General features: G+C 65.7%; 48 protein-coding genes (1 of these 48 running past the window's edge). 24 read left to right on the forward strand and 24 right to left on the reverse strand.

What is annotated here, in order from left to right; translation table 11 throughout:
- Positions 1-187 precede the first annotated feature (187 nt).
- The 5 genes from BLV04_RS09120 to BLV04_RS09140 form a co-directional block, all read right to left on the reverse strand.
- Positions 188-712 (reverse strand): hypothetical protein, encoded by a 525-nt coding sequence (locus tag BLV04_RS09120; protein ID WP_245731813.1) that lies wholly within the window; start codon positions 710-712, stop codon positions 188-190.
- Positions 713-728: 16 nt separating this feature from the next.
- Positions 729-1,694, reverse strand: a complete 966-nt coding sequence (locus BLV04_RS09125) for a VTT domain-containing protein (RefSeq protein WP_093030813.1) — start codon at positions 1,692-1,694, stop codon at positions 729-731.
- A 396-nt stretch (positions 1,695-2,090) separates the two neighbouring features.
- Positions 2,091-2,309 (reverse strand): hypothetical protein, encoded by a 219-nt coding sequence (locus tag BLV04_RS09130; RefSeq protein ID WP_093030363.1) that lies wholly within the window; start codon positions 2,307-2,309, stop codon positions 2,091-2,093.
- Positions 2,306-2,863, reverse strand: coding sequence for a carboxymuconolactone decarboxylase family protein (locus BLV04_RS09135; protein WP_093030366.1), 558 nt, complete (start codon positions 2,861-2,863; stop codon positions 2,306-2,308). Before BLV04_RS09135 ends, BLV04_RS09130 begins: the two co-directional genes overlap by 4 nt.
- Positions 2,860-3,333, reverse strand: a complete 474-nt coding sequence (locus BLV04_RS09140; protein WP_093030369.1) for a hypothetical protein — start codon at positions 3,331-3,333, stop codon at positions 2,860-2,862. Before BLV04_RS09140 ends, BLV04_RS09135 begins: the two co-directional genes overlap by 4 nt.
- Before the next feature lie 152 nt (positions 3,334-3,485).
- Between BLV04_RS09140 and BLV04_RS09145 the strand changes: the two genes are divergently transcribed.
- On the forward strand, positions 3,486-4,856 hold the full coding sequence (locus BLV04_RS09145; RefSeq protein WP_093030372.1) for a sigma-54-dependent transcriptional regulator: 1,371 nt from the start codon (positions 3,486-3,488) through the stop codon (positions 4,854-4,856).
- A 188-nt stretch (positions 4,857-5,044) separates the two neighbouring features.
- On the opposite strand, the gene BLV04_RS09150 is transcribed toward BLV04_RS09145, so the two are convergent.
- Positions 5,045-5,290: an HvfA family oxazolone/thioamide-modified RiPP metallophore gene (locus BLV04_RS09150; RefSeq protein WP_093030375.1), complete on the reverse strand. Its 246-nt coding sequence runs from the start codon at positions 5,288-5,290 to the stop codon at positions 5,045-5,047.
- A gap of 10 nt (positions 5,291-5,300) precedes the next feature.
- Positions 5,301-6,215 (reverse strand): FAD-dependent oxidoreductase, encoded by a 915-nt coding sequence (locus BLV04_RS09155; RefSeq protein ID WP_217633680.1) that lies wholly within the window; start codon positions 6,213-6,215, stop codon positions 5,301-5,303.
- A 203-nt stretch (positions 6,216-6,418) separates the two neighbouring features.
- On the opposite strand from BLV04_RS09155, the gene BLV04_RS24370 reads away from it, so the two are divergent.
- Entirely contained in the window at positions 6,419-6,853 is a 435-nt protein-coding gene (locus BLV04_RS24370; RefSeq protein WP_139191894.1) for a hypothetical protein, read from the forward strand.
- A 536-nt stretch (positions 6,854-7,389) separates the two neighbouring features.
- Here BLV04_RS24370 and BLV04_RS09165 read toward each other — a convergent pair.
- Complete coding sequence (locus tag BLV04_RS09165) at positions 7,390-8,970, reverse strand: peptide chain release factor 3 (RefSeq protein WP_093030381.1); 1,581 nt, start codon at positions 8,968-8,970, stop codon at positions 7,390-7,392.
- Positions 8,971-9,181: 211 nt separating this feature from the next.
- Here BLV04_RS09165 and rimI point away from each other — a divergent pair, with 211 nt between their 5' ends.
- Positions 9,182-9,658 (forward strand): ribosomal protein S18-alanine N-acetyltransferase, encoded by a 477-nt coding sequence (gene rimI / locus BLV04_RS09170; RefSeq protein ID WP_093030816.1) that lies wholly within the window; start codon positions 9,182-9,184, stop codon positions 9,656-9,658.
- Positions 9,659-9,713: 55 nt separating this feature from the next.
- Here rimI and BLV04_RS09175 read toward each other — a convergent pair whose 3' ends face one another.
- Complete coding sequence (locus tag BLV04_RS09175; RefSeq protein ID WP_093030384.1) at positions 9,714-11,303, reverse strand: inorganic phosphate transporter; 1,590 nt, start codon at positions 11,301-11,303, stop codon at positions 9,714-9,716.
- Between the two features lie 325 nt (positions 11,304-11,628).
- Between BLV04_RS09175 and nifJ the strand changes: the two genes are divergently transcribed.
- The 3 genes from nifJ (at position 11,629) to BLV04_RS09190 (ending at position 17,681) form a co-directional block, all read left to right on the forward strand.
- Positions 11,629-15,237, forward strand: a complete 3,609-nt coding sequence (nifJ, locus tag BLV04_RS09180; RefSeq protein WP_093030387.1) for a pyruvate:ferredoxin (flavodoxin) oxidoreductase — start codon at positions 11,629-11,631, stop codon at positions 15,235-15,237.
- A 162-nt stretch (positions 15,238-15,399) separates the two neighbouring features.
- A complete protein-coding gene (locus tag BLV04_RS09185) occupies positions 15,400-16,416 on the forward strand; it encodes a dihydroorotate dehydrogenase-like protein (protein WP_093030390.1) in 1,017 nt (338 codons plus the stop codon).
- Positions 16,417-16,754: 338 nt separating this feature from the next.
- Positions 16,755-17,681 (forward strand): alpha/beta fold hydrolase, encoded by a 927-nt coding sequence (locus tag BLV04_RS09190; RefSeq protein ID WP_093030394.1) that lies wholly within the window; start codon positions 16,755-16,757, stop codon positions 17,679-17,681.
- A 54-nt stretch (positions 17,682-17,735) separates the two neighbouring features.
- On the opposite strand, the gene BLV04_RS24870 is transcribed toward BLV04_RS09190, so the two are convergent.
- Positions 17,736-17,966 carry a hypothetical protein gene (locus BLV04_RS24870; protein WP_175534559.1) on the reverse strand — a complete coding sequence of 77 codons (231 nt, stop codon included), beginning with the start codon at positions 17,964-17,966 and terminating at the stop codon, positions 17,736-17,738.
- 125 nt (positions 17,967-18,091) lie between these two features.
- Here BLV04_RS24870 and kdpF point away from each other — a divergent pair, with 125 nt between their 5' ends.
- The 6 genes from kdpF (at position 18,092) to BLV04_RS09225 (ending at position 26,392) form a co-directional block, all read left to right on the forward strand.
- Positions 18,092-18,172, forward strand: coding sequence for a K(+)-transporting ATPase subunit F (kdpF, locus tag BLV04_RS26065; RefSeq protein WP_093030397.1), 81 nt, complete (start codon positions 18,092-18,094; stop codon positions 18,170-18,172).
- 92 nt (positions 18,173-18,264) lie between these two features.
- Positions 18,265-19,971 carry a potassium-transporting ATPase subunit KdpA gene (gene kdpA / locus BLV04_RS09205; protein WP_093030400.1) on the forward strand — a complete coding sequence of 569 codons (1,707 nt, stop codon included), beginning with the start codon at positions 18,265-18,267 and terminating at the stop codon, positions 19,969-19,971.
- Positions 19,968-22,076: a potassium-transporting ATPase subunit KdpB gene (gene kdpB, locus BLV04_RS09210; protein WP_245731814.1), complete on the forward strand. Its 2,109-nt coding sequence runs from the start codon at positions 19,968-19,970 to the stop codon at positions 22,074-22,076. The genes kdpA and kdpB overlap by 4 nt, the downstream gene beginning before the upstream one ends.
- A gap of 200 nt (positions 22,077-22,276) precedes the next feature.
- Complete coding sequence (kdpC, locus tag BLV04_RS09215; RefSeq protein ID WP_093030403.1) at positions 22,277-22,903, forward strand: potassium-transporting ATPase subunit KdpC; 627 nt, start codon at positions 22,277-22,279, stop codon at positions 22,901-22,903.
- Positions 22,900-25,620 (forward strand): DUF4118 domain-containing protein, encoded by a 2,721-nt coding sequence (locus tag BLV04_RS09220; RefSeq protein ID WP_093030406.1) that lies wholly within the window; start codon positions 22,900-22,902, stop codon positions 25,618-25,620. Before kdpC ends, BLV04_RS09220 begins: the two co-directional genes overlap by 4 nt.
- Positions 25,621-25,702: 82 nt before the next feature.
- Positions 25,703-26,392, forward strand: a complete 690-nt coding sequence (locus tag BLV04_RS09225; protein ID WP_093030409.1) for a response regulator — start codon at positions 25,703-25,705, stop codon at positions 26,390-26,392.
- A gap of 2 nt (positions 26,393-26,394) precedes the next feature.
- Here BLV04_RS09225 and BLV04_RS09230 read toward each other — a convergent pair whose 3' ends face one another.
- The 7 genes from BLV04_RS09230 to BLV04_RS09260 all read right to left on the reverse strand — a co-directional run bounded on the left by BLV04_RS09230 (position 26,395) and on the right by BLV04_RS09260 (position 39,930).
- Positions 26,395-27,840, reverse strand: coding sequence for a TrkH family potassium uptake protein (locus BLV04_RS09230; RefSeq protein ID WP_093030822.1), 1,446 nt, complete (start codon positions 27,838-27,840; stop codon positions 26,395-26,397).
- A gap of 456 nt (positions 27,841-28,296) precedes the next feature.
- Complete coding sequence (locus BLV04_RS09235; RefSeq protein ID WP_093030412.1) at positions 28,297-29,430, reverse strand: SEL1-like repeat protein; 1,134 nt, start codon at positions 29,428-29,430, stop codon at positions 28,297-28,299.
- A 256-nt stretch (positions 29,431-29,686) separates the two neighbouring features.
- Positions 29,687-32,464, reverse strand: coding sequence for a putative virulence factor (locus BLV04_RS09240; protein WP_093030415.1), 2,778 nt, complete (start codon positions 32,462-32,464; stop codon positions 29,687-29,689).
- Between the two features lie 118 nt (positions 32,465-32,582).
- Positions 32,583-35,576: a virulence factor SrfB gene (locus BLV04_RS09245; protein ID WP_093030418.1), complete on the reverse strand. Its 2,994-nt coding sequence runs from the start codon at positions 35,574-35,576 to the stop codon at positions 32,583-32,585.
- A gap of 284 nt (positions 35,577-35,860) precedes the next feature.
- Positions 35,861-37,735 (reverse strand): SrfA family protein, encoded by a 1,875-nt coding sequence (locus BLV04_RS09250; protein WP_093030421.1) that lies wholly within the window; start codon positions 37,733-37,735, stop codon positions 35,861-35,863.
- The gene (locus tag BLV04_RS09255) at positions 37,732-39,225 is read right to left on the reverse strand and encodes a hypothetical protein (RefSeq protein WP_093030424.1); all 1,494 of its coding nucleotides are present in this window, start codon (positions 39,223-39,225) and stop codon (positions 37,732-37,734) included. The genes BLV04_RS09250 and BLV04_RS09255 overlap by 4 nt, the downstream gene beginning before the upstream one ends.
- Before the next feature lie 147 nt (positions 39,226-39,372).
- Positions 39,373-39,930: a CDP-alcohol phosphatidyltransferase family protein gene (locus BLV04_RS09260; RefSeq protein WP_093030825.1), complete on the reverse strand. Its 558-nt coding sequence runs from the start codon at positions 39,928-39,930 to the stop codon at positions 39,373-39,375.
- A gap of 219 nt (positions 39,931-40,149) precedes the next feature.
- Here BLV04_RS09260 and purM point away from each other — a divergent pair, with 219 nt between their 5' ends.
- Genes purM through BLV04_RS25875 form a run of 3 tightly spaced genes read left to right on the forward strand, consistent with a single transcriptional unit; the run spans position 40,150 to position 42,802 of the window.
- The gene (purM, locus tag BLV04_RS09265) at positions 40,150-41,223 is read left to right on the forward strand and encodes a phosphoribosylformylglycinamidine cyclo-ligase (protein ID WP_093030427.1); all 1,074 of its coding nucleotides are present in this window, start codon (positions 40,150-40,152) and stop codon (positions 41,221-41,223) included.
- The gene (gene purN / locus BLV04_RS09270) at positions 41,216-41,935 is read left to right on the forward strand and encodes a phosphoribosylglycinamide formyltransferase (protein WP_093030430.1); all 720 of its coding nucleotides are present in this window, start codon (positions 41,216-41,218) and stop codon (positions 41,933-41,935) included. Before purM ends, purN begins: the two co-directional genes overlap by 8 nt.
- A gap of 60 nt (positions 41,936-41,995) precedes the next feature.
- A complete protein-coding gene (locus BLV04_RS25875) occupies positions 41,996-42,802 on the forward strand; it encodes a DUF1294 domain-containing protein (RefSeq protein WP_093030828.1) in 807 nt (268 codons plus the stop codon).
- Positions 42,803-42,830: 28 nt separating this feature from the next.
- Here the strand turns inward: BLV04_RS25875 and BLV04_RS09280 are convergent, their stop codons facing one another.
- The 3 genes from BLV04_RS09280 to BLV04_RS09290 all read right to left on the reverse strand — a co-directional run bounded on the left by BLV04_RS09280 (position 42,831) and on the right by BLV04_RS09290 (position 44,008).
- Positions 42,831-43,085: a hypothetical protein gene (locus BLV04_RS09280; RefSeq protein WP_093030433.1), complete on the reverse strand. Its 255-nt coding sequence runs from the start codon at positions 43,083-43,085 to the stop codon at positions 42,831-42,833.
- A gap of 29 nt (positions 43,086-43,114) precedes the next feature.
- Positions 43,115-43,405 carry a DUF6489 family protein gene (locus BLV04_RS09285; protein ID WP_093030436.1) on the reverse strand — a complete coding sequence of 97 codons (291 nt, stop codon included), beginning with the start codon at positions 43,403-43,405 and terminating at the stop codon, positions 43,115-43,117.
- Positions 43,406-43,528: 123 nt separating this feature from the next.
- The gene (locus BLV04_RS09290; protein WP_093030440.1) at positions 43,529-44,008 is read right to left on the reverse strand and encodes a hypothetical protein; all 480 of its coding nucleotides are present in this window, start codon (positions 44,006-44,008) and stop codon (positions 43,529-43,531) included.
- A 150-nt stretch (positions 44,009-44,158) separates the two neighbouring features.
- Here BLV04_RS09290 and BLV04_RS09295 point away from each other — a divergent pair, with 150 nt between their 5' ends.
- Entirely contained in the window at positions 44,159-44,473 is a 315-nt protein-coding gene (locus BLV04_RS09295; RefSeq protein WP_093030443.1) for an MTH1187 family thiamine-binding protein, read from the forward strand.
- Between the two features lie 246 nt (positions 44,474-44,719).
- The gene (locus BLV04_RS09300; RefSeq protein ID WP_093030446.1) at positions 44,720-45,562 is read left to right on the forward strand and encodes a metallophosphoesterase family protein; all 843 of its coding nucleotides are present in this window, start codon (positions 44,720-44,722) and stop codon (positions 45,560-45,562) included.
- A gap of 56 nt (positions 45,563-45,618) precedes the next feature.
- Here BLV04_RS09300 and BLV04_RS24875 read toward each other — a convergent pair whose 3' ends face one another.
- On the reverse strand, positions 45,619-45,789 hold the full coding sequence (locus BLV04_RS24875; protein WP_175534560.1) for a hypothetical protein: 171 nt from the start codon (positions 45,787-45,789) through the stop codon (positions 45,619-45,621).
- A 266-nt stretch (positions 45,790-46,055) separates the two neighbouring features.
- On the opposite strand from BLV04_RS24875, the gene hslO reads away from it, so the two are divergent.
- From hslO to BLV04_RS09330, 6 genes are all read left to right on the forward strand, one after another.
- Positions 46,056-46,928 (forward strand): Hsp33 family molecular chaperone HslO, encoded by an 873-nt coding sequence (gene hslO / locus BLV04_RS09305; RefSeq protein ID WP_093030831.1) that lies wholly within the window; start codon positions 46,056-46,058, stop codon positions 46,926-46,928.
- Between the two features lie 20 nt (positions 46,929-46,948).
- Positions 46,949-48,199, forward strand: coding sequence for a NupC/NupG family nucleoside CNT transporter (locus tag BLV04_RS09310; RefSeq protein WP_093030449.1), 1,251 nt, complete (start codon positions 46,949-46,951; stop codon positions 48,197-48,199).
- A gap of 102 nt (positions 48,200-48,301) precedes the next feature.
- Positions 48,302-48,670, forward strand: coding sequence for an HIRAN domain-containing protein (locus BLV04_RS09315; RefSeq protein ID WP_093030451.1), 369 nt, complete (start codon positions 48,302-48,304; stop codon positions 48,668-48,670).
- 359 nt (positions 48,671-49,029) lie between these two features.
- A complete protein-coding gene (gene katG, locus BLV04_RS09320) occupies positions 49,030-51,204 on the forward strand; it encodes a catalase/peroxidase HPI (RefSeq protein WP_093030454.1) in 2,175 nt (724 codons plus the stop codon).
- A 446-nt stretch (positions 51,205-51,650) separates the two neighbouring features.
- Positions 51,651-53,303 carry a cation:proton antiporter gene (locus tag BLV04_RS09325; protein ID WP_093030457.1) on the forward strand — a complete coding sequence of 551 codons (1,653 nt, stop codon included), beginning with the start codon at positions 51,651-51,653 and terminating at the stop codon, positions 53,301-53,303.
- Positions 53,304-53,354: 51 nt separating this feature from the next.
- The gene (locus BLV04_RS09330) at positions 53,355-54,251 is read left to right on the forward strand and encodes a DMT family transporter (RefSeq protein ID WP_093030460.1); all 897 of its coding nucleotides are present in this window, start codon (positions 53,355-53,357) and stop codon (positions 54,249-54,251) included.
- A 272-nt stretch (positions 54,252-54,523) separates the two neighbouring features.
- Here BLV04_RS09330 and BLV04_RS09335 read toward each other — a convergent pair whose 3' ends face one another.
- Positions 54,524-55,024, reverse strand: coding sequence for a rhodanese-like domain-containing protein (locus BLV04_RS09335; protein WP_245731815.1), 501 nt, complete (start codon positions 55,022-55,024; stop codon positions 54,524-54,526).
- Positions 55,025-55,192: 168 nt separating this feature from the next.
- Here BLV04_RS09335 and BLV04_RS09340 point away from each other — a divergent pair, with 168 nt between their 5' ends.
- Positions 55,193-55,894, forward strand: coding sequence for a cupin domain-containing protein (locus BLV04_RS09340; RefSeq protein ID WP_093030463.1), 702 nt, complete (start codon positions 55,193-55,195; stop codon positions 55,892-55,894).
- Positions 55,895-55,922: 28 nt separating this feature from the next.
- Here the strand turns inward: BLV04_RS09340 and fghA are convergent, their stop codons facing one another.
- Both fghA and BLV04_RS09350 read right to left on the reverse strand, forming a co-directional pair.
- Positions 55,923-56,768: an S-formylglutathione hydrolase gene (fghA, locus tag BLV04_RS09345; protein WP_093030466.1), complete on the reverse strand. Its 846-nt coding sequence runs from the start codon at positions 56,766-56,768 to the stop codon at positions 55,923-55,925.
- Between the two features lie 159 nt (positions 56,769-56,927).
- A protein-coding gene (locus BLV04_RS09350; RefSeq protein ID WP_093030837.1) for an S-(hydroxymethyl)glutathione dehydrogenase/class III alcohol dehydrogenase crosses the window boundary here: on the reverse strand, positions 56,928-57,671 show its 3' portion. It continues 366 nt past the right edge of the window; only the last 744 of its 1,110 coding nucleotides appear in the window; the start codon falls outside the window, past its right edge; the stop codon is at positions 56,928-56,930.

The raw sequence follows: 57,671 nt of genomic DNA on the forward strand, positions 1-57,671 counted from the left end.
CGACGCCGTGCAGACGTTGCTAGAGGACGAGTGAGGGTCAGGGACGCGTGACACACGCTCCGAGGTGTCACCTATGCCTCGTGGCGCTCTGCGCCGCGTGCAGCTTTGGCTGGACAGGCGGCGCTCCCGAGCGCTCATCCAGGCCCCTCGCTCGCGTACCAAGCGTGATAGTCCTGCGGTGCGCCCGTCACGGCTCATCCTTCGTGGTCTCGTCGGTATGGGATCCCGTTAAACGACGGGTCGGCTCGTCGACCGGATAGCCGAGACAATGCGCGAGTGCCAGTCGCGTGTGCCGGGCGAGAAAGTCGCGTGACAGGCGGCGCTCGCTGAACAGGAGGTGTTTGCTCGTCGCCTGGTCGAGGTAAAGCAGATCGTCCGGTGCGGGATCGAAGGGGCGGCGGCTGATGCGGGCGATACGCCCCAGATTCAGCCCGCGCCCGTCGTCGAGCAGGATCAGGTGCGGGGCAAGTCCTCGCGCCGGATCCGGGCGCGGGAAGTCGATGAGCCCGAGCAGTATGTAGGCCGTTCCGCTGAGATGGACGCTGAGCTGAATCGGGCTCTCGACCACTTCCACCAGGTAGATCGTCTCCCCGATGGCGGTGCGCAGGGTCTCGACCTGGCGATGGTAGTCGGCGGAAGGCCAGAGGTCTTCGGCTGCGGCATCGGGCATTTCGCCGGGATGCTCGGCGTCGCTCGTCGAGTCGGTTGCCATGATCGGCCCTACCGCCTCAGTGCTCGACCGGCCAGCCGTTGGCCAGCCAGGCGGTCATGCCGCCCTGGACCACCTGTACCTGGCAGAAGCCGCGGCCGGCGAGCAGAGCGGCGGCCTTTGCCGAGCGGCGGTCGGTGCGGCAGACCAGCGCGATCGGCCGCTCGAGGTCCGATCCGATCTCTTCGATCCGCTCGGGCAGGTTCTCCAGCGGGATGTTGAGCGCCCCGGCGATGTGGCCTTGCTCACCGATGAAGTCTTCGGGCGTGCGCACGTCGAGCACCAGGATGTTTTCTTCCTCGGCGTCGAGGCGACGCTTGAGCCCCTCGATCGGCAGCATCGGACGCCGACGCAGCCGCGCGACCAGTCTCGGCAGGAAGGCCACCGTGGCGAGCAGCGCCAGTGCGATCAGGCCGTTGCGGATCAGGCCCTCGCCGGCGATCGCCTCGCGGCCGGCAAAGCCCAGATAGGTATAGGCCACGGCGCCCGGCAGCATGAACACCAGGGTTGCCAGCACGTAGGGCAGGAAGCGGATGCGGGTCAGGCCCAGTGCATAGTTGAGCAGATTGAACGGAAACAGCGGCACCAGTCGGGTGAAGGCGACAAAGCGCCAGCCCTCGGCCTCGACCCCTTGGATCAGGCGCGCGAGCAGGCCCTTGGCGCGCGCCTGCACCCAGTCGCCGGCGAGATGGCGCGCGATGAGGAATGCGAGTGCAGCGCCGAGCGTGGCCCCGATCAGGTTGTAGAGCGTCCCCCCGAGCGGGCCGAACAGTGCGCCGCCGGCCAGGGTGAGCACCGCACCGGGCAGGAAGAGGACCGTGGCCAGCGCATAGAGCCCGATGAAGATCAGCGGTGCTGCGGCACCGGCGCCGCTGACCCATGTCTCCAGTGCCGCGACGTCGAGATGCTCGCGGTAGAGCAGGGCGGTCGTCACCGCACCGACCAGCAGCAGGGCGCCCAGGGTGCGAAGAAGCGTGCGAGTCATGGTGGCCTCCGGCGTCGGCGCGACGAACGAAACGGTCTTTGCAAGCGGCGTCCTGCCGCGCGGCATTTCCTTTCGAATCCGAACGGGGAAAGTCGCCTGCAGCGGTTCGGGCAATCTGCAGGTCGGCGGAGATGCTGGCAGGTTCCACCAAAATGATCAACCTTATGGTTGAATATTTGATGGGCCGGTGCCAGACCCAGCGGTCGGCTGCGCTCGGGGTCGAGCCCGAGTCGCCTCCAGCTCGCGAGCGCGTGCGCTCGGCCCGCCGCGCCGAGCGCTCTGAACCGCGCGAGCAATGCCTCGGCGCGGTGTCCGCTGGGCGCGAATCCGCTGATCAGATGATCCAAGGCGTCGTGAACCAGCATGGAGGTCGGCAGGGCGCCGCCGGTTTCGCGGTCACCGGCAATGATCGCCGGGTCCGCGCGAGCGGCATCGAGCTTCCAGCCCCGTGCGCCGAACCCGTCGTCCCAGCAGGCCCGATAGCTGACCGATCGCGTCGTCGACCTCGACGCGCAGGCTCGACGGCGGCAAGCGGCGCACGTCGCGCAACGCGGACGATACGTCCTCGGCCTGCGGTCCGAACGCCGGGATCGGTCGAGGTGTCTGTGTGCTCACGCGTTCGGTGGCTCCCAAGCCCGATGGGCAAAGGCCTCGTCCAAGGTCGTCCCGGCGATGTGATTGGTGTAGTTCGACAGGGTCTTCATCCCCACGCCGAGCACCACCTCCAGGACCTGTTGGCGGTCGAAGCCTGCGTCGAGAAAGGCCTGCAGCGCCTCCTCGGGCACCCAACCGCGCTGTTGGACCAGAACCCGTGTAAAGCGATTCAATGCGGCGAGTCGCGGGTCCGGGATGGCCCCGTCCTCGCGAATCGCGGCGGTGACCGCCTCGGGGACCTTGCTCATGTCGGCCAGCACGCTGTGGGCGCCCATGCAATAGCCGCAGCTGTTCTCGCGGCTGACGGTGAGCAGAACGACCTGGCGCTCCTGCGGGGTCAGCGAGGTGGTGTCGAAGAGTGCGCCCACCTGCAGGTACGCCTCCAGCAGGGCGGGCGCGGTCGCCATCTTGCGGGCCAGGTTGGGGATCATGCCGAAGTTGCGCTCGGCGGCGTCGAACGAGGGCAGGGCGGCGGCGGGTGCGCTGTGACGGTCGTGATTCGGGAAGTCTGTCATGCGGTGTCTCCGTGGGTCGTTGTCGTGATGCCGTCAGGGGCCGGTCGGTGGCTCATGCTTTGTGTCACGCTTTGTGTCACGGGGAGGTGCGAATGTATTCGCACGCCCGATGGGTTCTTCGCGAATCGATTCGCACCTAGGGGGTGGCTTGCGCGATTCGGGTCGGGTCTGGATCCGTGTGCTCGGCGGTTGTCGCCGAGCCAAGCGATCAGGCCGAACGCGAGCAGCGCGGTTGCGGCGAGCGCCCTGGGAATCATGCGGAGCCGTCGTGGCCGCTCGGAACGCCCGGCGGATGGCACCGGGTGCGTCTCGACCTCTTCGGCCAAGAGGGTGCGCAGCCTTTCTTCGAACGCGCGTGCACGTGCGCGCTCGGCCGCGCAGGCCGGGCAGCGGGCCGCATGTCGAGCATCCTCGGTATCCTCGCGCGCGGGGTCGACCAGGAGTCGACGACGGAAATCACGGCAGTTCATCGATCGTGCCCTCTCGGATGCTGGCGACCGACGCCGATTCAGGCGCATCGGGCCGTCCTATCTCCACAAGACCCGGCACGCTGGCGATCTCTTGCACACCGGTGCACGCGACCGTACCCTGAGCTTCACCCCGGAGACGGTCCTCGACCGCGATGCCCAGACAACTGCTCATCATCGAAGACGATCCGGCCTTGGGCCAGATGCTGGCGATGCATTTCGAGGATGCCGGCTTCGCGGTCGAGGTCGCGCAGTCCTGTCGCTCGGGCCTCGAGCGCGTGCAGGGGGCGCCTGTCGACCTGGTGCTGTTGGATCAACAGCTCCCGGACGGGCAGGGGAGCGACCTGATCGCGCCGCTGCTGAAGGCGGACCCGGATCTGCCCCTGATCATGATGACCGGCCAGCACGACCTGGAGCTGGCGATCGAGGCGATCCAGCGCGGTGCCGCGGACTTCGTGCACAAGCCGATCAAGGTCGACGAGCTGCAGCAGACGGTGGAGCGGTTGCTGCGGCAACGCAAGGCCGCCGAGCAGGCGCCGGCGCGCCTGGAGGCCGGGCCGGGTGCGGCGCGCGATCTGATCGGGCGCAGCGATGCCATGCTGGCGGTGAGCAAAAGCATTGCGTTGAGTGCCCGCAGCTCCGCCACCGTGCTCATCAGCGGCGAATCCGGAACCGGCAAGGAGGTGGTGGCGCGCCTGATCCACCAGCACAGCGGTCGAGCCGGACCGTTCGTCGCCGTCAACTGTGCGGCCATCGTCGAGACCCTGCTCGAGAGCGAGCTGTTCGGTCACGAGAAGGGGTCCTTCACAGGTGCACAGTCACGCAAGCTCGGCAAGTTCGAGCAGGCAAGCGCGGGCACCCTGTTTCTCGACGAGATCGGCGAGCTCGCCCCGACGCTGCAGGCCAAGCTGCTGCGCGCCCTGCAGGAGCGTGTCTTCCAACGCGTCGGCGGCACCGAGACGATCGCGACCGACGCCCGCGTGGTCGCCGCGACCAACCGGGATCTCATGGCCGAGGCCGCGGCCGGGCGCTTTCGCGAAGATCTGGCCTATCGGCTCAAGGTCATTCGGATTCATATGCCGCCGCTGCGCGAGCGACGCGACGACATCCCGCTCCTGGTCGAAGGTCTGCTCACGCGCATCGCCGAGCGTCTGGGTCAAGCGCGACCGCGCATCGCCGAGGCGGCCCTTGCGCACCTGTGCCGCCACGACTGGCCCGGCAACGTACGGGAGCTCGAAAACCGCTTGACGCAAGCCATGGTGCAGGCGCGCACGGGTCTGATCACGGCCGATCTGCTCGAGCTCGACGCTGAACCCACGACCGCTCCAGGCGCGTTCGAGACCGGTGTGCCGGGTAAGCCGCCCGAGAGCCAGGTGCTGCGAACACTCGACGCGGTGGAGGCCGAGCACGTCCAACGGGTCTTGGACCATACCGGCGGACACAAGGGCAAGACCTGCGAGATCCTCGGCATCTCCCGCCCGGCGCTGGATCGCAAGATCGAGAAGTACGGTCTGCGGATGCCCTAGCCGAGGCGGGCGCGAGGTGCGGGTATCGGGCGACCCGGGAGATCGGAGATCGTCTTCGACTTTCGGGAAGAGCGGTTGCTGGACTCGGCGTCAACGCGACCGGCGGATCGCGCAAGCACGATCCGCCGTGTCGGATTCAAGCGTGGCCGTGGCGCCGCGGCGACTCCGGCGGCGTCCCGGCATCGCCCTTATTTCGCCTTATCGGCGCCGCATTTGCCTTCGCCGCACTTACCTTCCTTTTCCTTATCCGCGCCGCACTTGCCTTCGCCGCACTTGCCCTCGGTGTCCGCTGCGGCGAGCAGCATATAGCCGGCCTCGAGGGACTGGGCGGCGAAGGGGTTGCCGGCGGCCTGCGCGAGGCCGAAGGCACCGAGGCTGCCGACAAGGGCGGCACCGACGAGGGCGGCAGCGGGGGTGATCGTCTTCTTGGTCATGATTTCAATCCTAAAAAGGGTTTAAGGTCGGTGTTCGGGGCGCGGCCTCGGAGTGCCGCATCCCGGAGGTGTTTCTTGTGATGGCCGGGGCGGCTCGCCTGCGAGCCGTCTCGGAGTCGCGAACCCGCTGCTCGGCCATCACAGCTAAAGACCCGGGACAGGGCTCGGTTCTTTCATCCTCGTCGCCAGGTATGAAAACGCGCCAGCCAGTCCAGCGCTGTTTGCGGTGCATGCGCGCGTTTCCAGTTCCCGGCGGCGTATTTGGCCGCCTCGCTCCAGGTCGGATGGTGCCGAGGACGTTGACGGCTGCGTACCAGGCTTGATGGGCGGCTACATGAGTGAACTGATGAGGGCCGACCACGTCGCCGCAGGCCAGGATCTTCGGATAGCAGGTCTGCAGATAGGCGTTGGTCTCGATCGTGCCGGCGGCGGTGAGCGGGATGCCCAAAGCCTCCAGCCCGAAGCCGGTCACCCGCGCGCGTCGCCCGATCGCGCAGAGCAGGAGATTGAAGGGGAGCGCTTCCTCCGCGCCGCCGGAGCTCTGATCCGGATGCGCGCTCGGCCCGGAGGTGACCACCAGGCGCTGCTCCTCATGCACCACCTCGCAGCGTAATGTCCGGGTGTGGGTTAGCAGGCGCACGCCGTCCTCGCGCAAGGCGGCCGCTTCGATCAGTACGATGGTGTCGTCGTCCTCTTTGGGCAGGATTCCCGAGCGCGCGACCTGGGTCACCCGGCAGCCGATCGGCTCGCCGCCGAGGACGAGGAGCCGCTCCGGCTTCTCGGTGACGGACCAGAGGTCCTCGGAGGTGACATGACGCACCCGATCCAGACCGGGAAGGTCGGGGACGATCGGGGCGGCGCCGGTGGCGATCACGATCGCGCGACTGGTCGGCTCGAGACGGACATCCAAACTTTGCGCGTTCAACTGGAAGCGGTCGTACTCGAGAACAGCGACCTCATCATCATTGTGCTCGAAGGCGAGTTCGCCGACGCCCAGATGCAGATTATGCGTGCCGGGAGGAGGGCGATCAGCTGCAAAGTGCGCTCACCGCAGAACGCGACGGACGCGAACGGGATCAGGCGGCATGGCTGCTGCAGCTCGATAAGGGGCGACAAGACCTCAAGGCGATGTGCGCCGAGAAGAACAAACTGGCAACGCAGCTGGCCGATGCACGCGACAGCGTTGCCAAACACCGAATCACCCTCGCTAAGAAGGAGCAACATGAAGCGGACTTGGAGTCACGAATACTGGCTCTCGGCCAAGAAAATGCGAAGTTGGAGGAACTCGCAAACGAGCGGAGCGAACTATTGGGGTTGGAACGCGAGAGTGCGCTACGCGCGGAACTGGCTCGGGACGCAGTGACCCGATCGCTGGAATCAGCCGAGGCGGAACGTGCTGGTCTTCGTGATCGAGAGGGCACGCTGCGGCTGGATCGGGAGCGGCTCACAACTGAGAATGTCAGGCTGCACACAGAACTTGCAGCTGTCCACGCGACTCAAAGGCATTTAGAGGAAACACTACGCCTTGCGGTGTTGCGACCACCCGAGATCTCGGGTGGTTAGAATGCCTTACCGTGGGCGGCTAGCAGGGTTCTGAACGGGATAAGGGGTCGCGTAACCCGGGGTTGTCCCGCGCTGGTCGGCGCCTTTGACGAGGAACAGGCGCTGGTCGAGCAGGAGGTGGATGACATGCTTAATCTGCTGAAGTCGGGGCCGCTTCGACGACATTTTAATCTATTCCCTCACAGGGGCGTCGAGGTTTTAAAGAATTTCCTCGCAAAGTATCGAGTTTTAAACTTTTACCTTGGTTCCAGCAGCAAACTTTACCTCGCTGAATGGGAGAACAGGACAAAGCCCACCCTGAACAACATCCGCCCTAAGCGTCATTGAGTTGACATAATATACATTATGCGAAATCACGCTGACGGAGGTGAGGGGATCCGACTCCTCCGGGACCGACCTATCTCCCCTTACCGGAACGCCTCGGCCAAGCGTTCCGGTGTCTTGGAGCCCGTCCGATCAGGCGACTGATCGGCGGTATTCATGTCGATGGTCGATGGGTTCGACGCCCGGTGCGACGGACAAACCACGCTTGCCGTTTACAACTCGCGCGTCGCAAGATACCGCACGTCGGGCCAGCGCTCTTGGGCTAGATCCAGGTTGACCCGAGTCGGCGCCAAATAGACCAGCTGGTCGTCGCCGTCCAGTGCGAGGTTCTCGTAGTTCTTCTCCTTGAACTGTTCGAGCCGTTTCGGGTCCTCGCAGACGACCCAGCGCGCGGTCTTGACGTTGGCGGGTTCAAACAGGGCCTCGACGCCGTACTCGTCCTTGAGCCTGTAGGCAGCGACATCGAACTGCAGTATACCGACGGCGCCCAGGATCATGTCGTTGTTCTTGAGCGGCCTGAAGACCTGGGTCGCACCCTCCTCGGACAGCTGCACCACGCCCTTCTGCAAAGCCTTCATCCGCAGCGGATCCTTGAGGACAACACGCCGGAAAAGCTCGGGAGCGAAATAAGGGATACCCCCGTATTTCAGCTCCTCGCCCTCGCTAAAGGTATCGCCGATCTGAATGGTGCCGTGGTTGTGCAGCCCGATGATGTCGCCCGGCCAAGCCTCTTCGACATGGCGACGCTCGTCGGCCTGGAAGGTAATGGCGTTCGCGACCTGAATGGTCTTGCCGATGCGCACGTGCCGCATCTTCATGCCCTTCTTGTAGCTGCCCGAGCAGACCCGCAGAAAGGCCACGCGGTCGCGGTGCGCCGGATCCATATTTGCCTGGATCTTGAAGACGAAGCCGGTAAATGGCTCTTCGGCCGGATCGACCGGGCGTTGCAGGGTCGCACGCGGACGCGGCGGCGGCGCGTATTCGACGAAGGCATCGAGCAGCTCGCGCACGCCGAAGTTGTTGATTGCAGAGCCGAAGAAGACCGGGGTCTGGCGACCGGCAATGTAGGCATCGAGATCGAGCGGATGGCTTGCGCCCTGGACCAGCTCCATCTCCACGCGCAGCTCGTCGGCCTGATCGCCGAGCACCTCGTCCATGCGCGGGTTGTCGATGCCCTGAATGATTTCGCCCTCGGCGATCCGCCCCCCGTGCTGGGCGCTGAAGAGATGCGTCCGATCGAAGCGCAGGTCGTAGACGCCCTTGAATCGCTTGCCCATTCCGATCGGCCAGGTGACGGGCGCGCATTGGATCTTGAGGATATCCTCGACCTCGTCGAGGACCTCGATGGCATCGCGCCCTTCACGGTCGAGCTTGTTGATAAACGTCAGGATCGGCGTGTCGCGCAGGCGACAGACCTCCATCAGCTTGATGGTCCGCTCCTCGACGCCTTTGGCCACGTCGATCACCATCAAGGCGGAGTCGACCGCGGTCAGGGTCCGATAGGTGTCCTCGGAGAAGTCCTGGTGACCGGGGGTATCGAGCAGGTTGACGATGCTCTCTCCATAGGGAAACTGCATGACCGACGAGGTCACGGAGATCCCGCGCTCCTTCTCCAGCTCCATCCAGTCCGAGGTGGCGTGTCGCGCGGCCTTGCGCCCCTTGACCGTCCCGGCGAGCTGGATGGCACCGCCGAACAGCAACAGCTTCTCGGTCAGGGTGGTCTTGCCGGCGTCCGGATGGGAGATGATGGCGAAGGTGCGACGCCGATGCAGTTGTTCTTGGAGCTCGCTCATGGGGGATCTTTGCGGTCTGGGCTGCGTGCGACTAAACCGCGGAATTATAGACTTGAAGTGTCCGACGTTCACCTAAAAGCGCGCGTTCCGGGTTCAGCCGAACGCTCCGGTCGGTATACTGTGGGGCTTAGGTGCAAGCGACCGCGCTGCACCATGACCCGAAACACTGCAGATTCGAGCCTATCAAACGATGCAAGGACCCCGTTCGACGATGCAACGACCGCGCACCGAGCCCGCCCTCCCCCTCGCCCTTGGCCTCAGGGCGATGACCGAGCGGGATGTCGAGACCGTCTGCGCAGCGGATCGCGCTGCTTATGAGCATCCGTGGACCGAGGGAATCTTTCGAGACTGTCTACGGGTCGGCTACTCCTGCTGGGTCGGTGAGCTCGAGGGGAAGATCGTCGCGCATGCCGCGATGGCGGTCGCCGTCGGTGAGTGTCACATTCTCAATCTCTGCATCCATCCCGACTGGCAAGGCCGAGGGCTCGGCCGCCGCCTGCTGCGCCATCTGATGACATTCGCACGCACCCGCAGGGCCGATAGCGCCTTCCTCGAGGTGCGCGCATCCAACAGCCGCGCCCGTGCGCTCTATGCCTCGGAGGGGTTCTGCGAGATCGGCCAACGGCCCGGCTATTATCCCGCCACCAAAGGGCGCGAAGACGCGGTGGTCCTGGCACGCGCGCTGTAGGGTGCGCCGAATAAAGGACGCGACACCGCCGCAGGTGCGTTCTGCTCCGCCTGCTTCAAGCCGTCAGCATCCCCTTGATGGTGAAAAACAGCACGGCCGCCATGAGCGCGGACGCGGGCACCGTGATCACCCAAGCCGCGACGATCTTGAGCACCTGCGAGCGCTTGACCAGCTCACGGCGATAGACCTTGCGCAGGCTTTGCCGCTCGAGCTTGGAGAAATGGGCCGGGTCCATGCTGCGTTTGGATTTGCGCTTGAGCTCGCGCAGCATGCGTCCCTTCTCGTCGATCGACGCCTTGGCGAATTTCGCGAGGAAGGCATCGATGGCGGCCTGATCGCCCTCCGGGTGATGCGCCTTGATGGTCTCGAGCATTCTGTCGTACTGGCTTTTCAGATATTCGCGCAGAAAGCCCACGCCGAAGACAGCGCCGACCGCGACATGCGTCGTGCTCACCGGGAGTCCCAGTTGGCTGGCGAGAATGACAGTGACGGTCGCGGCCATCGCGATGCAGTAGGCGCGCATCTGGTCGAGCTCTGTGATCTCCGAGCCGACGGTGCGGATCACCTTCGGCCCGAACAGACCGAGTCCGATCGCGATCCCGAGTGCACCCACGATCATGACCCACATCGGGATCGGTGCCGCCGCCGTGATCTCGCCGGTCCCCGAGCCGACGACCTCGACGATCGCCGCTAATGGCCCGACGGCGTTGGCGACATCGTTCGAACCGTGCGCGAAGCTCAGCAGTGCCGCCGCAAAGATCAGCGGAACGGTGAAGAGTTGATTGACCCCAGCCTTGGAGTTGCCGATCCGCCGAGCCTGCCGGGCGATGATCGGCCGGGTCGTCCAGAACACCAGGATCGCAAGCACGACGCCGACGCCCAATGCCTGCAGGATCGTCACGTTCCAGATCCGATTGAGCCCCTTGAGCATCAGGTAGGTGCCGAAGGCGAACGCCATGGCGGCCACCAGATAAGGCACAGCCTGACGCGAGGAGGCAACCAGATCAGCCCGGTAGGTGATGGTGCGTTTGATGAGATAGAGAAAACCGGCGGCGATCGCGCCGCCCATCAGGGGGGAGATCACCCAGCTCGCGACGATCTTGGACACCGTGTCCCAATCCGCGATCGCAAACCCGCTCGACGCGATCCCGGCACCCAGCACCGCGCCGACGATCGAGTGCGTGGTCGAGACCGGTGCGCCCATGGCGGTGGCCATGTTCAACCAAAACGCAGCGGCCAAGAGCGCCGCCATCATGATCCAGACGAAGGTGTCGGCGTTCCCGATAAGGCCGGGGTCGATGATGCCGCTGCGGATGGTCCCGACCACCTCGCCGCCCGCGATGATGGCCCCGGCCGCCTCGAAGATGGCCGCGATCACCAGCGCGCCGCCGAGGGTCAAGGCCCTGGAGCCCACCGCCGGACCGACATTGTTGGCAACATCGTTCGCGCCGATGTTCATCGCCATGTAGCCGCCGATCATGGCGGCAATCACGATGAAGAGACTGCCGCCGTGGGTGACATCGACCCTGACGACGGTGTAGAGCATGACCCCGATGATGAAGAGCAGGCCGATGCCGAGGCGAAAGAGCTGTACCCGACCTTTTTTGGTCGCCTTTTCAAGCTCGTTGAGGTGTGTCAGCTCCATATCCGATCCGCATACCGATGAGTCGCGGCGTATTGTTCCAGAAATGCGACCGTAACCCAATCGTTATGAAAGAGTAGCAGGCACGCACGGATCCCGAGATCAGCACCATAAGGGTGCAAAAAATGCCGACCTGACCCGGATCATGCCGAGGTCGATTCGCTTGAAAGCGCTCGCAAACGACCGTTAATCCAATCGCGTTTCGGGCTATAGTTGAGGCCGTTACTCGGCTCCCGCCTCGCTTCGGGCTGCGCCAGCCGCCGAGTCGGAGTAAGGCGCAGCTCGGCCGCGTTGCCGGTCTCTCTACCCATCACTCCGGGACTGCTCGATGTCGCAAAAGCTCATGGTAACCCTCGACGGTAACGAGGCCGTGGCCTACGTTGCTTACCTGACCAACGAGGTCATCGCCATCTACCCCATTACCCCGTCGTCGAACATGGGCGAATGGGCGGACGAGTGGTCGTCGCTCGGGATTCCGAATCTTTGGGGCACGATCCCCGATGTCGTGGAGATGCAGAGCGAAGCGGGTGCGGCCGGCGCGATCCACGGTGCATTGCAGGGCGGCTCGCTGGCGACGACCTTTACGGCCTCGCAAGGTCTGCTGCTGATGATCCCGAACATGTACAAGATCGCCGGCGAGCTCAGCCCGACCGTCTTTCATGTCTCGGCGCGCTCCCTTGCAGCGCAGGGCCTGTCGATCTTCGGCGATCATTCGGACGTCATGGCCTGCCGCGCCACCGGCTATGCGATGTTCTGCTCGGCCTCGGTGCAGGAGGCGATGGACTTCGCGCTCATCGCGCAAGCCGCGACCCTGGAAAGCCGTATCCCCTTCCTGCACTTCTTCGATGGGTTCAGAACCTCGCACGAGGTCACCAAGATCGAGCAGGTCTCGCACGAAACGATCCGCGCCCTGATCGACGAGAAGCTGGTGACGGCCTGCCGTGCGCGCGCACTCAACCCGGACCATCCCGTGATCCGCGGCACCTCGCAGAACCCGGACGTCTATTTCCAGGGACGCGAGACGGTCAACCCCTATTACGACGCCGTTCCCGGCATCGTGCAGCGAACCATGGACCGCTTCGCCGCGCTCACCGGTCGTCAGTACGGGCTCTATGAATATGTCGGCGCACCCGATGCAGAGCGCGTCATCCTGCTGATGGGCTCCGGGATCGGTGCCGCACAGGAGGCGGTCGAGCATCTCGTGGACGATGGCGAGAAGGTCGGCCTGATCAAGATCCGGCTCTACCGCCCCTTCGACGCGGGCGCCCTCCTCTCGGTCATTCCGGTCACCGCGACGCGACTCGCCGTGCTGGATCGCTGCAAAGAGCCGGGCGCCGACGGCGAGCCCATATATAAAGACGTGGTCACAGCACTCGCCCAAGCCTTCGCCGACGACCGTATCGCCACCATGCCGCGCGTGGTCGGCGGCCGTTACGGACTCTCGTCCAAAGAGTTCACTCCGGCCATGGTCAAGGGCGTCTTCGACGAGCTGGCGGCACCCAAGCCCAAGAATCCCTTCACGGTCGGCATCATCGACGACGTCGGGCACACCAGCCTGGCCTGGGATCCGGACTTCAAGCCGGCGGCGATGGCGGGCGTCACCGCCTGCGTCTTCTTCGGCCTGGGCTCGGACGGCACCGTCTCGGCCAACAAGAACTCGATCAAGATCATCAGCGAAGAGACGCCCAACTTCGGTCAGGGCTACTTCGAGTACGACTCCAAGAAGGCCGGCGCGGTCACCATCAGCCACCTGCGCTTCGGCCCGAAGCCGATCAACAGCACCTATCTGATCGGCGAGAACGAAGCGAGCTTCGTCGCCTGTCATCAGCCGACCTTCCTCACCCGCTACGACATGCTCGACCATGCGCGTCCGGGGGCGGTGTTCCTCCTGAACTCGCACACCCCGCCCGATCGGATCTGGGACGAGCTCCCGCGCAAGATGCAGCAGGCGATCATCGACAAGGGTCTCTCCTTCTACGTCATCGACGCCTACGGGATCGCAGGCGCCACCGGCATGGGGCGGCGCATCAACACCATCATGCAGACCTGCTTCTTCGCCATCTCGGGCATCCTGCCCAAGGACGAGGCGATCGAGCACATCAAACACGCTGTCAAGAAGACCTACGGCAAAAAGGGTCAGAGTCTTTTGGACCGCAACTACAAGGCGATCGATGCCGCGCTCGCCGGACTCCATCAGGTCAGCGTCCCGGCTCAGGCGACCAGTGTCTTCGAGCGCCCGCCAGTGGTTCCGATCTCGGCACCCGACTTCGTCCGCAGCGTGACCGCGACCCTGATCGCCGGCAAAGGGAACAGTCTTCCGGTTAGCCTGATGCCGGCCGACGGCACCTGGCCGACCGGCACCACACGATACGAGAAGCGTAATATCGCCCTCGAGCTGCCGAAATGGGAAGAGGACCTCTGCACCCATTGCGGCAAGTGTCCGCTGGTCTGCCCCCATGCGGCCATCCGTGCCAAGGTCTTCCCGGCCGCGCTCACGGACGCTGCTCCGGCGAGCTTCCAGCACGTCCAGATCAAGGGCAAGGACTTCCCGGCGGATCATCACATCACCTACCAGGTCGCCCCGGACGACTGCACCGGCTGCGGTCTCTGTGTGGATGTCTGCCCGATCCGCGATCGCAAGGACCCCAACCGCAAGGCCCTCAACATGGTCCCGGCCGAGCAGACGCACGCCGCCGAGCAAGCGAACTGGGACTTCTTCCTGACCCTACCGGAATACGACCGCACCAAGCTCGACGGCACAAAGATCAAGCACGCCATGATGCTCGAGCCGCTGTTCGAGTTCTCCGGCGCCTGCGTGGGCTGTGGCGAGACGCCCTACATCAAGCTGGCCACCCAATTGTTCGGCGACCGCATGTTGATCGGCAACGCCACCGGCTGCTCCTCGATCTACGGCGGCAACCTGCCGACGACGCCCTACACTACGAACCCCGAGGGCCGCGGACCGGCGTGGAACAACTCGCTGTTCGAAGACAACGCCGAGTTCGGTCTGGGATTGCGGCTCGCCGTCGACAAACAGGCCGCCCATGCCCGCGAGATCATCAAGCGGCTTGCGCCCAAGATCGGCGAGGATCTCGCCGAGGGTCTGCTCACGGCCGACCAGTCCGACGAGGCCGGGATCTTCGAGCAGCGCGAGCGTGTGGTCGCCCTGAAGGAGAAGCTCAAGGGCATCCCGGACCTGGATGCGCGCACCCTGGAAGGCATCTGCGATCAGGTCGTCAAACGCAGCGTCTGGATCATCGGCGGTGACGGCTGGGCCTACGACATCGGTTACGGCGGCGTGGATCATGTGCTCGCCAGCGGGCGCAATGTGAATCTATTGATCCTGGATACCGAGGTTTACTCCAACACCGGCGGCCAGACCTCCAAGTCGACCCCGATGGGCGCGGTCGCCAAGTTCTCCGCAGCCGGCAAGTCGACCTTCAAGAAAGATCTCGCCATGATGGCGATGGCCTACGAGAACGTCTATGTCGCCCAGGTCGCCTTCGGTGCCAAAGACGTGCAGACGGTCCGCGCCTTTATCGAGGCCGAGTCCTACGACGGCCCTTCGGTGATCATCTGCTACTCGCCCTGCATCGCCCACGGTGTGGACCTGTCGAAGAACCTGCGTCAGCAGGACCTGGCGGTCAACTCGGGTCATTGGGGCCTTTTCAGGTTCGACCCGCGCCGGCTCGCCGAGGGGGAGAACCCGCTGCACATCGACAGCAAGCCGCCGAGCATCCCGTATCGTGACTTTGTCTCCTCGGAGACCCGTTTCAGCGTCCTCACCCGCACCCATCCGGAGGCCGCCGAGCGCTATTTGCAGCTCGCCCAAAAGCACGTCCAGACCCGCTTTACGCTCTACGAGCAGTTGGCGCATCTAGCCGTGCAGAAGGCGCCCGCCGCGGCTCCGAAGGACGCGGCGCCCAAGGAGAGCTAACACGCGAACGCAGGAGCGTCGGGCCGACGAGCCCGATCCGGCAGGTCTCGACGCGGTGCGGCTGCATCCGCGCCGGCGCTGCCGGATCGGTCCGGAACACGGCCGCCGACGTGCTCCCATTCGGCACCCAATTCGTCGTACACCTTTTCCGGAGCAATCGCTATGGATCTCACGACCAACTATCTCGGGCTGACGATCAAGAATCCGCTGGTCCCCTCCGCCTCGCCGCTGTCCAAGAGCGTCGCCATCGCGCGCGAGCTCGAAGACCACGGTGCGGCGGCCATCATCATGTGGTCGCTCTTCGAAGAGGCCGTGACCGCCGAATCCGAAAGCATGGTGCGCTTCCTACACCATCAGGACATCGGCTTCGGCGAGGCCGAAAGCGGCTTTCTGCCCGTTCATCATGACTTCGAGGGCGCGCTCGAGCGTTATCTAGAGAACATTCGCAAGCTCAAGGACGCACTGGACATCCCGGTCATCGCGAGCCTCAACGGCGTCACGCCCGGCGGCTGGATCAAGCACGCGACCGAGCTGCAAGAAGCCGGCGCCGACGCCCTGGAGCTCAACGTCTACTATGTCGCCGGCGATGTCACCCAAACCGGACTGCAGGTCGAGGAGCGTTACCTCGAGCTCCTGCGCGAGCTGCGCGGGCATATCCAGATCCCGATCAACATGAAGCTCTCCCCGAGCTTCAGCTCGATCGGCAACTTCGTCGGCCAGGTCGCCGCCGCCGGCGCCAACGGTGTGGCCCTCTTCAATCGCTTCTACCAGCCCGACATCAACATCGACAGCCTGCGTCTGCAATCGAGCCTGCACCCCTCGACCTCCGCCGAGGCCCTGCTCGCCATGCGCTGGATCGCGATCCTCTACGGACGTTTCGACGGCCTCTCGCTCGGCGCGACCGGCGGTGTTCACACCTCCGCGGACGCCATCAAGCTCCTGCTCGCCGGCGCCGACGTGGTGCATCTGTGCAGCGTGCTCCTCGGCAAGGGGCCGGCTTACACCGCGCAGATCCTGGCGGGTATCAAGGATTGGATGGAGGAGCAGGGATTCGAGTCCGTGGAAGACTTCCGCGGACGCGTCAGCGCCATCTCGGTCCCGAACCCGGCGGAGCTCGAGCGCGCCAACTATGTCAACATCCTGGACAGCTACAGCTTTTCGCCGGGTGTGATGGTGTAACCTCGCCGTGCGTGTGCGGTCGGTGGCCTTGCGGACGATCGGCTGAGATTCGCACATGAGTGTTGCGACTTGGTGGCCTCGTAGAGACGTGGGCGTCGGGCGATGCTCTTTGATCCGCTGCGCCCGACTCCCGAAGGGGGTCATCGCCTGCTGACGTGGAAAGCCGGCTCGCCGGTGGCGGGTCCGCCCGATGACGACAAACCCGCCGTGCGCGTCGCGCCCGCGAGCGATTGAGACTGCGTGAGCCGACGATCTCGACGACACGCCGGCTGGGCGGGGTCGCGATCGATGAGCGATGCGCTTGAAGCATCGTCAACCTGAGGTTGCGGAGCAGATCGATGGCGGAGAAGAACGGAATGCGGGACATCGCTGTGTTGGGAATCGACTTTGCCAAGCACCGGATCCATCCCCTTCCGATCAAAGGACCGACGCGGCCGTGCCCTCGGCGATGCCTTGCCGCAATCCTCGCGGGCGCGATCGTGTGGCTCCAGCCGGTGAATGCCGACGATCTGCTGCTGCAAACCGGGGAGGGCCTGATCTCCACCCGAATCGAAGGAACCTGGGGCCGGCCCGTGGTCTTCATCTCCGGCCTCGGCGAGGAGATGGAAGGCTGGGACCGGGTTGCCTCCTCCATCGCCCGATGCGCGCTCGTGGTGCGCTACGATCGCCCGGGGATCGGATCGAGTCGTCCCGCGCCCGATGCCCCGGTCCTGGCGAATGATGTCGCGCTTCAGTTGCGCGGGATTCTTGCTGACTTGGACGTATCCGCGCCGGTCATCCTGGTCGCCCATTCACTCGGCGGACTCTATGCCCAGGCGTTCGCGCGACTGTTCCCGGAGCATACCGCGGGCCTCGTCCTTGTCGATGCATCGAGCCCGCTCGAACCCGAGGGCGCTTTTGTCTCGACGCAGCCGCAGACACCCGGGACGCCGTCGGCGTGGGAATCGGCCGGCATCGCCGAGAGCGTCGCAGCGCTGAAAAGGGGGCCGGACCTCCCTGATGTGCCGCTCCTCGTCCTGGTTGCGACCGATCATCAGGATACCGCCGAGCGCGAAGCCCTATGGCTGGAGATCCAGCACCGGACGGCTGCTCTTTCGCCGCAGGGCGATTTGCGGATGGCGCAGGGAAGCGGACATTTCATCCAGGAGGATCGACCCGAGGCGGTCGTTGCCGCGATCGAAGCGGTTCTGGCTGCGACCGGGACCGACCTCGGGTCATGCGTCCGCGCCGGCAGCCCGAGCAGTGCTCGTTCGATGTCCGATTAATCCAGAGAACGACCGGTCCTTCCGCTGAAGACCCTCTGCGTGGACGACGCCGTCTCAGTGATCAGCCGGCTTCTGTGCCGCGGTCGTCGCCGCATCGACAGCCTGCACGACTAGGCCATCGACCCAATCGGGGTCGGTTTGCGCGTAAGCGGTCGGGATCTCGACGGAATCGTCAAGGCGATCGAAGATCGATAGGCCGACTTGACGGTCGGCGTGCAATGGCACACGGAGCTCCTCATCTATTTGCCACGTCAGCGCACCCTGTTCCGCGCGCTCGTCGGACATGCGCGCGCCTTGGCGTGAAGGATTTACGAAGACTTTACGCCGACGCCTGCCGGGTCACATAGCGCCTTGACGCCCGGCCTTCCTAGAATGCGTATCCAAGGACCTTCAAACGAGACCGGTCTTCGATGGATACCGCCCTTCTCCTCATTGTCGTCGCACTCACGGGCTACCTGCTGTTTGCCCTGATCCATCCCGAGCGATTTTAGCCCGTGATGATGATCATGGCGATCCTCGGCGTCTTTATCCTCTTGAGCCTTTTCGGGCTCTGCTTCCTCTTCATCGACTGGGTGGATCGGCTATGAACGAGGTGTTCTTGGTCTACGCCGTCGTCTTGCTCCTGGCTTGGCCGCTGGGGCGCTACCTCGCGCTGGTTCATGCATCCACGCCCACCCGGCTCGATCGGGTTTTCGGGTCCCTGGAGCATGCCGTCTACCGCGCAATGGGGATCGACCCCGCCGCCCGGATGGGCTGGGCCGCCTATGGCAAGGCGCTGCTCGAGCTGCATCTGGTCATCGCCCTGATCGCATTTGCGATCCTGATGCTGCAAGGCTGGCTGCCGCTCAACCCGGACGGGATCCCCGGCATGGACTGGGATCTGGCGCTGCATACCACGGCCGCCTTCATCACCAATACCAACCAGCAGCATTACGCGGGTCAGGCGCAGCTCTCCTATTTCGCGCAGCTCTTCGCCGTGGTCGCCATGCAGGTGATCACGCCGGCGGCGGGGATCGCGGCACTGGTCGCCATCCTGCGGACCCTGCTCGGGCCGGAGGGTGCGCAGTCGAGAACCGCATCGGGGGACGTCGCGGTCGGGCACTTCTATGTCGATCTGGTGCGAACCATCGTTCGCCTGCTCCTGCCGCTGGCATTCGTGACGGCGCTGCTGCTTGCATGGCAGGGCGTCCCAAGCACCTTCGAGGGGGCGCGGGTGATCCAGCCCCTGGATGAAAGCGCCGTCGCCGAGCAGCGCATCCCGGTCGGTCCGGTGGCGCCGATGGTCGCGATCAAGCAGCTCGGGACCAACGGCGGCGGCTGGTACGGCGCCAACAGTGCGGTGCCGATGGAGAACCCCACGCCCGTTTCCAACCTCGTCGAGACGGTCGCGATCCTGCTCATCCCGGTCGCGCTGCTGGTCACGGCCGCGTATCTGACCGGGCAACGACGCCTGGCCCTGTCGATCTTCGCGGTCATGCTGGTGCTCTCGGCGTCTTTGTCCGGCCCGGCGATCTGGTCGGAAAACCAGCCCAATGCCGCCTTCGCCGGCATCGCCGCGGAGGGGCCGAACCTGGAGGGAAAAGAGGTCCGCTTCGGCGCGACGGCCACGGCGCTCTGGGGCAGCCTCACCACCCAGACCTCCAACGGCTCGGTCAGCGGAATGCTCGATTCCTTCAATCCCTTGGGCGGGCTTGCGGCACTGATGGGCATGTTCATCAATGCGACCTTCGGCGGTGTCGGGATCGGTTTGATCAACTATCTGCTGTTTCTTCTACTCGCTGCCTTTCTCGGAAGCCTGATGGTGGGGCGATCGCCCGAATTTCTCGGCCGTTCTATCGAGGCGAAGGAGATGAAGCTGATCTCGATCGCGCTCTTGTTGCAGCCCCTCTTGATCCTGTCTCTCACCGCGGTCGCGGTGACGGTTCCGGGCCTCGCGCAGACCTCCAATCCCGGCTTCCACGGCTTGAGCCAGATCCTCTACGAGTACAGCTCGGCCTATGCGAACAACGGCTCGGGCTTGGAAGGGTTGGGCGACGACACGCCCTGGTGGAACCTGAGCTGCGCGCTTGCCCTGATCCTCGGCCGCTTTATTCCGATCCTGGCCCCGCTCGCGATTGCCGCCGCTATGGCCGGCAAACGGGTCGCGCCGACCACCTCGGGCAGTCTGAACGTGGCCACACCCTCCTTTGCGGTCCTCACCTTGGGGGTGATCCTGATGTTCGCACTCTTGAGCTTTTTTCCGGCACTCGCCCTCGGTCCCGTGGCCGAGCAGCTCGGGCTTGCGCCATGAGCAGCCTGTCGAAGCAGCCGGACGACAGCATGGCCTCGGTCCTGCGCAGATCGCGCAAGCCCCGGGCCCGCTTTGCCCCCTTGACCGGCCGCAGCCTCCTCCGGCTCGTCGGCCAGGCGATCATAAGGCTGGACCCGCGCTCCCTGGCGCGCAACCCGGTCATGTTCGTCGTCGGGGTCGGCACCCTGGTGACCCTCTGGCTGACCGGCGAGGCACTCTTGGGCGGCCGTCCCTTCGGCTTCGATTTGGCGATCACCGCCACGCTCCTCTTCACCCTGCTCTTCGCCAACGCCGCCGAGGTGATCGCCGAGGCGCGCGGTCGCGCCCAGGCCGACAGTCTGCGCTCCACCCGAGACCACCTGCTCGCCAACCGACTTGCGGGTGAGCGCGAGGAGCAGGTTGCCGCCCGGGATCTACGCATGGGCGATCGGATCCGGGTGCGTGCCGGCGAGCTGATCCCGGCGGACGGCGAGATCGTCGAGGGTGCCGCGAGCATCAACGAGTCGGCCGTCACCGGCGAGTCCGCGCCCGTGCTGCGCGAGGCCGGGACCGACAACAGCGGCGTCACGGCCGGGACCAAGGTCCTCTCGGATGTCATCCTGATCGAGGTCACGGCCGTCTTCGGGCAGACCCTGCTCGATCGCATGATCGCCTTGGTCGAGGGGGCGAAGCGACAGAAGACGCCGAACGAGATCGCGCTGACCGTCCTGCTGACGGCCCTGACCCTGGTCTTCCTGGTCGTGGTCGCGACCCTGCTGCCCTTCGCCCGGTTCGTCGGCACGGAGGTGTCGCCGACCGTCTTGGTGGCCCTGTTGGTGTGCCTCATCCCGACCACGATCGGCGGGCTGCTGCCGGCGATCGGCATCGCCGGCATGGACCGCGCGATGCGGGCCAATCTGGTCGCCAAATCGGGCAAGGCGGTGGAGGTCGCGGGCAACATCGACACCCTGCTGCTCGACAAGACCGGCACCGTGACCTACGGCGACCGCCATGCAACGGATTTCCGCCCCGTCGGCGAGGCGACCGAGACGCGGCTGCGCGATGCCGCGCTGCTCGCTTCGCTCGCCGATCCGACCCCGGAGGGCAAATCCATCGTCGCCCTCGCCCGCGAGCGCGGGGCGAGCGCGGCGGCCGGGGTCGATGACCGCTTCGTGCCCTTCTCGGCGCGCACCCGGCTCTCCGGGATCGACCGGCCCGACGGCGGGCGCATCCGCAAGGGTGCGCCGGATGCGATCCGGCGATTCGTCACCGAGAACGGCGGATTCTATCCGGAGGAGACGACCCGGGTCGTCGAGGAGGTCGCGCGCGGCGGGGCGACACCGCTGGTGGTGGCCGAGCTGCTGCCAGAGGACGATTCGGGAGCGGATCGGGGACGGGTGCTCGGCGTCGTCCCGCTTGGCGACATCATCAAGCCGGGGATCAAAGAGCGTTTTGCGCGTCTGCGTGCCTTCGGGGTGCGCACCGTCCTGATCACGGGCGACAATGCGCTAACCGCCGCGGCCATCGCCGCGGAGGCAGGCCTCGACGACTATGTCGCCGAGGCGACGCCGGAGCAGAAGCTGGAGCTGATCCGCCGCGAGCAAGCCGAGGGGCGCTTGGTCGCCATGATGGGCGACGGCACCAACGACGCGCCTGCCCTGGCCAAGGCCGATCTTGGCCTGGCGATGAATTCGGGGACGCAGGCGGCCAAAGAGGCCGGCAACATGGTCGACCTGGATTCGGACCCGACCAAGCTGCTCGAAGTGGTGGAGATCGGCAAGCAGCTCCTGGTCACCCGCGGGGCCTTGACCACCTTTTCACTGGCCAACGATGTCGCCAAATATTTCGCGATACTCCCCGCGGTCTTCGTCGCCGGGGTGCCGGCGATGGCGGCGCTGGACCTGATGCAGCTGCACAGCCCCGAGAGCGCCGTCCTGGCCGCGGTCATCTTCAATGCCCTGGTGATCCCCTTGCTGATTCCCTTTGCATTGCGCGGGGTACGCATCCGCCCGTCGAGCGCGGATGCGCTGCTGCGCCGCAATCTGCCGATCTATGGTCTGGGTGGTCTGCTGCTGCCCTTCATCGCCATCAAGGGGATCGACCTCGGACTGAGTCTGGTGATTTAAACCGCGCCCGGCGCAGTATGCGATGTTGTTGGATGGGACCGGCCTGGGCAGACTTGACGACCGCTGGAGCAGGCGCGGTTTAAGATATTAAAAAATATGTCATTTTAAATCGCTTCCACGCTGCAGGATTGTGGATGCACTAAACGTCGAGCTCACTCGAAAGTGAGCATCTCGCTCTGGACGCGGTTTAGGAGCCTACGATGACAGCGAAACTCCAAGCGCACCGACATACACCGCCCGCCGAGCTCCCCGCAACCGGGTGGCTGAGTTCCATGCGCGCAGCCCTGGTCTTGATCCTCCTGTGCGGCGGACTATACCCCCTAACTGGCGTTTGGTCCGCGGCCGGGCTCTTTCCGCACCAGGCGACCGGGAGCCTGATCGAGCGCGACGGCGTGCTCGTCGGCTCGGTGTTGGTGGGCCAGTCATTCGTCGATCCGGGCTACTTTCGGGGTCGACCCTCGGCGGCCGGGTATGATCCCTTCCGGGTGGCCGGCTCCAATCTGTCCCCCGGCAACCCACAGCTTCGGGCACGAGCCGAGACGACCGCGCACGCCCTCGCCGCCGAGTACGCTGTCGATCCGACGCGGATCCCGGTGGACCTGATCGCCGCCTCTGGCTCGGGCATCGACCCGCACATCAGCCCGGAGGCGGCCCGGATACAGGTGGCGCGCGTGGCCGAGGTGCGCGGTCTGCCGCAGGCGCAGGTCGCTGCGCTGGTGACGGCACAGGTCGAGCCGCCGCTGCTCGGCGTGCTGGGGCAGCCTCGGGTCAATGTGCTGCGATTGAACCTCGCACTCGACGCGCTCGGTCCGAGCGGGACGCCGTGACGGAGTCGGACCCGAATCGCCCGGATCCCGAGGCGCTGCTCTCGGAGGTCGCGCAGAACGGTCGCGGCGGGCTGAAGATCTTCCTTGGCGCCTCGCCGGGCGTAGGCAAGACCTTCAAGATGCTGCAGGCCGCTCAAGAGGCCCGGAGCGAAGGTGTCGACCTGGTGATCGGACTGATCGAGAGCCACGGACGCGCGGAGACCGAGGCCATTGCCGAGGGGTTGGAGCTGATCCCGCGGCAACGCATCCCCTATCGCGGCCGGATCTTCGAGGAGCTGGATCTGGATGCGATCCTGCAGCGCGCGCCAGCGGTCGTGCTGATCGACGAGCTCGCGCACCGTAACATCCCCGGCACCCGGCATCCGCGTCGCTACCAGGACATCGAGGAGCTGCTCGGACGCGGCATCGATGTCTGGACCGCCGTCAACATCCAGCATCTGGAAAGCCTCAACGACGCCGTCGCGCGCATCACCGGCGTGCGGATGCGCGAGACCGTCCCCGACGCACTAATCGCCAAGGCGCGCGATCTGGTGCTGGTGGATCTGACCCCGAGCGAGCTGATCGACCGCCTTAAGCAGGGCAAGGTCTATGTGCCCGAGCAGGCGCGAGCGGCCTTGGACGGTTTCTTCAGTCCTTCCAACCTGGCCGCGCTGCGCGAGCTTGCGCTCCAGACGGTGGCCGAGCGCATCGACCTGGATGTCCGCGCGGCGATGCGTCGACGCGGTGTCGAGGGCCCTTGGCCGGTGCGCACGCGGATCCTGGTCGCGGTCGACGGCGTGGGCAACAACGAGGAGGTGGTGCGCCTGGGCCGGCGCCTCGCCGAGCGCCGTCGAGCGCCTTGGAGTGTGGTCTATGTCGAGGCGAGGGACAGCGACCCGGAGCGCCGTGCGCGCGTGGAGCGGGTCTTTCACCTCGCCGAGCGCCTGGGCGCCGAGGTGGTGACGCTGCGCGGACAGGATCCGGTCGAGGAGATCCTGAGCTATGCGCGCGCCCGCAACGTGACGACCCTGGTCATGGGCCGCAGTCGGCACCGCCGGCTGGCCGGGCTGCTCGGCCGGACCCTGAGCCAGCGTCTGCTGCGCGAGGGGGGCGAGTTCGAGATCACCTTTGTGCCCTCCTCCATCGCCCGCGCACGGCGTCGCGAGCCGGGGCGACGACGGCTCGACGCGGCGGGCGATTATCTCGTGGCCGCGGGCGTGATCGCCGCGTCGGGCGCGATCGCCGCGCTCCTCGAGCCGCTCCTGCCCTTGGCCAATCTGTCGCTCGTCTTCCTGGCGGGGGTGCTCTGGGTCGCGGTGCGCTCCACGCTCGGACCCGCCCTGGTCACGGCACTCGTCAGTGCCGCGCTCTACAACTTTCTCTTCACCGAGCCGCGCTACACCTTCTTGATGCATCGCACGGATGAGCTCCTGACCATCGTCTTTTTCCTGCTCATGGGGTTGGCGGGGGGCCAGTTGGCGAGTCGCCTGCGTCGTCAGATGATTGCCCTGCGCGCGACCAATGCCCAGACCCAGACGCTGTTGGACCTCGGGCGGCGTCTCACCGCCGCCGCCGATCTGCCGAGCGTGCGCCTAGAGACGGTGCGGTCGCTGGCCGAGTACCTGCGCGTACGCACCGTCCTGCTCGCGCCGACGGATGACTCGGGTGCCTTGCGGGAGGCGATCGGATCGGACACGCATTCCAGCGCGACCGCGGCGCTGGACGACAAGGTGCGCGCCGCTGCTCAGTGGGCCTACGACCATCGTCAACCCAGCGGTGCCCAGACCGAGACCCTGTCGGGCCTGACTTGGCGTTTTCTCCCGCTGGCGATCGAGAAGGAGACGTTCGGTGTCATCGGGCTCGACTTCGCCGGCACGCCGCCGGTCTCGTCCGCCCAGTTGGCCGCGCTGGATGTGCTGGTCAGCCAGGCCGCGCTCGCCATGGCCCGGACCCGGCTGGCCGATCGTCTGGAGCAGGCCAAGGTGGCGGAGGAGACCGAGCGGCTGCGCTCGGCGCTCCTGTCGTCGGTGTCGCACGACCTGCGCACGCCGCTCGCCTCCATGATCGGGGCGGCCAGCAGCCTGCGCGCGCTCGACGGCAAGATCTCGCCCGCAGACCGCGCCGAGCTGCTCGACGCCGTCCTGAGCGAGGGCGAGCGGCTGAATCGCTACATCCAGAACCTGCTCGACATGACCCGGCTCGGCCACGGCACCCTGAGGATCGAGCGGGATTGGATCGGCATCGACGACCTGATCAACGCGGCGCTGCGACGTCTGCGCGAGCCGCTCCAGGGGCTGCGCGTCACCCGAGCCATCGCCCCGGACCTGCCGCTGCTCTATGTGCACCCCGCGCTCGTCGAGCAGGCCCTGGTCAACGTGATCGAGAACGCCGCGCGCTTCTCCCCGCCCGGCGGCGAGATCCGATTGACGGCGACGCGGGCTGGCGAGAGTCTGCGCCTGACCATCTCCGATCAGGGGCCGGGGATCCCCGAGGAGGACCGCAGGCGGGTGTTCGACATGTTCTTCACCGGGAGCAAGGGCGATCGCAGCAAACAGGGCAGCGGCTTGGGACTCGCGATCTGCAGCGGGATGATCGGTGCGCACGGCGGACGGATCGAGGCGCTCGAAGGTCCCGGTGGTCGCGGGGCGACCATCGCCATCGCGCTGCCGATCATCGAGATGCCCCCGAGCACCGGCGCCGAGGGTGCAGATACCGACGGGGAGACAGGCGGTGAATGAAATCGAGAGCCCACGTCACTCAGTCTCCGAACACCCGTCGAACGGTCTGCGCACACACCTCGAACCGGAGGAGAGACGACCCGTGACCACCGCCCGCATACTGGTGATCGACGACGAGGAGCAGATCCGACGTTTCCTGAGGATCAGCCTCAGGAGCCAGGGCTATCAGGTCATCGAGGCCGACAACGCGGAGGCGGGTCTGGGCTTGGCCGCGACCCAGACCCCGGACCTGGTCATCCTCGACCTCGGGCTTCCGGATGCGGACGGCAAGACGGTCCTCGCCGAGATCCGGGCCTGGTCGTCGGTCCCGGTCCTCGTCCTGTCCGTGCGTGACTCGGAGACCGAGAAGGTCCTGGCCCTCGACGGCGGCGCCAACGACTATGTCACCAAGCCCTTCGGGGTTCAGGAGCTGCTGGCGCGCGTGCGCAACCTGCTGCGCAGCGTCGGCGACGCGGCCAAACCCGGCGGACTCTTCGACGACGGGCACCTGCGGATCGATCTCGGCCTGCGCCTGGTTACGCTCGACGGCTCACCCGTCCACCTCTCGCGCAAGGAATACGCCGTCCTCCAAGCGCTGGTCGCCCAACCCGGCCGGGTCGTTACCCAATCCCAGCTGCTGCGCGAGATCTGGGGTCCGAGCCACGTCGAGGACACGCACTATCTACGGATCGTGATCGGCAGGCTCCGGCAGAAGCTCTGCGACGATCCGAGCGAGCCCGGCTATCTGGAGACCGAGCCCGGCGTGGGGTACCGGTTTATCGGGGAGCGGTGAGCTCAATCCCTCCAAAACCCCGGCGTCAACAACACCAACAAGGTAAAGATCTCCAGCCGACCGAGCAGCATGGCCAGGGCGCAGATCCACTTCTGCGGATCGGAGACGGTGGCGAAGTTGCCCGCCGTCTCGCCGAGCCCCGGCCCCAGGTTGTTCATGCAGGTCGCCACTGAGCCGAACGCCGTGATCGCATCCATGCCCAGGGTCATCAGCGCCATCATGAACACGACGAAGGTCCCGACATAAAGCCCGAAGAAGGCCCAGACCGCCTCCAATGTCCGGTTCTTGATGACCTGTCGTCCGACCAGGAGCGGCTGGACGTGGGAGGGATGAACCAGGCGGCGCAGCTCGATGCCGACTTGCTTGCCGAGAACCACGAAGCGAATGACCTTCATGCCGCCGGCGGTCGAGCCGGCGCAGCCGCCGACAAAGCTGATGAAGATCAGCAGCATCGGCAGCAGCGTGGGCCACACCGAGAAGTCGTCGATGCCGAAGCCGGTGCTGGTGATGACCGAGGCGACGGTAAAGGCGGAGTAGCGCAGGGCTTCGCCCGGCGATGCTTTAGCCCCCTCCAGGTACAGCACCAGGGTCGCGATCAGCACGACACCGAGCACGACGGCGAGAAAGGCCCTGACCTCCGGACTGTCCCAATAGGGCCGGAGCGAGATCCGCTGCCAAACCAGATAATGGACACTGAAGCTGATCCCGCCGATCAGCATGAAGACGGTTGCGATGCCCTCGATAAAAAGGCTGTCGAAATAGGCCAGGCTGGCATCGTGCGTGGAGAAGCCTCCGGTGGAGACCGTGGTCAGGCTGTGAGCGATCGCATCGAAGGGGGTCATCCCGGCGATCCAATAGAGCAGCGCACAGACGCTCGTGATCGACAGATAGAGGATCCAGAGTGCACGCGCGGTATGGGCGATCCGCGGCGTGAGCTTGTCGTCCTTCATCGGTCCGGGTGTCTCGGCCCGCATGAGCTGCATCCCGCCCACGCCGAGCATCGGCAGGAGCGCGATCGCCGAGACCACAAAGCCGATCCCGCCGAGCCACTGCATCTCCTGGCGGAAAAACAGAATCGACGGCGGGAGATCGTCGAGCCCGACGATGACGGTCGCCCCCGTGGTGGTGAAGGCGGAGACCGACTCGAAGACCGCATCGGCCGGATCCAACCCTATCCCGATCATCAGAGGCAGACTGCCGAGCAGGCTCATTGCGACCCAGAGCATGGCCACGATGACGAACCCGTCGTGGTTGCGCATCGCTTGGTGATACTTCAGGGTCGGCAGCCAGAGCATCAAGCCGACAGCGAGACTCACCAGCAAGGACAGCGCGAAGTGATCCGCCTCGCCGTCGCTGTAAAGAAGCGCAACCGCCAGCGGCGGCAACAAGGCCGCACTGAAGAGGACGAGAAAGATTCCGAGCGTTCGAGCAACGAGCGCGGCCTGCATGCGAGGGAACATCCGAACCGATGGGTGATCGGTGGACATTTTCCATGTCCTCGGCATCGGCTCCCGTAAAAAGTCCGTAAATTCAGGTCGGCCCTAAATCCGCCTCTCGAGAGCCGAAATCGCTGCGAGCCGATTGAAAGAACCGAGCTTTTCCTGGTCTTTAACTGCGATGGCCGAAAGCGGGTTCGTGAATCCGAGACAGCTCGCAGGCGACCCGCCCCGGCCATCACAAGAAACACCTCCGGGGTACGGCTCTCCGAGACCACGTCCCGAACACCGGCCTTAAACTCATTTCAGGATTGAAACCATGACCAAAAAGATGATCACCCCCGCTGCCGCCCTCGTCGATTTGCTCGGCGATCTTGGTCGGACTCTATCCCATCGATGGTGACGATGGTGTCCTCGAGCATCGGCAGCCCGAGCAACCGGGGGCGACCGATCGTTCGACCCCGGTGATCACCGCCCCCCACCAAAGCGCTCGATCGCCCGCGTGGCTTCCTCATCACCCGCAGCGGCGGCCTTCCGCAGCCAACCAAGCCCCGCTTCATGCGTCGGCCCGGAGGCCTCGTGCTCGGCCATGAGTTGGCCGAGGCGACGCTGGATCTCGATGTCGCCTGCGTCTGCGGCGTCGCTGTAGTAGACGATCGCATAGGGGATGTCGGGGGCGACGATGCAGGTTCCGGGGCGATGGGTGAGTGGGTCGTAGCGACGCGCGAGGCGGGCTGCGAAGGTGGGGTCGGCATTGGCGGCTTCGCTGTAGAGTGCATATGCGGCGGGGCAATCGCCGGCCTGCTCAAGCCGCTCGGCACGCTCGAAGATGGCTGCCGGGGTCGGTCCGTCGGCGAGGAAACGGCTCGCCAGCGCGATGCCGGTGAGGGCCGGGGCGGGGTCCGACGGCGTTGTCGTTTCGTCCGATTGTTGGGATTCCGGCTCGTCCACTCGGGCGGGCGAGAGGTCCGGGGTCGGCTCGACGAGCTGAGCGACATCCGGATCCGACGGCAGCGTCTCGCCGAACCAGCCGAGCGACCAGGCGCCGAGGCCGACGCAGGCCAAGAGCAAGACCGCGGCGAGTGCGAACCAAGGCCAGCGTGCCGCGGGGCGCGGGGTTGGTCGGGGATCCGCATGACCCTCGAGGTCGAGCGAGAAGTCGTCGGCGTCGGAAATAGGCTCGGCGTCGCGCGTGGACTCGGCTCCGGGTCTGCGGACGCTGATGGTCTCTTCCAACGGATCCCTGGATGCCGAGCGCGGTGCGGCGGCGCCGGAGCCGATCAACTCGCCGCGGATCCGAAGGGTGCCGGCATCCTCGACGCCGTCGAGCCTGACGACCACGCGCAGCGGCGCACCGCCGACGCCGACGATGCTGTCGACCAGGTCGGCATCCAGGGTGAGCCTGAGGCCGTCGGATAGGGGCGCGGCGGTGAAGATCGGGTGCCAGTGCGGTGTGACCTGCCATTGGCGATCGAGTCCAAGGTAGCGCCCGTCGTTGCGTTGCAGGGCGAGCGAGACCGTCTCGGGGCTCGGTCGTGCGCCTCCGATCAACAGCCGGGCGGAACCCGGTCCGGCCGGGTGGAGATCGATCTTCAGGGCCATCGGGGTTTACCTGTGGTCTTTGGGGTTTGAATGCGTTGACGGGATCGTGTGGTCAAGGGGGACAGCGAATGTCTGGAAAGCATCGAGTCCCTGATGCCGCCAGTCTTGAGCAAACCGTCGCAGAATGTTTCGTTGTCGTTGTCGTTGTCGTTGTCGTGTTCGTCCGAAATCCGATTACGACAACGACAACGAGCAACGCCTTCGACGATTCTTCCTGGTTGCGACTCTGCCGATAGATCCTTTTCCGGAAATCACCTTAAGTGGCCCCCACAGCCCCTCCGGGGCTGCTCCCGGCAACCAGGGCAAGGATCTGACCGAGCCGGGCATTCTGCTCCGGCGAGATGTCGCGCCCGGCGGCGTGGCCGGCGTTGGCGATGGCGAGCGCGCGGAACGCCTCGAACCAGTCGACGATATAGAGCGCGGGGAAGTTCACCGGGGTCTCAGGCAGAACGGGCATACCGCGGGGCGGAATCGGCGGGGGCGGAGCAAAGACCGAGCGCTGTTGGCCGACCAGGGAGCGCGGGCGGTCGTCGGTCGGCAGGTCGTCGGTACCGAGATAATCGATGAAGCGATTGACGCGCGTCGCGGTCACGAAGACCTGACGCTCGGCCAGTTGAGAGCGCATCGCGGCGGTTTGGGACTCGGCGCTGTCGATCAGACCGATCAGGGCTTGATCCAGACCCGAGCGGTCGGCGCCGGTGATCAGCTCTCCGATCAGGTCTTCGAGCGCACCCTTGTCCAGGCCCATATGGCGCAGCCAGTGCGGATCCTCGGGCAGCGCCTTGAGGTGACCGACCCAGTAGCTGAGCACCGCACGGACGAAGCGGGCGGCGTTCTCGTTGGTCGCCGCGGGGGGCGATGCGTCGCCGCTGCCCTTGTTGGCCGCGCGGTCCGTGCCCGAGGGGTAGCTGGATGAGGCCACGCCGAGCAGGGCATCCAGATCGATCAGGCCGCCGTCGCTGCTCGGCGTCGGGGTGCGGGCCGCATCGGGTGCGGCGGCCGAGGTCGGCGGCGCCGATTGACCGGCCGCAGCGTCGGAGCGCAGATAGAGTGCCCGCAGCCCCTCCTTAGGCGGCTGCAGCGCGCCGAGCAAGGCGGCGAAGCGATTGGGTCGCTGACGCAGCGCCCCGATCACCCGATCGGCGAGGCGGCGTTTATTGTCGACCTCGGCCGCGCCCTCGGCGCGGAAATAGGGCCCGAAGCGATGCCGAACGAGCTCCTCGATCCCCGCGTCGAGCTGCTCGCCGATCCGGGTGAGCTTGCCCTCGGGCGCTGCAACCCGGCCGAGATAGGCGGCGAGACGTGCGATGCCGCCGTCGTTGAAGCTGAGCATGGCGTCCCAGGCGGCTTGGGGATCCGCGAGATGCTTCCGGACCGTCGGATCCTCGCAGAAGGTGCGCCGCAAGAGGTCGAGACGCGCGCGCTGGCCGGGGAGGATGGCCTGCTCGCCGGCCGCGTCGGTCTCGATCACGGCGGTCGCCATGCGCGGCTTGCGCACCAGGAAGAGGTTGTCGAAGGGCTTACCCGGCGACCATTCGCGCAGCCAGTCGTAGGCGCCGAAGCGCTCCAGGAGGGCGAGCTTCATCATGCCTTCCCAGCCCTTGCGCATCAGGTCCTCGGTCTCGCTCGGGACCGGGTTGAGACGAAAGTCGAACATGGTGAAGGCCCAGATCAGCCCCGGATCGCGGCGCGCGCGGGTGGCCGGATCCGCACCCTGCGTCGCATGGACCCAGGTCTCCAAAACCGGCCCCAGGTCTTTGACATCGCTCTGCTTGTGCGAGGGGGCGCAGAGCACCAGAAGGTTCATCTCCTGATCGTCGGTGTAGCGCTCGAAGAGGAAGGCGACCTTGCCGCGCAGCACCAGTTGGGCGACCGGATCGACCTGATCGTCCTGGAGCTGTTTGCGCACCTCGGCCAGATTCGCAACCGCGAGACGTCCGCGATAGCCGGGGAAGTCGAGCAGGTCGACCTGCTCCAGGAGCCCGGTACGCGGCGTCTCGGCCAGCACGAAACGCAGCTCCGTGGTCAGGGCCGCGAGCAGCGAGCGCGGCAGAGAAACCGCCGGCAGCAGGGTGTCGCCGCGACGCGGGACGATCTCGATACGGTCGGCGTCGTCGCGCCCGAGCCGCTCCAGGATGTCCACATTCATGATGCTGTCGCCCTGACTCAGCTCGCCGCTTGGGTCGGTGCGCACCAGCGCGGCGAGCGGGGCAAAGCATGCGTCGGCGTGACCGGTCTCGGCGAGTCCCCGGCGCAGGGCCAGATAGGTCTCGGTCAGCTCGCGCACCTCGCCCCAGAGGACGGAGAAGAGCGCGGCGCGATCGGGCGGCTCCAGATAGGGCGCCAGCGCGATCGCGGTCGGCCAATAGTCGGCCTTGAGCTGCTCGGTGGTCTTGGGGAAGCGTTTTTCGAAATACTCGAGCAGGTCGACCACGTCGTCCTCGCTCACCCCGCCGGTGGGCGCGGCGGTGCGGCGCGCCTGCAAGGCGGCGAGATGGCGGCGCAAGTGACCGGGCGAGAGGTCCACCTCCACCTGCTCACGGTCGAAGTCGTTGAAGAAGGCGTTGCCGAGCACCTTGGCCAGGTCGACCTCGGAGAAGAGCGACAGCTCCAGCGGATAACCCGGCGGTGCCGTGCTCGGACGGCGCGTGAAGCGGGTCACCAGACCGGTCGCCTCCTTGCCGTGGCCGGGCGGATTCACGTGCTGGATGAAGTTGAGCCGCCGGCCCTCGACCTGGGTCTCCAGCTCCCCGCTCTCCCCGGCCGCGAGTGCGGAGATCAGATAGGACTTGCCGGCCTGCGACAGACCGAAGAAGCCGACGCTGACCGAGCGACCGGCCGCGCGTCCGAGCCGGGTGGCGAGGTTGCGCGTGCGCCTGAGCTTATCGGTCAGGCTGTCGGACTCGCGATCGAGCCGCTGGGAATGGCGGCGCGTCTCGGCGACCCAATCGATCGCCTCGCCGCTGCCCTCGTAGAGCGCGCGGCTGCGGCGAATCAGGTCGGCTGCGCGTGACGCGTGCGATGTCTCGGTCATGGTTTCTTCGCTTGATCACCCATAAAAAGGCAGCGCCGTAGGTTGTGCTGACGATAGGAAGCACAACTTCCGCCGGCGGTTGGTTGTAAGCCCCCTGCTTCGAGAGCTTCGGCCGCGCTCACCTGAAGATCGACCCGCTGTCGAGCCAATAGCTGTCCTGATCGAAGCCGATACTGGCTAGTGTGTTGAGCTTCAGCGCTACGACACCACGACCGAAGGCGCGTCCGCCTTCAAGCTCCACGGCGGCGACCCGGAACCGCTCGGCATTCACCCCGCGCATCCGCTCCAGACGGACTTGGAGCACGCCGCCCTGCGTGTAGAGCAGACGGCGAACCTCGTCGTCGGCAAAGTCGAGCAGATAAAGCGGCTGCGCACCCCAACGCTCGGCGGCGAGCTGACGATAACCGATATGCATCACGCCGGTCATGGGGATGGTGGTCTCGGGTAACTGGTACTCGGGGTCGTCGAGGTCGACGCCGCTGTAATAGACATCGCCGGCCTTGATCATTCGGTTGCGGTCGATCATGCCGAGATAGCGGATCGTCGAGTAGGGGCGAAAGGCGTTGGCTCGGAACGAGAAGTTGGGCAACCGCCCCTGCCCGAGCAGACAGAGCATGGCGCCGACCGCAGCCGTGGTCTTGGGGTCGGCGATGCGGCCGCGCCGATTGAAGGGATACCAGGCCCCGGTGCGATAGTCGTGCATCGCGATGATTCGATCCGGCGGCAACGGCAAGAGAGCGCGCACCAGCGCCTGGAAGCCCGGCAGGCGCGACGGGCGACCGGTCAGCAGAAGCAGGTCGCAGTCGTAGAGGTGCGCGATCTCGCACAGTGAGCGCACGGCGCGGGTGACCTCGAGGCGCTCCTCCATGAACAATTGATGGGTGCGGTCGAGATCGAGCCGAACCGGGCAGTCCAGCAACGAAAAGCCGGTGACCGTCCCGCCGGTCGCATCGCGCACGCCGCCGGCGAACCAATCCAGGACCGCATCGGTCGGCCCCTCGGGACTGATCTCGGCGACCAGCTCGGAGAGTGCGAGGGTATGCGGCTCGCTGCCGTGGACCGGATCGAAACGCTCGTAGGCCTTGAGCACCGCGAGCCCGGCCGGGTAAAGGACCTGCAACGCCAACTGCTGGCGGAGCATCCCCTCCTGGACATCGACCGGATCCGCGCCGATGAGGCGCGAAAGCAGGGCGTCGGGCTCTTCCACCCCGGCCGCGGTGACCGCCTCCTTAAGGGCCGGCACCAGGGTCGCGCCGATGACCTCGAGCAGGATGTCGTCGCCCGCGACCTTGAAGCCGTCGCGAAAGCGCTGCTCGGGCACGATGGTGCGATTCGCACCGGTGCGACCGCCTTCGAGCAGATAGTCGTTGATGACGAGGTCCGTCGTGCCGCCGCCGATGTCCACGGTAGCGATCCGCAGGCGCGGACCCTCCCCTGCGGTTCGCCCCCCGGTCTCGGCATCGCGGACCCGTCCGGCGATCGCGAACAACTCCTCCGCACGCCCGGCGAAGGTGTTCTGGATCTCGCTGTAGAGATAGACCGCCTGGCTGCAGGTCGCCTCGTCCCAGCGCACCTCGATGGTCGGGAAGGGGGGCCAGGCCAGCTCGGCGCCGGGGCCCTCGATCGGGGCATCTTCGGGATGCCAGCCGAACGCCTTCCAGACCAGCCCGACGGCCTGGTGCATCCGCTCGGCAAAAAGATCGCGCTCCTGCTTGGGCATCGAGGGCGGGATCGTCAGGATCAGCGTGCGCAGATGCCGCGGAAGATCGGCCGTGGGCATACGCAGACGCTGCGCCGGGCTGTTGATCTGGCAGAGCGCCTGGGTCAGCACCTCGGCCAGCATGAACATCATCATGGCGCTGCGCGAGTAGTGCGGCATGAAGACCGGCATACGGTCGGCCTCGGGCAAGGTGTAGAGCGCGGTGCCGACCTCGTTGATGAGATTGCAGAAGGGCGCAGCCGTGGCCATCGGCTCGATCTCGGTGCGCACGAAGGCGCTGTTGAAGCGCCAGCCGGTGTCGAAGCGGTCCTCGTCCCAGAGATAGCGTTTGGGGCTGGAGATACCGGTGGCCCCTTCGGTCCCGCGACGACGCCCGGCCATGCGCGCGGCCTCCGGACCGACGCGGGCGATGGTCGGCCAGAGGAAGGCACCGGCGCGTCCGCTCTTGTGCGCCCAGTGCTCCTTGCCGAAGGTCGCCTGCGCCAGCTCGACGCGGCTCTCGAAGGGCTCGTTGTAGCGATGCTGCGGCTGTGAAAGATCGCGCAGCTCCAACTCGTAGCGGCGTCCCAGGACGTCGCCCTCCTTGGCGTGCTGCTCGATCAGGATGCCGCAGGTGCGCGAGTTGCCGACGTCCAGCACCATGTCGACCGGCACCGCCGGCTGAACGTCGGTCGCCTTGTTGCCGAGCAGCTTGATCTCGGGGATGCAGCCGGCTTCGCCGATGACCGCGAGCAGGTTGAGATAATGGGCATGGTGTGCGAGACGCTCGCGCTCCGCCTCCACGTCCTCGGGCGGCAGACGCAGGCGCGGGCCGGCACGCTCGTCGAAGACCTCCTGGATCCAGCCCGCCACCCAGGGCAGCTCCGGGAACCAGCCGATCTCGTGCGCGCGGTGCGCGAAGGCGAAGGCCGCACCCGCGCCGACATCGGCCTCCGTCGGGGCTAGATAGCGCAGGTCTTCGGCGTCGGCCAGCAGATTGGTGTCGATGGCGAGGGTCAGACGATGGGTGTGATCGGTCGCGGCGGCCTCCTCCGCGGACAGGGCCAAGAGGCGCAACCGTGCCCAGGTCTCGGGGCCGGCCGCGAAGCGCCTCGGCGGGTGTAGTCGCAGCACGGGCACCGGCAGCCAGATGCCGTCGAGCAGGCGCGCGGAGTCGTCGACCGGAACGCTCAGTTGAGACTTCAACGGAATGCTCGGACGGTCGGGCCAGTAGAGCTGATTGGTGCGCTCGTCATAGAGCAGGCGCGCCAGCGAGCGGTTGCTCTCCTGCACCACGAATTCGCCCGGCAGGGCCTTGCGCAACGCGAGGGTCAAGCCGAAGTCGAGGAACTGAACACCGCTGTCGGCAATCAGCGTCACCTTGGTTTCGAAGTTCACCAGTCTCGCGAGCATGGCCTGTGACCTAAACCGCGCCCGGCGCGGAATGCGATGTTTTTGGATGGGGTCGGCCTCGGTAGACCTGACGACCGTTGGAGCCGGCGCGGTTTAATCTATTAAAAAACATATTATTTTAGACCGCGTCCCCGCTAAGGGCTGTGGATGCACCAAACGTCGAGCTCACGCGACAGGCGCGTAGGTTGTGCTGACGTCAGGAAGCACAACATCCGCCGGCGAGTTGTGCCTCGCTGTCGCTCGGCACAACCTACAACGCCCTCGCGCAACCAGGTTCCGTCCGCTCATTCGCCCGCCGCACCCTGCACGTCGAGCGAGAAGGTACCACCGCCGGGATAACGGCCGACGCAGTCGGGTTTGCCGTCCTTGCCCGGCGCGCACTCTACGCTCGGCCGACCGAAGTTGGTGCCGTCGGCGCAGCGGATATCGCCGCTGCTGTCGATCACCAGACGCTCGCCCTTCACGGATGCCGCGGCGCCGCTTTGGCAGATGCTGCCGTCGTGGCGCTTGAGTCGCAATTGACCCTGACCCTCTTGGGTGCGGTATTCCATCTGGATGGGCAGACCTGTCTTGGGGTCTTGCAGGGAGGTGGCGGTGCGCCAGCCGCTGGTCAGTCCGCTCAGCGCCTGAGGGGTCGCGCCCGGCTCAGTGCTCGGTCCGGCCGTGCCGCCCTTGGCCGGTACGGTGCCGGTAACCGCGTCGGGCGCGCCTTCGGGTTCGCCAGCGGTCGAGCCGGGGAGACCTGGCGTCGCCGGGATTGCATCGCCCTCACCCGTCGGCGGCTCGGTGCCTTCCTCGGGCGAGACGGCGTCCGAGGTGTCCAGCCCCGTGGGCGGCTCGGCAGATTCTTCCTCGGCCGTCTGTCCCTCCTCAGGTGCCGCGTCGGCATCGGCCGCTGTCGGATCGGACAGAGTGGAATCAGCGGGACCGGGATCGGCTGCGGCTGGATCGGTCGGCAAGGGCTCGTCGCCGGTGGGATCGGTCGGGGCCGAATCGTCCGCGGGCAGGTCGCTCGGGAGCGGATCGGCCAAAGGCAGCTCGGCATCCGCGCCCGCATCCTCGCCCTCGATCGGCATGGTCTCGGACGCATCCGGATCAAGCTCCTCGCCGGGGACCACAGGCTGCTCCTCGGCCCCCTCCCCCGCATCCGTTCCGATCGTTTCGTCCAAGACCGCAGCCTCTTCGGACAGGCTATCGGTCTCGTCCGTCACGCTTGTCGACTCGCTCCCCGAAACCCTCGTCTCGTCGATTGCGACGTCCTCGTCCGTCACCGAGATGGCGCTGGCGTCGGTCGTTCGGTCGCTTCGCAGGTCACGCTCGATCAGGGTGCGATCCCGGACCTGTCCGGAATCGATCGTCACATCGCGAATGACCGACTCGTCCCGAATCGAGGGGTCGACCAAGAGCGGATCCTCGGCGGGCGGCTCCGAGAGGATCGGCGCGAGCTCCTCCGCAACCCAGTCCGGAACCCATTCCGGGGCCCACTCGGCGAAGGGCGTCGAAGCGTCGGGCACGCAGCCGCGCAACAGGAAGAGAAGCAGCAGAATCAACGCGAGCAGGAGAAGCGGCAACCAGATCCACCAGGGAAGACCGCGGCGAGCCACCGGGTCCGGGTTCGGACTCGGGTCTTGCCGAGGCTCGTCGGTCAGGTCGAGCGACCACTCGGTCGGCGGGGCGGCGAATCGTTCCAGATTCACCAAGGGGTCGGAGCCGACCGCCTCGCGATCGCGGACAAAGCCCCAAAAGCTCACGACCGGGCGGCCGTCGACCAGATAGACGTGGTCCTCGTCCGGGAAGTTGAAGACGTGGGCGAGCAGCCGGGCGAAGACCTGACGCTCGGGGTCCGGCTCGGCCTGCATGGTGCGCGCAAGCTCGTCGATCCGGGTGCGATTCTCCAAGAGCTGGTGTTGGGCCGAGAGCCGCTCCTCGGGGCTCGCGGCACTCCAGGGCACGACCGGACCGGGGCGCGGGGCGTACCAATCCAGCGTATCGCCGTCCTCGTTGCGCTGCGGGATGGCGAAGCTGTCGGCCAGATCCGGGCCGAGCCGACGAGCCAAGGCGGCGCGCAATTGGGCCGCGGCGAGATACACCGGGTGGCCGACGGCGCCGACCGGGTGATAGTCGGTGAGTGTTCCGGTGCGTAGTAAAGGTCCGATCATGGTTGCTTAAGTCCCTCGCCGACGGCCTTTTCCAGTTTCTTCAGGGTGTCGCAGCGCAACAGCGCCTCGTCGAGCCGACCGCGGATCGCGCGAAGCGGCTCGCGCTCGGCGTCCTCGGCGGCCAGCTCGCGATCGAGCGTCCGCAAGGCGGCGCAGTCCATTTGAGCATCCACCAGCTTCTGGCGATAGGTTTGGGCGCGGGCGCAGCGGGCAAGCTCGGTGTCGAGTCGCTCCCGCAAGGCCGCGAGCGGAGGCCGGGTGACATCCAGACCCGCCGACTCGCGATCCAGCTTCAGGATGGCCGAACAACCGCCGTCGTGTTGCTCCAAGGCTGCATCCAGCGCGACGGCGAGCCGATCGGCCTCGGCGCAGCGTACAAGCTCGCGGGTAAGTTGCTCGCGGACCGGTCGCCAAGGCGTCTCGTCCCGTGCGACCTCCGACGCCTGCTCGGGCTCGGGCGCGGGCAGACCGACCGCAACGCCCAGCTCGGTCAGCTCGGTACAGTTGCCGAGCCGACGCTCCAGCTCGGCCGCCGCCTGGGCCGAGGTCTCGCAGACACCGATGCGCCCGTCGAGCCGCGCGAGGATGCCGGCAAAGGGCTCGCGGTCGAGATCCGGTCCCCGCGTCGGCGACTCGCCGTCCGACCCGGCCAGACCCTGTCGAATCTCGGCGAGCCGCGTGCAATCCCAATCGGCGGCGATCACCTCGCGATCGAGCGACTCGGCCGCGGCGCAGCGGGCCTGCTCGACGGCGATCCGCTCACGCAGCTCCGCGTAGCCCTTGCCCTGCGGATCGAGCCGATCGATCCGCAGGGCAAGGGCCCCGAGCCGATCCGGCCCCGCACAGGCCGTAGCGAGCGCGGCCTGAAGCTCGGCGGCGAGCGAATCGGCCTCGCGCCGATCGAGCCAGAGCCAGCCGCCGCCTGCGAGAGCGGCCCCGAGGATCAGCACAATTGCACCGGCCCAACCCCAGCGGAAGCGACGACGCACAGGCGTCTCGGACGCGGAAGCGGAGGCTAGGACCGGGCCATTGGAACGCCCACGCCTCGTCTCTTCCACCAGCACGAACCCCCAGAGCGTGAGCACGGGCTCGTCGCCGATCACATAGACATGGGAGTCGTCCGGATACCGGGTCGCTGCGCGCAGGAGGGCGGCGATGGACTCGGAGCCCTTCACCCGGGTCGGCAGCGCATCGGCGAGCCGTCGCAAGGCATCCAGCCGCTCCTCGAGCTTGGCCTTCATGGCGGCGCGGCGCGCGGCCGGCAGAGCGGTCAACCGCGTCGGCTGGCCCGGCAGATCGCTGTACCAGTCGACCGTCTTGCCGTCGGCGCAGGGTACGGGCAAGGTGAAGACCGACGCGGCGACCCCCGGCAGATGTCTGCGGATGAGGGTCTGAAGCTCCCGATGCAGGTCGTCGAGCCCGGCAAGCTCCTCGGTCGGCAGTCGATAGCCGCTGATGTCGACCCGTGCGACCCGCAGTGATGATGCCAACCGAGCCTCCCTTGAACTGCCGTGCGCCAGGCCTAGGGCGGGCCTGATCGGTCTCTAGTCTAACGATTGCGCGCTTGGCCGAACAATGTCTCGATTCCCCTTGTCGCTAAGGTTCCCGTCTCGATGACCGGGCGCGCCGCCGAAAGCTCAATGCTCCCGCCAACCGCGCTGCCGCGCCTTGCGGCCCCAGATCCAGACATACTGCGCGCCGCTGACGACGACGGTCACGAAACAGGCCCAGATCATCGTCTCGATCAAGCCTTCCGGAAGCTCAAGCGGACCCGCAGCCATGATGACCATCACAACCAGCAGGATCTGGAGCACGGTGTTGAGCTTGCTGATCGGCAGAGGCGCGGCCTCGACCGCCTCGACACGATAGTTGTAGACGACGGCACCGGTGACGATCACCAGATCGCGCAGGATTACCGCAATCACCAACCAAACCGGAACCAGCCCCTGCCAACCAAGGATCAAAAAACACGCGACCAGCAATGCCTTGTCGGCGAGCGGATCCAGGATCCCGCCCAAGCGCGAGCGCCAGTCATAGCGTTTCGCCAGATAGCCATCCAGGCCGTCCGACGCCCCCGCCGCGGCGAACAGGACCAAGGCCCATCCATACTCTTGGCGGAGCAGCAGGTACATGACGGGCGCGACCGCGACGAGTCGCAGGACGCTGATGATATTCGGAAGATCCCTGAGCTGCACGTACACACTCCGATCGCCGGGGCGGCACCAAACCTTGATGCCTCTCCGGTTGATGCTAGTCGGGTCCGTGGCGTCTGTCCAAGGCCAATGCCCCGTCGCGGTGCACACTCGCCGTCGCGACCGACCCGCCCGGCGGCGCCGACCGGGTCCATCGCCCGTACTGCGGGCCCGGCCGGACTGCTAGAATAGCCGGTCAAACACGTCCCTTGGAGCCAAAGCGTGACGCAGGATTCAGCCACGTCCTCATCGCCATCCCTCAGTTATCGCGACGCAGGAGTCGACATCGACGCCGGCGCCCGACTGGTCGAGCGCATCAAGCCGCTCGCCGCCGCCACCGCTCGACCCGGCGTTATCACCGGTCTCGGCGGGTTCGGGGCGCTCTTCGAGCTCCCGCTTGCCGATTATCGGCAACCCGTGCTGGTCTCGGGCACGGACGGGGTGGGCACCAAGCTCAAGCTCGCGATCGACCTGCGTCGACACGACAGCATCGGCATCGATCTGGTCGCCATGTGCGCGAACGACATCCTGGTCAGCGGCGCCGAGCCCTTGTTCTTTCTCGACTATTACGCCACCGGCAAGCTCGATGTCGAGGTCGCCGCAGCCGTCGTCTCGGGCATCGCACGCGGCTGCGCGCTCGCCGGCTGCGCCCTGACCGGCGGCGAGACGGCCGAGATGCCCGGCATCTATCGCCCGGGCGACTACGACCTCGCCGGCTTCTGTGTCGGAATCGCGGAGAAGGCGGATCTCATCGTCCCGGACCGGGTCCGACCGGGCGACGCGCTGATCGGGCTCGCCGCGTCCGGTCCGCACTCCAACGGCTATTCGCTGATCCGCAAGGTCATCGAGGTGAGCGGTGCGGATCTCGGCGAAGATCTGGACGGCGTCAGCCTCGGCGAGCGACTGCTGGCGCCGACGCGGATCTATGTTGGGTCCGTCCTGCCCTTGACACGCGCCATCCGGGTGCACGCCCTCGCCCACATCACCGGCGGCGGCTTGACCGAGAACCTGCCGCGGGTGCTCCCTGACGACACCCGCGCCGTCCTAGACCTCGCGAGCTGGACCCGCCCTGCGGTCTTCGACTGGCTCCAGTCCAAGGGCGGCATCGAGGATGCGGAGATGCTGCGGACCTTCAACTGCGGGATCGGGATGGTGGTTGTCGTCGACGCAGGCGATCTCGATCAAGCACTCGAGCTGCTGCGCGCCGGCGGCGAGGATGCGCGTGTGATCGGACAGGTCGAGGCGGGTCAAGGGCCCTCGTCGGTACGCTATATCGGCGAGGCCGCGCATGCCTGATGGCGGACGCCTGCGCGTCGTCGCCCTGATCTCGGGCAGCGGCAGCAACCTGCAGGCCTTGATGGACGAAGCGGCAAACGGCGGGGCTTTCGAGATCGTCGCCGTCATCAGCAACCGCGCGGATGCTTTCGGCCTGGAACGGGCCAGGCGTACCGGTATCCCGGCCGAGGTGCTGGACCATCGCGACTTCGCGGGACGCGAGCCCTACGAGGCCGAGCTGCTCGCCCTGATCGATCGCTACGCGCCCGGCCTGGTGATCTTGGCCGGCTTCATGCGCATCCTCACACCCTCTTTCGTAGAGCACTATGCCGGACGGATGCTCAACATCCATCCCTCGCTCCTACCCAAATTCCGGGGGCTTCAAACCCATCAGCGCGCACTGGATGCCGAAGAGCGCGAGCATGGCGCCAGTGTCCACTTCGTCACACCCGAGCTCGACGGCGGACCCGTCGTCATTCAGGCTCGACTGGACATCCATCCGGGAGAGGATGCAGCGACATTGGCGCAACGGGTGCTCGCGCAGGAGCACGTCATCTATCCGCGGGCCGTCGGCTGGTTCGCGCAAGGACGGCTGCGACTGGGGGAGGATGGCCGGCCGTGGTTGGACGGCGCGCCGCTGACATCGCCGATCATGATCGATGCCGCGACCGGCTTCGATGGTCTAGGAACGGGCGACGAGTCTCCTCAAGTGCGCGCGGTGCGGACAAGATGATCAATTAACTCGTGATCCCCGGAGCTCGGGACGTCGTTGCAACAAGCCAAAGAGACCGATATGGATATTCAAACCGACAGAAACCGCTTTCGCGAAGGAACGCTGGTTCGATGGGACGGGGCCAAGGGGTTCGGGTTCATCCGGCCAAACGACGGTGGCAAGGACGTCTTCGTCCACGTCAGTGCACTCCCTTCAGGCTTGATTCCCAACATCGGAACGTCCCTGGTTTTCAGTGCAGGCGACGATCCTCGGGGGCGCGGTCAACGGGTGATCAAAGCGGTTGCAGCAGGTTACTCAGGCCGGACAGCGGTACAGGCCGTTCCCGCAGTCAGGGCGAAACCGGTCTACGTCCGCAAGGAGCGGGCCGGAGTTGGCGCCGACGGCAGTCGGAGGCATGTCGGCGGCGTTCAATCGGCGCGCCCCCGAAACCCGCGCGACCAGACGCTCAAACGGCTCCCGCTCAACCTGCAGACCGCCATGGTTGCCGTTCTATCGCTGGTGTGTCTCGTCGCTGCCGCCAAGATGGCGCCGCTGACACCGCTCCCCTTCATCGCCTACCCGGTCTTCAGCTCGCTTGCCTTCCTGATGTATGCCCGCGATAAGCTTCGCGCGATCCAAGGCAACTGGCGCATCCCGGAGTCCTCGCTCCACTTGGTCGAGATGGCGGGCGGTTGGCCAGGTGCCTATATCGCCCAGCAGATGATGCGCCACAAGACCGTGAAAGCGAGCTATCAGGTGACCTTCTGGCTCATCGTCCTGCTCCATGTCGGTTTTTGGATTCTATGGATTGCCTCGCCCGAGACGGTGCTGGAGCAGTTTCAGCCGATCGCGGATCATTTATCCAACTACATGACGGTTAACCGCTAAAAGCACGGGCCGGTCTCGGTCCGATCCCTCAATGCTCGCACTTGTCGAGCTTTTCTCGAGCGCCAGGGATCACCGACAGGAGAAAGGTCGAGACGAGCACGATCGGCGCGAGAATGATGAGCACGAGCGCGAAGAACAGGACGATCTGCTGCAGGTAGGCCAGCTCGGGCAGGACATATCGCACGGCCACAAAGAGCAAGATGGCCGCGACGAAAAAGATCGCCGAAACGACCACCCCGTCGCGCATGGTCCTGCAGCCGAGGATCAGCAACCGATGAAGCATTCGTCATCTCCTCCGCGGTGTCGTGCGCACTATTTTCGTCGCGGCGTGGACTCGGCGGCCGAGCTCTCGCTGCTCGAGCCCGTTGTGCCGGACGACATGCTCGTCGCATTCGTCAGCATCTTCTGGAACATATCCCACGAGGCCATGGTCCCGGTCACGTAGGGTTGGAAGAGCTTGATCGGGTCGTAACCCTCGGTGCCGGCAACCATGCGCTCGCGAATGTCGTCCATCAACTGGCGCTGAAAGGCTTCGACGTCCGGCAAGCCCAACAGCTTGCGCATCTCTTCCGGCGTCATCTCGACATCGAAACTCATCTTCATGCTTCTCTCCTTGGAGCGCGGCGCGGCACGGTGCCCCGCCTGCCCGATAACTCTGGACGATGACGAGCGTCTATTCAAGCCGCCTCGCGACGACGCTCAAGCCCGAGATACGTCCGGCTCGGGCTAGTGCCGACTCGCACGCGGGACCGAATCGGTCGGTGCGGGATCCTCCACGGCCATGGTGCGACGCACCCTGCGCCCGACCAGGAGGCAGGCCCGCTCGAATGCCCGACCGGCCTCGCGTGCGTTCCACTCCCACTCCGAGGGATGCGCGGTCACCGGGAACTGCCAGTGTCCGGTCGTCAGCACGGTGCCGATGCGCACCTCGAGCGTCCAGTCGTGCCAGACCGTGCCCGGCTGATCGTCCTCGACGAATTCCTGCTCGGCGAGTCGGATATAGTTGCCGGCGCGATCCTCCATCGAGACCAGGTCGGAGAGCACCAGGGAGTCGTCGACGCAACTACTCCAGCCGGTGTGGACCGCGCTGGCCGTCCCCATTAAGGAGTGGATGAGGAGTGACGGTGTCAAGGTCAGCGACAAGGGGGTTTCCCAATCCGGCTCGGCGACGTCGCTCGGGCTCTCGGGGTCGGTCTGGATGGCCATTGCAGATCCTTCATGGTCGACTTGTTCCCGGCTGATGCAGGGCGTCTAATGAACTTCAGTCTATAGTTCAGGTCCGCCGCAGGGCAATCCTCGTTCGGCTTTCATGCCTCGGCCTTCGGCCGAGGTCAGGCAAAATCCCAAGGTTGTATCATGTCCGTTCTGCTCGATCTCAGCATCTTCCCGGTCGACCGAGGTGCCGGCGTCAGCGGCTTCGTCGCCCCCGTCATCGCCATGATCCGCGACAGCGGCCACGACTACCGACTCTCGCCGATGGGCACCGTCGTGGAAACCGACACCCTGCCCGAGGCGCTCGCACTGATCGAGCGCGCCCATGAGATCCTCGACGCCTTGGGTTGCGAGCGCGTCTATGCGACGGCGAAGCTCGACATCCGGAAGGGTCCGGGCGGGCGGATGGAGGGGAAGGTTGAGTCGGTGCGCAAGCAGATCGGGCAGGTCGCCTGCTGAACCGCGTCCTCCGGGCGCGATATGCAGAGGTTCGCAGAGCTGATGCGGTCGGTGGCCATGATCTGCGTATGGAGCTGGACGCGGTTCAGGATCTATAATCATCAAAGAGCCATTCAGCTAAAAATATCTATTAATTAAACACTTAAACCGCGTCGACGCCAACACCTCAGAGGGATGCCGAGCTGGCCGCCCACTGGAAACGACGCATACCGCACAGGACGCGGTTTAACAGGGGACGCCCCGATCATGAAGGTTGCGATCTTTTCCGATGTTCAAGCCAACCTGCCGGCGATGGAGGTCGCGGTCGAGCGGATCCTCGATTGGGATCCGGATCTGGTGGTGATGGACGGGGACCTGGTCAATCGCGGTCCGAGCAGCCTTGCCTGTGTGGAGCTGTTCGACGAGCTGCGCCGGACACGCGGCTGGTTGCCGGTGAAGGGCAATCACGAGGCTTGGATCCTGCGCTGCGCTCTGGAGCCGCCCCGTACCGAGCTGGAGGGACAGATGCGGCGTTTCGCCGACTGGACCTACGAGCAGTTGCGCGAGCGCATCGCGGCACTGGAAGGCTGGCCGGATCATCTCTGTTTCCACGGCGAGAGCGATTCGAGCTGGGTGCACGTCACGCACGGGACCATGGCCGGGAACCGCTTCGGCATCTCGGCCGGCGTTTCGGACGAGGAGATCCGCGGCAACCTCCCGGTGGATGTCGCCCTGTTCGTGACGGCGCACACCCATCGCCCCCTGCATCGCGAGCTGGACGGCACACCCATCCTGAACGTCGGCTCGGTCGGCTCGCCGTTCGACGGCGACACACGCGGAAGCTACGCCTTGCTCGAAGAGCGCCGGGGGCGTTGGACCTGGGAGATTGTGCGGTTCGACTACGACCGCGCTCGCGCGGAGCGGGATTTTCGCGATTCGGGCTTTATCGAAGAGGGAGGACCCTTGGCGCGCATCCTCTTCGAGGAGTGGCGTCAGGCACGTCTGTTGATGCCCTACTGGAGACGAGGTTTCGAGCCAGCCGTTCTCGCGGGAGAACGCGACCTCGGCAATGCAGTCGAGGAGTTCCTGCGGGATTCAGGCAAAGGCTGAGCGGGTCGGGCGCCGGTGCGCCGAGGCGCACCGGGGTTCGATGGATGTCGTGACGGTCACTGCTTGGCCTGCTCGCTCAGGATGTAGACGGTGATCCCGGACCCGAGCAGCCCCAAGGCCACCATCGGGACCCAGGCGGTGGCCAGGAGCGCTTCGGCTCCGTAGGTCGCGCCGGCCAAGGTCAAGAAGAGGGTTGCCGTGATCAGACTTAAGATGAGAGGCATCATGTTTGTTTCCTTTTAGCTACAACGTTGGATCTAATATTAGTCTTTGCTTAATTACTTGCAAGCCTCGCCGAGTCGCCTCGGACGCCGAAAACAGACCTACGCCGCGCATGTAACAGATTGAAACTAGAAGACGCATCAAGCGCAGTCAGGGCGTTCAGGACAATCCGTAGCTGCGGATCGGACACACGACCTGATCGATGACAAATTGCAACAAGGTGTAACGGGGCAACAGTCGGCCCCTTGGAGCACCGCCCTTGGAGTATCGGATGAGCGACTCGGATCGTCTTTATCGCTTTACCTTCGAGAACATCGGGATTCGGGGGAACCTGGTCCATTTGGATGCGACCTGGCGTGCCGTCCTGGGTGCACACCCCTACCCGGAAGCGGTACGCGATCCGCTCGGGGAGTCCCTGGCCGCCGTGACGCTGCTCGCCTCGACGATCAAGTTCGAGGGCTCACTGATCCTGCAGGCACAAGGGAAAGGACCCATCCGCACCCTGGTTGCTCAGGCGACCCACGAGCACAAGGTCCGCGGGCTTGCCCGCTGGGAAGGCGAGGTGCCCGCCGAGGGGACACTCGCGGCGCGGTTTGGGCAGGGCCACCTGGCCTTGACGATCGAGCGGCGCGGCGCCGAGCCCTATCAGGGGATCGTGCCGCTGGAAGGGGCGGATCTCTCGGCGGCGATCGAGCGGTATTTCGTCGACTCCGAGCAGCTCCCGACGCGGCTGTGGCTCACGGCCGGAGAGCACCGCGCCGCGGGTCTGTTGCTCCAGCGTCTCCCCGGCGAGGGTTTGAGCGACGAGGATTGGGCGCGGATCGGCATCCTTGCCGACACGCTCACGCGCGAGGAGCTGACCGGCCAATCCGCTGGCGATCTGCTGTATCGGCTCTTCAACGAGGAGTCGATCCGGCTCTTCGAGCCCGAGCCAATCGCCTTTCGGTGCGGCTGCTCGCGCACCCGGATCGAGGAGACGCTCAAGCTCCTCGGCCCGGCCGAGGTGGACGACATCCTCGCCGAGGAGGGCGCGGTCAGCGTCACCTGCGAGTTCTGCAACCGCAACTACGCCTTCGACGCGGTGGACGCCAAACAGCTCTTCGCCGAGCTGACCCGCCATGAGCCATCGCCCTCGCAGCACTGAACCGGTCCGGTCTACGCCTCATGCCGAGCACCTTGCAGCCCTTGCTCGGGCTGGGCGTCACCATCGCTCTGGCCTGGCTCGCGAGCGAGCGGCGTGGCGCGGTCAGTCCGCGCCTGGTCATCGCCGGTCTGGCGCTCCAGATCGCCCTCGCGCTCCTGCTGCTGAAGCTGCCGCTCGCCCAGACGGCCTTTCTGGCGCTGACCGACTTGGTGCTGTCCGTGCAACGCGCCACCCAAGCCGGCACCGAGCTGGTGTTCGGCTTCCTCGGCGGCGGCGCGGCGCCTTTCGAGACGCGCTATCCGCAGAACACCTTCGTGCTCGCCTTTCAGGCGCTTCCGCTGATCCTGGTGATCAGCGCAGTCTCCGCCCTGCTCTTCCATTGGCGGGTTCTGCCGCTGGTCGTGCGCGGCTTCGCCTGGCTGTTGCGACGGACCATGGGGACCGGCGGGGCGCTGGGGCTGGGGGCGGCGGCGAACGTCTTCGTCGGCATGACCGAGGCGCCCCTCTTGATCCGGCCCTACCTGGCTGGACTGTCGCGCTCGGCGCTTTTCGCACTCATGACCTGCGGCATGGCTACCGTCGCCGGGACCGTCATGGTGCTCTACGCCGGGATCCTCTCCGACACCGTGCCGGATGCGATGGGACACATCCTGACCGCCTCCCTGATCAGCGCGCCGGCAGCCTTGATGATCGCCGGCATCCTGGTACCGGAGCATCCGGACGCGGCGGACCGGGCGATCGTCGCCATCCCGATCGAGTCGCGCAGCAGCATGGACGCCATCACCCGCGGCACGCTCGACGCCATCCCGCTCTGGCTCAACATCCTGGCGATGTTGATCGTCATGGTCGCGCTGGTGAGTCTCGCCAACCAGATGCTGGGCCTGCTGCCGGCCGTGGCCGGCGAGCCCCTGACCGCACAGCGCATCCTCGGCTGGGCCATGGCCCCGGTCGTCTGGCTGATCGGCATCCCCTGGTCCGAGGCGCAGGTCGCCGGCTCCCTGATGGGCATCAAGACGATCCTCAACGAGCTGATCGCCTATATCGAGCTGGCCGGCACCCCGAGTGCCGAGCTCAGCGAGCGCAGCCGGCTGATCATGACCTACGCGCTGTGCGGCTTCGCCAATCTCGGGAGCCTCGGCATCATGATCGGCGGCCTCGGGGTCATGGCTCCGGAACGTCGCGACGAGATCGTCGCGCTCGGGCTGAAGTCGGTTCTCGCCGGGACCATGGCAACGCTGATGACCGGCGCGGTCGTTGCCTTGATCCTCTGAGGAGGCGACCCTCTCGATACCGAAAAAAACAGGTGGGTGGCTCACCTTTTGAGCCACCCACCCCTGTAGGATCAGGCTATCCGGATCTATGAGGCGACCGCGATGTCCCATCGGAAGCGATCTGCAACGAACGTCCCCGAGCCCTCTCTCGACGAGGCCATCATTGGCCGTCATCTCGTGATCCAGCGCAGCCGCCTTGCGGGATTCCGCCACCACGAGGCGCCGGCCGTCCTGCCTGTCTTGCGGGCCGGCTCACCCTTGACCCTGAGCGCGGAGCGCGACAACCCCTACGACGGCGATGCCGTCGCCATCCATTGGCAGGGCCACATGCTGGGCTATCTCCCGCGTGACGAGAACCTGGTCGTTGCCCGGCTGCTGGCCCGACAGCGCCGTATGAGCGCCCGTGTCCGCCGCCTCGACCCGGACGCCGAACACAACCAGCGGTTGCAGATCGAGATCTTGCTGCATTGACTCGAAGAGCCGCCGTCGGCGATACCCTTGCGAACAGATCGCTGAAGACACGCCGACCGTGCTCGTCGCCCGCCGCACCCGCAGGCCGCATGAGCGACAGCAGAGCCATTCGGCGGCGCCATCGAACGCTTCACCGACTACAGCCCCGAGAGCGGCTTTTGCGTGCTTCGGGTGCCGGCACGCAGCCAGAATCATCCGTTATTACTATCGAAATATTATATACGATCGTCACAAACGATTCACTGCATACAGCCAAACGATTAGCCATCTTTCTTGGCGGTCCGTATTCTCGTTTCGTGCCTGACGAGCACCCAAGACAAACCGACTTCAGACCATGAGGCCACGAACGGAGGTTAGAGATGGACAAGACTGTGACGACGACTGCCGGCAAATGCCCGGTAATGCACGGCGGAAATACCGCCGCCGGAACATCGGTCATGGACTGGTGGCCGAAGGCGCTGAACCTCGACATCCTTCACCAGCACGACACCAAGACCAATCCGATGGGGGCGGACTTCGACTATCGTGAAGCGGTCAAGACACTCGACGTCGAGGCGCTCAAGAAAGACCTGCACGCCCTGATGACCGACAGCCAGGATTGGTGGCCCGCGGACTGGGGGCATTACGGCGGTCTGATGATCCGCATGGCCTGGCATGCTGCGGGCACCTACCGCATTGCAGACGGCCGCGGCGGTGCCGGCACGGGCAATCAGCGCTTTGCCCCGATCAACAGCTGGCCCGACAACGTCAACCTGGACAAGGCGCGGCGTCTGCTTTGGCCGATCAAGAAAAAATACGGCAACAAGATCAGCTGGGCCGACCTGATCGTTCTCTCCGGTACGGTGGCCTATGAATCGATGGGGCTCAAGACCTACGGCTTTGCCTTCGGGCGCGAGGATATCTGGCATCCCGAGAAGGACACCTATTGGGGCTCGGAGAAGGAATGGCTGGCGCCCAGCGACAGCCCCGACAGCCGTTATTCGGGCGATCGGGAGCTGGAAAACCCCTTGGCTGCCGTGATGATGGGCCTGATCTACGTCAACCCCGAAGGTGTCGACGGCAATCCCGATCCGCTGCGGACGGCACACGATGTGCGCGTGACCTTTGCGCGCATGGCCATGAACGACGAGGAGACCGTTGCCCTGACCGCCGGTGGCCACACGGTCGGAAAGTGCCACGGCAATGGCGACGCGGGTCTGTTGGGGCCGGCACCTGAAGCGGCCGATGTGGAGGAGCAGGGGCTCGGCTGGAACAACCACACCACCCGCGGCATCGGCCGCGACAGCGTGACCAGCGGCATCGAAGGCGCCTGGACGACCCACCCCACGCAGTGGGACAACGGCTACTTCGCCATGCTGCTCGAGCATGACTGGGAGCTCAAGAAGAGCCCGGCAGGCGCTTGGCAGTGGGAGCCCAAGGACATCAAGGAGGAAGAAAAGCCCGTCGATGTCGAGAATCCTTCGATCCGCTACAACCCGATCATGACCGATGCCGATATGGCCTTGAAAATGGACCCGGCGTATCGGGAAATTTCCGAACGGTTTTACAGAGATCCCGACTATTTGTCGGAGGTCTTCGCGCGTGCCTGGTTTAAGCTGACGCATCGCGACATGGGCCCCAAGGCGCGCTACATCGGCCCCGATGTCCCGCAGGAAGACCTGATTTGGCAGGATCCAGTACCCGCAGGCCGCACCGATTACGACCTCGACGCGCTGAAGGCCAAGATTGCTGACTGCGGTCTGAGCGTCGGCGACATGGTCGCCACGGCATGGGACAGTGCGCGGACCTTCCGCGGCTCGGACATGCGCGGCGGTGCCAACGGTGCACGCATCCGTTTGGCCCCGCAAAAGGACTGGGAGGGCAATGAGCCCTCGCGTCTTTCGAGGGTTCTGGGCGTCCTCGAGGGCATTGCGGCCGAGACCGGCGCCAGTCTGGCCGACGTCATCGTCCTGGCCGGCAACGTCGGTATCGAGCAGGCCGCCAGGGCAGCCGGTTTCGCGATCGACATTCCCTTTGCACCCGGTCGTGGCGATGCCACCGACGCGATGACGGACGCCGAGTCGTTCGAGCCACTGGAGCCGATCCATGACGGGTATCGCAACTGGCTCAAGAAGGACTACGTCGTCACCGCCGAGGAGCTGATGCTCGACCGGACGCAGCTGATGGGCCTCACCGCCCATGAGATGACGGCGCTCGTCGGCGGCATGCGTGTGTTGGGCACCAATTACGGCGGCACCAAGCACGGTGTGCTCACCGATCGGGAAGGTGTTCTGACGAACGACTTCTTCGTGAATCTGACGGATATGGGCTACACCTGGAAGCCGACAGGCAACAACCTGTACGAAATCCGTAGCCGCAAGACGGATGAGATCAAGTGGACGGCGACCCGAGTGGATCTCGTGTTCGGGTCGAACGCGATCCTACGCGCCTATGCCGAGGTCTATGCGCAAGACGACAACAGGGAAAAGTTCGTGCAAGACTTCGTTGCGGCATGGACGAAGGTCATGAACGCGGACCGCTTCGACCTGGCTTAAACCGCGCCCAGCGCGACATGCGATTTTTTGGATGGGATCGGTCCCGGCAGACTTGACGACCGTTGGAGTCGGCGCGGTTTAAGATATTCAAAAGATTATTTTAAACCGCGTCGCCGCTAAGTGTCGTGGATGCACTGAACGTCGATCTCACACGAAAATGCGCATGTCGCTCTGGACGCAGTTTAGGTTTCGGCGTCGCTTCCCGCACCTCCCACGATCGTCGCGAGTACGTCGCAAAGCCACCGGAAGCCTCTGAGTGACAGCGGCTCCCGGTCGTTCATGAATGACATGCTCAACGAGCCCCGGGCCTCCCGAGATCCTAAAGATCCGCCCGAGCGCCCTGCGATCGCGATCGATGATGTCGCATCGCCCCCGAGAACGCGACGACACCACACGAGGATGAGCGAGCACATGTGGAATGCGGCAGGTCGAACGACGGGATTGCGATGACCGACGCCTTTGCCGAGCTTGCCTTCCTTCTCGTGATCGCCGCCGTTGCGGGCGCGATCGCGGTGCGCCTGAAACAACCGCTGCTGATTGCGTACATCGTCGTCGGCATCGCGGTCGGTCCGGCGGGATTCGCGTTGGTCACCTCCCACGATCAGATCGAGGTGCTCGCCCAAGTCGGCGTGGCGGTGCTCTTATTCGTGGTGGGGCTGAAGCTGGACCTGACACGGGTGCGCGACATCGGCCCGGTCGCCTTGGCCACCGGCTTGGGCCAACTCGCCTTCACGATCGTCTTCGGCTTTCTGCTTATCCTGGCCTTGGGCAAGGGACTGGTCGAAGCACTCTATGTCGCGGTCGCGCTGACCTTCTCGAGCACCATCATCATCGTCAAGCTGCTCTCCGACAAGGGCGAGCTCGACGCGCTGCACGGGCGCATCGCGATCGGTTTCCTGATCGTGCAGGATATCGCCGTCGTGCTGGCGATGATGGCGATGAGCGCGCTCGGCACGGGCGCCGACGCGTCGGCCTGGAACGTCGCGATCTCGCTGACGGGGCGCATCGCGGCCGCGGCGGTGCTGATGTTCGTGTTGATGCGCTATGTCCTCCCGGATCTCCTGCATCGCATCGCACGCTCGCAGGAGTTGCTCCTGATCTTCGCCATCGCGTGGGGCACCGGGCTCGCGGCACTCGGGGAATGGGTAGGATTCTCCAAGGAAGCCGGAGCCTTCCTGGCCGGTTTCGCGTTGGCTTCGACCGCCTATCGCGAGGTCATCAGCGCGCGCCTGACGGGCATCCGCGACTTTCTGCTGCTCTTCTTCTTCATCCATCTCGGTGCCGAGCTTGACCTGACGACCCTCGGTGCCGAAGTCTGGCCCGCCGTCTGGCTGTCGCTGTTCGTGCTCATCGGCAATCCGTTGATCGTGATGGCCATCATGGGCGGGATGGGTTATCGCAAGCGAACCGGGTTTCTGGCGGGCCTGACGGTCGCCCAGATCAGCGAATTCTCGATCGTCTTCGTGGCAATGGGGATCAGTCTGGGTCATGTCGGCGTCGAGGCGCTCGGGCTGACGACCTTGGTCGGGCTGATCACCATCACCCTGTCGACCTACATGATCCTGTACTCGCACCCCTTGTACCGCACCCTCGCGCCTCTGCTCGGGCTGTTCGAGCGACGCCGGCCTTACCGCGAGATCGCCGGCGAAAACCCGGCTTCGAACGAGCCGCAGCCGGAGGTGTTGGTGATCGGGCTTGGCCGCTACGGACTGCGCTTGGCGCGACGCCTGCGCGAGGAGGGTCTGCATGTGATCGGTGTGGATTGTGATCCGGACGTTGTACGGCGCCTATCCGACACCGGCTTGACGGTCCGCTTCGGCGATGGACATGACGCGGCCTTTCTGGATAGTCTCCCCATGGACGGGCTGCGCTGGGTCATCAGCACCTTGCCCGACCTGGATTCAAACCGCGTGCTGCTCTACGCCTTGGCCGAGCGTCGTTTCGCCGGCGAGATCGCCGTCGTCGCCCGCGACGACGCGCAAGGCGCACAGCTCTGGCAGATCGGTGCGCCCGTCATTCTGTACCCCTTCCGCGATGCGGTGGACTTCGCCGCGGACAACATCATGGCCATCGTGCGCCGCCGAAGCCAAGCGGAATAACCGCTGAACTCGCGAACCCATCGCTTGATCGTGCACCTGGTTTGCCGGCCTATGAACGCCATTCCTCCGATCTGGTTGCTGGCCGCGCTGCCCCCGTTGTTCTGGGCCGGCAACTTCGTGTTGGCCCGCGCACTGCACGCGGACATCAGCCCACTCGCACTCTCCTTTTGGCGCTGGGCGATCGCGCTGCTCGTTCTGCTGCCGTTCGCGTACGCCGATCTGTGGCGGCAGCGCGAACTGCTCAGGCGCCATTGGCCGGTGCTCACCCTGTTCGCCCTGCTGGGGATCACCAACTACAACACCTTTGCCTACCTGGGCCTCCAGAGCACGACGGCGACGAACGCCGTGCTGCTGACCTCGGTCACCCCGGTGGTGATTCTCGGGTTGTCCGTCCTGTTCTTTCGAGCACCGCTGCAGCGCGCACAGATCCTCGGCATCCTGCTGTCGCTCGCCGGGGTGATCCTCGTTGCGACCGAAGGTCGGCCGCTGATGCTCGGGGAGATGGAGCTCAATCGCGGCGACCTCTGGATCCTGGCCGCAAGCCTGGACTGGGCGCTCTATTCGGTCTTCCTGCGCTGGCGTCCGAGGGAGCTGGAGCCGAAACCCTTTCTCGCCGCGATCATCGCCATCGGTCTGCTCCCGCTGCTGGGGCTCTACGCCTGGGATCTTGTCTCTGGACATCGCTTCGAGCCGAACCCGACCAATCTCGCTGCGATCGGGTATGTGGCCGTGTTTCCGTCGGTGCTGGCCTACGTGTTCTGGAACCGCGCCGTTGTGGAGATGGGACCGAACCGCACCGGGCAGTACATGCACCTGATACCGATTTTCGGTGCCGGACTCGCCGTCCTGCTGCTCGGGGAGCGGCTGCATGTCTACCATCTGTTCGGCGCACTGATGATCGCCTCGGGCATCGCTCTCGCCACCGGGATCCGATGGCGGAGTCCGTGAGGGAAGACCGTCGTGCCGGGATCAAGAGGCAGACGCCCCGACTGCGCGAAGCGCAACGAGGTCGCGCCGCCGATCCCTGCGTCTAAACCGCGTCCAGAGTAAGATGCTCATTTTCGAGTGAGTTCAACGTTAGGTGCATCCACGACCCTTGGCGAGGACGCGGTTTAAAATACAATATTTTTCGATCTCTTAAACCGCGCCAACTCCAACGGTCGTCAAATCTGCCGGGGCCGATCCCATCCAAAAACATCGCATACCGCTCTGGGCGCGGTTTAGCAGGTCTTGCAGCTCTCCACCGGCAGCCCTCGGCGCACCCAGCCGGGACCGGCTTTGCTTCCAGCCATGCCTTCGGCGACATGAGAGACGTTGGTGAACCCCAGCTTTTCGAGGGCGTCTCGCGTGTAGCCGGTCCGGTTTCCGGTACGGCAGATGAGCACGATGGGGGCGTTGCGATCGCCCTCGACGGCCTTCGCGACATCCTGCACGAAGGTCGGTGCGGTCATGTCGAGCGTGAGCGCGCCGGCCGCAACGCCTGTCTGGCGCCATTCGGCCGGAGTGCGGATATCGATGAACGTGATCTCGCCGGCGCGCGTCTTCTCCAGCGCCTCGGTGGCGGACAGGGTCGAGCCGGCTTGTGCTGCGCCGCTGATCAGGAAAAGCGCGACGAGCACGACGACTGTGTGGGGACGGACGGATCGAAGAACGGACATGGTGACGGGCTCCTTGAACTGCTCTCTGTAGATGGCATCGCAGATCGGGTCGCGCGCCGTCAATCCAAGGCGTAAGCGCGCACTGTCTTCGGGAGGCAGACGTCGGTGGACGGAAACCGGAACACGGGCTTGGCGTCGCGGCCCCGTTGACGAGAGCGTCGACCGCCGCCACCTGGCCTTGACAGGTTCGATGCGCTCGGACTGACCGGCAATTTCACGGTGAACACCCCCATGCAGACCAAAGAGACCCCACCCCCGCCGTTCCCGGCACTGGCCGACGTCAACGCCGACACGACGCAGCGCGTGGTGGTCGAGACGACGTCGATGACCTGGGAGGCCAGCCCGAGCGGCACCGTATGGCGCAAGCCGCTGTATCGACAGGGTGGCGAGTCCGGACCCGTGACCAGCCTGGTGCGCTACGCACCGGGCGGGGCCTTCCCGGAGCACGCGCATCCGCAGGGCGAGGAGATTCTGGTGCTCGACGGGGTCTTCTCCGACGAGCACGGCGACTACCCGGCCGGGACCTTCCTGATGAATCCCCACGGCAGTCGTCATTCACCGCGTTCGCAGACCGGCTGCACCCTGTTCGTGCGGCTGCGCCAGTACCCCGGCATGGATCGGCTGCGGCTGGTCGAGGACACGACCGCGACGGACAGCTGGAGACCCGGACTCGTGGACGGGCTCGGGGTACGCCCGCTCTATTCGCAGGGGGGCTATCCGGAGAGCGTGGCGCTGGTGCGCTGGGCACCGGGGACTCACTTCCAGCGCCACACGCATTGGGGCGGCGAGGAGATCCTGGTGCTCGAGGGCGAATTCGCCGACGAGCACGGCCGCTATCCGCAAGGGACCTGGATCCGCAGTCCGCACATGAGCCAACACACCCCGTTTTCGGATGCTGGGTGCCTGATCTACGTGCGCGTCGGCGGGCTATGACACAGGCCGATCGGGCGGACGCGCGAACTCAGCTGCGGGACGTCAGGGCGCGTGCGTGGTAAGCCAGATGCTCCCCGATGAAGGTGGCGATGAAGTGATAGCTGTGGTCGTAATCGGGCTGCATCCGCAGGATCAGCGGGATGCCGCGTTCCTTGCAGGCTTGCGATAGGGCCTCGGGTCCGAGCTGACCTTCGAGCAGGAACTCGTCGTCGGTGCCTTGATCGATGAACAAGGGCATCGGCTCGGCGCCCGCGCGGATCAGCTCGGTGGCGTCCCAGTCCTTCCAACTCGCCGGGTCGTCGCCCAGATAGGCGGCGAAGCAGCCGCCACCCCAGCCGGATTCGACCGGGTTGCAGATGGGCGCGAAGGCGGACACCGAGCGGTAGAGGCCGGGGTTCTTCAGTGCGCTGATCAGGGCGCCATGCCCGCCCATCGAATGCCCGGTGATGGAGCGCCGTCCGGGGATGAGCGGCAGCGCGCGCTCCACCAAGGCCGGCAGCTCCAGATTCACGTAGTCGAACATCCGGTAGTGCGCGGCCCAAGGCTCACGCGCGGCGTTGACGTAGAAGCCGGCGCCCTGCCCCAGATCGTATCGGTCCGGCGCGTCGGCCACCTGCTCGCCGCGCGGACTGGTGTCCGGCATTACAAGCGCCAGACCCAGCTCGGCGGCATACCGCTGGGCACCGGCCTTGACCCGGACGTTGTCGTCGGTACAGGTCAGCCCGGAGAGGAAATAGACCGTCGGAACTGCAGCGGCCTCGGCCTGCGGGGGCAGGTAGACCGAGAAGGTCATGCGGCAGTTGCAGACGGCGGAGTCGTGGATATAGCGCTCCAGCCAGCCGCCGAATTCGCGAATGCGTTCGATGCGTTCCATCTTCAGACCCTCGGAATACGATCAAGACTCGGAGTGGGTTGCATACCCCCCTCCCCGACCCTCCCCCGCAAGGGGAGGGAGTACGCGCAGACAAGGCATTAGGGTCTCCCCCTCCCCTCGCGGGAGGGGTCAGGGGGGAGGGGGTCTTCGCGGTGACGCTCAGAATAGAATCACGGAGCGGATACTCTCTCCGCTGTGCATGAGATCGAATGCGCGGTTGATGTCTTCGAGCGGCATGGTGTGGGTCACCATGCGGTCCACCTCGATCTCCCCGGCCAGATATTGCTCGACGTAGCCCGGGAGTTGGGTGCGGCCCTTGACCCCGCCGAAGGCGCTGCCCTTCCAGGTGCGGCCCGTGACCAGTTGGAAGGGTCGGGTGCGGATCTCCTGTCCGGCGCCGGCCACCCCGATGATGGTCGAGACACCCCAGCCCATGCGGCAGCACTCGAGCGCCTGTCGCATCACCTCCACGTTGCCGATGCATTCGAAGGAGTAGTCCACGCCGCCGCGGGTCATCTCGACGATGGCCTCGGTGACGCTGCCGGTCAGATCCTTCGGGTTGATGCAGTCGGTGGCGCCGAGCTGACGCGCCATCTCGAATTTGGCGGGATTCAGATCCACCGCGATGATGCGGGCCGCCTTCGCCATCACCGCGCCCTGGATGACGGAGAGGCCGATCCCGCCGAGTCCGAATACAGCAACGGTCGAGCCGGCTTCCACCTTGGCCGTATTCAAGACCGCACCGATGCCGGTCGTGATCCCGCAGCCGAGCAGGCAGACCTTATCGAGCGGTGCGGCGGGATTGATCTTCGCCAGGGCGATTTCGGGCACGACCGTATATTCGGAAAAGGTCGAGCAGCCCATGTAGTGAAAGATCGGCTTGCCCTTGTGCGAGAAGCGACG

Source organism: Thiocapsa roseopersicina, assembly GCF_900106925.1.
In the GTDB taxonomy this organism is placed as follows: domain Bacteria; phylum Pseudomonadota; class Gammaproteobacteria; order Chromatiales; family Chromatiaceae; genus Thiocapsa; species Thiocapsa roseopersicina.

Bases quoted from the DNA above. Each gene is read 5' to 3' on its own strand.
- BLV04_RS09175 (WP_093030384.1), bottom strand. From the start codon at position 11,303: ATGGAGCTGACACACCTCAACGAGCTTGAAAAGGCGACCAAAAAAGGT.
- hslO (WP_093030831.1), top strand. From the start codon at position 46,056: ATGAGCGACTCGGATCGTCTTTATCGCTTTACCTTCGAGAACATCGGG.
- BLV04_RS09245 (WP_093030418.1), bottom strand. From the start codon at position 35,576: ATGCTCGCGAGACTGGTGAACTTCGAAACCAAGGTGACGCTGATTGCC.
- BLV04_RS09250 (WP_093030421.1), bottom strand. From the start codon at position 37,735: ATGATCGGACCTTTACTACGCACCGGAACACTCACCGACTATCACCCG.
- BLV04_RS09165 (WP_093030381.1), bottom strand. From the start codon at position 8,970: ATGAGCGAGCTCCAAGAACAACTGCATCGGCGTCGCACCTTCGCCATC.
- nifJ (WP_093030387.1), top strand. From the start codon at position 11,629: ATGTCGCAAAAGCTCATGGTAACCCTCGACGGTAACGAGGCCGTGGCC.
- BLV04_RS09280 (WP_093030433.1), bottom strand. From the start codon at position 43,085: ATGCTTCATCGGTTGCTGATCCTCGGCTGCAGGACCATGCGCGACGGG.
- BLV04_RS09315 (WP_093030451.1), top strand. From the start codon at position 48,302: ATGTCCCATCGGAAGCGATCTGCAACGAACGTCCCCGAGCCCTCTCTC.
- BLV04_RS09230 (WP_093030822.1), bottom strand. From the start codon at position 27,840: ATGCAGGCCGCGCTCGTTGCTCGAACGCTCGGAATCTTTCTCGTCCTC.
- BLV04_RS09235 (WP_093030412.1), bottom strand. From the start codon at position 29,430: ATGGCCCTGAAGATCGATCTCCACCCGGCCGGACCGGGTTCCGCCCGG.
- BLV04_RS09145 (WP_093030372.1), top strand. From the start codon at position 3,486: ATGCCCAGACAACTGCTCATCATCGAAGACGATCCGGCCTTGGGCCAG.
- BLV04_RS09135 (WP_093030366.1), bottom strand. From the start codon at position 2,863: ATGACAGACTTCCCGAATCACGACCGTCACAGCGCACCCGCCGCCGCC.
- BLV04_RS09190 (WP_093030394.1), top strand. From the start codon at position 16,755: ATGGCGGAGAAGAACGGAATGCGGGACATCGCTGTGTTGGGAATCGAC.
- katG (WP_093030454.1), top strand. From the start codon at position 49,030: ATGGACAAGACTGTGACGACGACTGCCGGCAAATGCCCGGTAATGCAC.
- BLV04_RS24875 (WP_175534560.1), bottom strand. From the start codon at position 45,789: ATGATGCCTCTCATCTTAAGTCTGATCACGGCAACCCTCTTCTTGACC.
- BLV04_RS25875 (WP_093030828.1), top strand. From the start codon at position 41,996: ATGGATATTCAAACCGACAGAAACCGCTTTCGCGAAGGAACGCTGGTT.
- BLV04_RS09125 (WP_093030813.1), bottom strand. From the start codon at position 1,694: ATGACTCGCACGCTTCTTCGCACCCTGGGCGCCCTGCTGCTGGTCGGT.
- kdpC (WP_093030403.1), top strand. From the start codon at position 22,277: ATGACAGCGAAACTCCAAGCGCACCGACATACACCGCCCGCCGAGCTC.
- BLV04_RS09330 (WP_093030460.1), top strand. From the start codon at position 53,355: ATGAACGCCATTCCTCCGATCTGGTTGCTGGCCGCGCTGCCCCCGTTG.
- BLV04_RS09140 (WP_093030369.1), bottom strand. From the start codon at position 3,333: ATGAACTGCCGTGATTTCCGTCGTCGACTCCTGGTCGACCCCGCGCGC.
- rimI (WP_093030816.1), top strand. From the start codon at position 9,182: ATGCAACGACCGCGCACCGAGCCCGCCCTCCCCCTCGCCCTTGGCCTC.
- BLV04_RS09120 (WP_245731813.1), bottom strand. From the start codon at position 712: ATGGCAACCGACTCGACGAGCGACGCCGAGCATCCCGGCGAAATGCCC.
- purN (WP_093030430.1), top strand. From the start codon at position 41,216: ATGCCTGATGGCGGACGCCTGCGCGTCGTCGCCCTGATCTCGGGCAGC.
- BLV04_RS09310 (WP_093030449.1), top strand. From the start codon at position 46,949: ATGCCGAGCACCTTGCAGCCCTTGCTCGGGCTGGGCGTCACCATCGCT.
- BLV04_RS09325 (WP_093030457.1), top strand. From the start codon at position 51,651: ATGACCGACGCCTTTGCCGAGCTTGCCTTCCTTCTCGTGATCGCCGCC.
- BLV04_RS24870 (WP_175534559.1), bottom strand. From the start codon at position 17,966: ATGTCCGACGAGCGCGCGGAACAGGGTGCGCTGACGTGGCAAATAGAT.
- fghA (WP_093030466.1), bottom strand. From the start codon at position 56,768: ATGGAACGCATCGAACGCATTCGCGAATTCGGCGGCTGGCTGGAGCGC.
- BLV04_RS24370 (WP_139191894.1), top strand. From the start codon at position 6,419: ATGTGCGCCGAGAAGAACAAACTGGCAACGCAGCTGGCCGATGCACGC.
- BLV04_RS09150 (WP_093030375.1), bottom strand. From the start codon at position 5,290: ATGACCAAGAAGACGATCACCCCCGCTGCCGCCCTCGTCGGTGCCGCC.
- kdpB (WP_245731814.1), top strand. From the start codon at position 19,968: ATGAGCAGCCTGTCGAAGCAGCCGGACGACAGCATGGCCTCGGTCCTG.
- BLV04_RS09285 (WP_093030436.1), bottom strand. From the start codon at position 43,405: ATGAAGATGAGTTTCGATGTCGAGATGACGCCGGAAGAGATGCGCAAG.
- kdpA (WP_093030400.1), top strand. From the start codon at position 18,265: ATGAACGAGGTGTTCTTGGTCTACGCCGTCGTCTTGCTCCTGGCTTGG.
- BLV04_RS09240 (WP_093030415.1), bottom strand. From the start codon at position 32,464: ATGACCGAGACATCGCACGCGTCACGCGCAGCCGACCTGATTCGCCGC.
- BLV04_RS09340 (WP_093030463.1), top strand. From the start codon at position 55,193: ATGCAGACCAAAGAGACCCCACCCCCGCCGTTCCCGGCACTGGCCGAC.
- BLV04_RS09300 (WP_093030446.1), top strand. From the start codon at position 44,720: ATGAAGGTTGCGATCTTTTCCGATGTTCAAGCCAACCTGCCGGCGATG.
- BLV04_RS09290 (WP_093030440.1), bottom strand. From the start codon at position 44,008: ATGGCCATCCAGACCGACCCCGAGAGCCCGAGCGACGTCGCCGAGCCG.
- BLV04_RS09185 (WP_093030390.1), top strand. From the start codon at position 15,400: ATGGATCTCACGACCAACTATCTCGGGCTGACGATCAAGAATCCGCTG.
- BLV04_RS09295 (WP_093030443.1), top strand. From the start codon at position 44,159: ATGTCCGTTCTGCTCGATCTCAGCATCTTCCCGGTCGACCGAGGTGCC.
- kdpF (WP_093030397.1), top strand. From the start codon at position 18,092: ATGGATACCGCCCTTCTCCTCATTGTCGTCGCACTCACGGGCTACCTG.